At 70.4% G+C, this 57,671-nt stretch carries 40 protein-coding genes and 1 riboswitch (1 of these 41 only partly in view); of the genes, 22 read left to right on the top strand and 18 right to left on the bottom strand.

Annotation, left to right across the window (positions count from 1 at the left end; translation table 11 throughout):
• Window positions 1-436: the 3' end of a hypothetical protein gene (locus I2501_RS26300; protein WP_196196710.1), read on the top strand. 941 nt of this gene lie to the left of the window's left edge; the window shows 436 of its 1,377 coding nt (coding positions 942-1,377); the start codon falls outside the window, past its left edge; the stop codon is at window positions 434-436.
• Window positions 437-566: 130 nt separating this feature from the next.
• On the opposite strand, the gene I2501_RS26295 is transcribed toward I2501_RS26300, so the two are convergent.
• Window positions 567-2,510: a recombinase family protein gene (locus I2501_RS26295; protein WP_196196709.1), complete on the bottom strand. Its 1,944-nt coding sequence runs from the start codon at window positions 2,508-2,510 to the stop codon at window positions 567-569.
• Between the two features lie 972 nt (window positions 2,511-3,482).
• Between I2501_RS26295 and I2501_RS26290 the strand changes: the two genes are divergently transcribed.
• On the top strand, window positions 3,483-3,875 hold the full coding sequence (locus I2501_RS26290; protein ID WP_196196708.1) for a hypothetical protein: 393 nt from the start codon (window positions 3,483-3,485) through the stop codon (window positions 3,873-3,875).
• Window positions 3,876-3,879: 4 nt separating this feature from the next.
• On the opposite strand, the gene I2501_RS26285 is transcribed toward I2501_RS26290, so the two are convergent.
• From I2501_RS26285 to I2501_RS26275, 3 genes are all read right to left on the bottom strand, one after another.
• Window positions 3,880-4,161, bottom strand: a complete 282-nt coding sequence (locus tag I2501_RS26285; RefSeq protein WP_196196707.1) for a hypothetical protein — start codon at window positions 4,159-4,161, stop codon at window positions 3,880-3,882.
• Between the two features lie 140 nt (window positions 4,162-4,301).
• Window positions 4,302-5,942 carry a hypothetical protein gene (locus tag I2501_RS26280; protein WP_196196706.1) on the bottom strand — a complete coding sequence of 547 codons (1,641 nt, stop codon included), beginning with the start codon at window positions 5,940-5,942 and terminating at the stop codon, window positions 4,302-4,304.
• A gap of 113 nt (window positions 5,943-6,055) precedes the next feature.
• Window positions 6,056-9,016 (bottom strand): hypothetical protein, encoded by a 2,961-nt coding sequence (locus I2501_RS26275; protein WP_196196705.1) that lies wholly within the window; start codon window positions 9,014-9,016, stop codon window positions 6,056-6,058.
• Window positions 9,017-9,422: 406 nt separating this feature from the next.
• On the opposite strand from I2501_RS26275, the gene I2501_RS40740 reads away from it, so the two are divergent.
• The gene (locus I2501_RS40740) at window positions 9,423-16,355 is read left to right on the top strand and encodes an RHS repeat domain-containing protein (protein WP_196196704.1); all 6,933 of its coding nucleotides are present in this window, start codon (window positions 9,423-9,425) and stop codon (window positions 16,353-16,355) included.
• Between the two features lie 1,626 nt (window positions 16,356-17,981).
• Here the strand turns inward: I2501_RS40740 and I2501_RS26265 are convergent.
• Window positions 17,982-18,482 carry an SMI1/KNR4 family protein gene (locus I2501_RS26265; RefSeq protein ID WP_196196703.1) on the bottom strand — a complete coding sequence of 167 codons (501 nt, stop codon included), beginning with the start codon at window positions 18,480-18,482 and terminating at the stop codon, window positions 17,982-17,984.
• Window positions 18,483-18,530: 48 nt separating this feature from the next.
• On the opposite strand from I2501_RS26265, the gene I2501_RS39690 reads away from it, so the two are divergent.
• Window positions 18,531-18,851, top strand: coding sequence for a hypothetical protein (locus I2501_RS39690; RefSeq protein WP_236047235.1), 321 nt, complete (start codon window positions 18,531-18,533; stop codon window positions 18,849-18,851).
• A 294-nt stretch (window positions 18,852-19,145) separates the two neighbouring features.
• On the opposite strand, the gene I2501_RS26255 is transcribed toward I2501_RS39690, so the two are convergent.
• Window positions 19,146-19,424, bottom strand: coding sequence for an HPr family phosphocarrier protein (locus I2501_RS26255; protein WP_196196702.1), 279 nt, complete (start codon window positions 19,422-19,424; stop codon window positions 19,146-19,148).
• Window positions 19,425-19,824: 400 nt separating this feature from the next.
• Here I2501_RS26255 and I2501_RS26250 point away from each other — a divergent pair, with 400 nt between their 5' ends.
• The 4 genes from I2501_RS26250 to I2501_RS26235 all read left to right on the top strand — a co-directional run bounded on the left by I2501_RS26250 (window position 19,825) and on the right by I2501_RS26235 (window position 25,240).
• On the top strand, window positions 19,825-22,572 hold the full coding sequence (locus I2501_RS26250) for a bifunctional acetate--CoA ligase family protein/GNAT family N-acetyltransferase (RefSeq protein ID WP_328806660.1): 2,748 nt from the start codon (window positions 19,825-19,827) through the stop codon (window positions 22,570-22,572).
• 31 nt (window positions 22,573-22,603) lie between these two features.
• A complete protein-coding gene (locus tag I2501_RS26245; RefSeq protein ID WP_196196700.1) occupies window positions 22,604-23,194 on the top strand; it encodes a DUF5998 family protein in 591 nt (196 codons plus the stop codon).
• A 221-nt stretch (window positions 23,195-23,415) separates the two neighbouring features.
• Window positions 23,416-24,588, top strand: coding sequence for an alkaline phosphatase family protein (locus I2501_RS26240; RefSeq protein WP_196196699.1), 1,173 nt, complete (start codon window positions 23,416-23,418; stop codon window positions 24,586-24,588).
• Complete coding sequence (locus I2501_RS26235; protein ID WP_196196698.1) at window positions 24,581-25,240, top strand: thymidine kinase; 660 nt, start codon at window positions 24,581-24,583, stop codon at window positions 25,238-25,240. The genes I2501_RS26240 and I2501_RS26235 overlap by 8 nt, the downstream gene beginning before the upstream one ends.
• A gap of 43 nt (window positions 25,241-25,283) precedes the next feature.
• Here the strand turns inward: I2501_RS26235 and I2501_RS26230 are convergent, their stop codons facing one another.
• From I2501_RS26230 to I2501_RS26215, 4 genes are read right to left on the bottom strand one after another with little or no spacing between them, the layout of a single operon-like run.
• On the bottom strand, window positions 25,284-27,092 hold the full coding sequence (locus I2501_RS26230) for a glycoside hydrolase family 35 protein (RefSeq protein WP_328806643.1): 1,809 nt from the start codon (window positions 27,090-27,092) through the stop codon (window positions 25,284-25,286).
• Window positions 27,083-27,955 carry a sugar phosphate isomerase/epimerase family protein gene (locus I2501_RS26225; RefSeq protein WP_196196697.1) on the bottom strand — a complete coding sequence of 291 codons (873 nt, stop codon included), beginning with the start codon at window positions 27,953-27,955 and terminating at the stop codon, window positions 27,083-27,085. The genes I2501_RS26230 and I2501_RS26225 overlap by 10 nt, the downstream gene beginning before the upstream one ends.
• Window positions 27,952-29,190, bottom strand: coding sequence for a dihydrodipicolinate synthase family protein (locus I2501_RS26220; RefSeq protein WP_408022788.1), 1,239 nt, complete (start codon window positions 29,188-29,190; stop codon window positions 27,952-27,954). The genes I2501_RS26225 and I2501_RS26220 overlap by 4 nt, the downstream gene beginning before the upstream one ends.
• A 45-nt stretch (window positions 29,191-29,235) precedes the next feature.
• Window positions 29,236-30,387 carry a Gfo/Idh/MocA family protein gene (locus tag I2501_RS26215; protein ID WP_196196695.1) on the bottom strand — a complete coding sequence of 384 codons (1,152 nt, stop codon included), beginning with the start codon at window positions 30,385-30,387 and terminating at the stop codon, window positions 29,236-29,238.
• A gap of 228 nt (window positions 30,388-30,615) precedes the next feature.
• Between I2501_RS26215 and I2501_RS26210 the strand changes: the two genes are divergently transcribed.
• Complete coding sequence (locus I2501_RS26210; RefSeq protein WP_328806642.1) at window positions 30,616-31,647, top strand: LacI family DNA-binding transcriptional regulator; 1,032 nt, start codon at window positions 30,616-30,618, stop codon at window positions 31,645-31,647.
• 88 nt (window positions 31,648-31,735) lie between these two features.
• A riboswitch (ZMP/ZTP riboswitch) is annotated at window positions 31,736-31,821 on the top strand.
• A 21-nt stretch (window positions 31,822-31,842) separates the two neighbouring features.
• Entirely contained in the window at window positions 31,843-32,721 is an 879-nt protein-coding gene (locus I2501_RS26205; RefSeq protein ID WP_196196693.1) for a bifunctional 5,10-methylenetetrahydrofolate dehydrogenase/5,10-methenyltetrahydrofolate cyclohydrolase, read from the top strand.
• Window positions 32,722-32,760: 39 nt separating this feature from the next.
• Here the strand turns inward: I2501_RS26205 and I2501_RS26200 are convergent, their stop codons facing one another.
• A complete protein-coding gene (locus tag I2501_RS26200; protein WP_196196692.1) occupies window positions 32,761-35,685 on the bottom strand; it encodes a glycoside hydrolase family 2 TIM barrel-domain containing protein in 2,925 nt (974 codons plus the stop codon).
• A gap of 235 nt (window positions 35,686-35,920) precedes the next feature.
• On the opposite strand from I2501_RS26200, the gene I2501_RS26195 reads away from it, so the two are divergent.
• From I2501_RS26195 to I2501_RS26175, 5 genes are all read left to right on the top strand, one after another.
• Window positions 35,921-37,168, top strand: coding sequence for a substrate-binding domain-containing protein (locus I2501_RS26195; RefSeq protein ID WP_196196691.1), 1,248 nt, complete (start codon window positions 35,921-35,923; stop codon window positions 37,166-37,168).
• A 127-nt stretch (window positions 37,169-37,295) separates the two neighbouring features.
• A complete protein-coding gene (locus I2501_RS26190; RefSeq protein WP_196196690.1) occupies window positions 37,296-38,633 on the top strand; it encodes an ABC transporter substrate-binding protein in 1,338 nt (445 codons plus the stop codon).
• An 11-nt stretch (window positions 38,634-38,644) separates the two neighbouring features.
• Complete coding sequence (locus tag I2501_RS26185) at window positions 38,645-39,700, top strand: carbohydrate ABC transporter permease (RefSeq protein ID WP_236047234.1); 1,056 nt, start codon at window positions 38,645-38,647, stop codon at window positions 39,698-39,700.
• Window positions 39,697-40,635 (top strand): carbohydrate ABC transporter permease, encoded by a 939-nt coding sequence (locus tag I2501_RS26180; protein WP_196196689.1) that lies wholly within the window; start codon window positions 39,697-39,699, stop codon window positions 40,633-40,635. The genes I2501_RS26185 and I2501_RS26180 overlap by 4 nt, the downstream gene beginning before the upstream one ends.
• 56 nt (window positions 40,636-40,691) lie before the next feature.
• A complete protein-coding gene (locus tag I2501_RS26175) occupies window positions 40,692-41,717 on the top strand; it encodes a hydroxyacid dehydrogenase (RefSeq protein WP_196196688.1) in 1,026 nt (341 codons plus the stop codon).
• 10 nt (window positions 41,718-41,727) lie between these two features.
• Here I2501_RS26175 and I2501_RS26170 read toward each other — a convergent pair whose 3' ends face one another.
• Window positions 41,728-42,696: an alkaline phosphatase family protein gene (locus I2501_RS26170; RefSeq protein WP_196196687.1), complete on the bottom strand. Its 969-nt coding sequence runs from the start codon at window positions 42,694-42,696 to the stop codon at window positions 41,728-41,730.
• A gap of 209 nt (window positions 42,697-42,905) precedes the next feature.
• Between I2501_RS26170 and I2501_RS26165 the strand changes: the two genes are divergently transcribed.
• Entirely contained in the window at window positions 42,906-44,294 is a 1,389-nt protein-coding gene (locus tag I2501_RS26165) for a hypothetical protein (RefSeq protein WP_196196686.1), read from the top strand.
• A gap of 40 nt (window positions 44,295-44,334) precedes the next feature.
• Here I2501_RS26165 and I2501_RS26160 read toward each other — a convergent pair whose 3' ends face one another.
• On the bottom strand, window positions 44,335-45,426 hold the full coding sequence (locus I2501_RS26160; protein ID WP_196196685.1) for a LacI family DNA-binding transcriptional regulator: 1,092 nt from the start codon (window positions 45,424-45,426) through the stop codon (window positions 44,335-44,337).
• 220 nt (window positions 45,427-45,646) lie between these two features.
• Window positions 45,647-46,396 (bottom strand): VOC family protein, encoded by a 750-nt coding sequence (locus I2501_RS26155; RefSeq protein ID WP_196196684.1) that lies wholly within the window; start codon window positions 46,394-46,396, stop codon window positions 45,647-45,649.
• Window positions 46,397-46,506: 110 nt separating this feature from the next.
• On the opposite strand from I2501_RS26155, the gene I2501_RS26150 reads away from it, so the two are divergent.
• Window positions 46,507-47,391: a sulfurtransferase gene (locus tag I2501_RS26150; RefSeq protein ID WP_196196683.1), complete on the top strand. Its 885-nt coding sequence runs from the start codon at window positions 46,507-46,509 to the stop codon at window positions 47,389-47,391.
• A gap of 110 nt (window positions 47,392-47,501) precedes the next feature.
• Here the strand turns inward: I2501_RS26150 and sepH are convergent, their stop codons facing one another.
• Window positions 47,502-48,734, bottom strand: coding sequence for a septation protein SepH (sepH, locus tag I2501_RS26145; RefSeq protein WP_196196682.1), 1,233 nt, complete (start codon window positions 48,732-48,734; stop codon window positions 47,502-47,504).
• A 538-nt stretch (window positions 48,735-49,272) separates the two neighbouring features.
• Here sepH and I2501_RS26140 point away from each other — a divergent pair.
• Window positions 49,273-50,121 (top strand): hypothetical protein, encoded by an 849-nt coding sequence (locus I2501_RS26140; protein WP_196196681.1) that lies wholly within the window; start codon window positions 49,273-49,275, stop codon window positions 50,119-50,121.
• Window positions 50,122-50,138: 17 nt separating this feature from the next.
• Here the strand turns inward: I2501_RS26140 and I2501_RS26135 are convergent, their stop codons facing one another.
• Window positions 50,139-51,470 (bottom strand): D-arabinono-1,4-lactone oxidase, encoded by a 1,332-nt coding sequence (locus I2501_RS26135; RefSeq protein ID WP_328806640.1) that lies wholly within the window; start codon window positions 51,468-51,470, stop codon window positions 50,139-50,141.
• The gene (locus I2501_RS26130; protein ID WP_236047232.1) at window positions 51,406-52,692 is read right to left on the bottom strand and encodes an MFS transporter; all 1,287 of its coding nucleotides are present in this window, start codon (window positions 52,690-52,692) and stop codon (window positions 51,406-51,408) included. Before I2501_RS26130 ends, I2501_RS26135 begins: the two co-directional genes overlap by 65 nt.
• Before the next feature lie 202 nt (window positions 52,693-52,894).
• Here I2501_RS26130 and I2501_RS26125 point away from each other — a divergent pair, with 202 nt between their 5' ends.
• Both I2501_RS26125 and I2501_RS26120 read left to right on the top strand, forming a co-directional pair.
• Entirely contained in the window at window positions 52,895-54,052 is a 1,158-nt protein-coding gene (locus tag I2501_RS26125) for a ferrochelatase (RefSeq protein ID WP_196196679.1), read from the top strand.
• A gap of 18 nt (window positions 54,053-54,070) precedes the next feature.
• Entirely contained in the window at window positions 54,071-54,877 is an 807-nt protein-coding gene (locus I2501_RS26120; protein ID WP_196196678.1) for an inositol monophosphatase family protein, read from the top strand.
• 135 nt (window positions 54,878-55,012) lie between these two features.
• Here the strand turns inward: I2501_RS26120 and I2501_RS26115 are convergent, their stop codons facing one another.
• Entirely contained in the window at window positions 55,013-55,198 is a 186-nt protein-coding gene (locus I2501_RS26115; RefSeq protein WP_196196677.1) for a hypothetical protein, read from the bottom strand.
• Window positions 55,199-55,511: 313 nt separating this feature from the next.
• Here I2501_RS26115 and I2501_RS26110 point away from each other — a divergent pair, with 313 nt between their 5' ends.
• A complete protein-coding gene (locus I2501_RS26110) occupies window positions 55,512-56,165 on the top strand; it encodes a response regulator transcription factor (RefSeq protein WP_196196676.1) in 654 nt (217 codons plus the stop codon).
• Window positions 56,166-56,186: 21 nt separating this feature from the next.
• Complete coding sequence (locus I2501_RS26105) at window positions 56,187-57,497, top strand: sensor histidine kinase (RefSeq protein ID WP_328806638.1); 1,311 nt, start codon at window positions 56,187-56,189, stop codon at window positions 57,495-57,497.
• Window positions 57,498-57,671: the final 174 nt, after the last annotated feature.

Here is a 57,671-nt window from a genome sequence, read left to right as displayed (position 1 = left end):
AGCTTCCGACTTCGAGTGGTTCCAGCAAGTCCTGGCCCGTACCGCCGCCGCCAGCCTCGGGGCCTTCGCCGGCCACGACCGCACCACCGCTCGCTACCTCCTGCAACGGCAGGGCCGGAACCGCTACACCCGCCTCGTCCACGCCGCGACCGACAGTGTTCAGGACGCCGAGTACGACTTCTTCGGACGGCACTTCGTCGGCACCGACCACGTCTTCCGGATCAACCACACCCGCGTCGAAGCCTTCTCCGGGATCGACAGCGACCTCTTCACCTACCTAGCGAGCGGGCGCCTGGACCTGTACCGGGAGACGATCCACGACGAGTGGCAGGACCGCCGGCGCGCCGCATGGGACCGCGGCTGGAACGGTCCGGTGTCCGTCCTGGACGACGGCACCGTGCTGGCCCTCCGACTCCTCGATCAGAGCGACTCGTAGCGGCCTGATCCAGCGGAAGCCGTACCTCACTCCGCCACCGCCCACCCAACAGCCTGCGCCTTGCATCTCATGGGCACAGCGCTGCTGGGCACGTGGCCGCCCGCGGCGGCGGACACTGGCCGAGGAGCGGCTACGAGGGCAGCAGTAGCTGGAAGGGAGCCGCTCCCGGCGGTGAGGGTTCGGACTCCACCGCCACTTGACCGTCCGCGGGCGCCAGCCACGCGCCCACTGACCCCTCGATACGTACAGGAGGAACGGGCGCGCCAGTGGCGACGGGTGTGCCCGGAAGGTCGGCGACGGCACACATGAGCTGCTCCCACATGCCGCTGGTGGACCATTTCTGCCAGATCGACCGTGCGCCGGGGAACTCGCTCCAACTGCGGCCGGTGCGTGCCTTGGTGAGGATGGCTTCGACATAGGCGCGGGGCGTGTCCTTGGGCTTGCGTCCTCTGCGGTCGGTGAAGATCGGGGCGAGGCGGTCCCACGCCTCGTCGGTGAGGAGTGGCACGTCAAGGTTCCGGCTGCGGAACCAGGAACAGAGCGCGTCGTCGCTGCGCACCCGTCGCCCGGTCCTGGGGGCGAGCACGGTCACTCGCAGGTCCAAGCGGCCGTAGGTCTCTTTCAGCTGGCCGGGGGTCGGGGCGTGCAGGAGGCGGACCGCTGCGTGTGCGAGTCGGCGAAGTTCGCCCGCCTGGAGCCGTTGCTCGGCGGCGGTTCTTTGCCGCTCGAGGATTTTGTCCCGGGGGGCCTCCAGCAGAGCCAGGTCTTCTTCCAGGGGCCCGGTTGCGCGTTCGGCGACCAGTTGAGCAGCCTCGGGACCGAGTCCCCGGCGGACGGCCTGCAGGGCCGTCGTGGCCGTGGTCACGCCGATCGCGGTCTCCAGCTCCGCGATCCGCGGGGCAAGGATACGGACCTCGGCTTCGTCCTCGACACCCGTCTGCATCGTCTCGCCCGGCGGCTCGGCCAGTGTGGCAAGCCTGTCGGGGTCGGTGATCAGGGCGCTGACCGCGGACCAGATTCGACTCTCCAGTTCTTCGGCGTCCAAGCTGCGGCAGCCGCACTTCGCCTTGCCACTAACGGAAAGCCGGTTCCCGGAGCAGCGGTAGCTGCGGCGCCTGCTGCGCCCGTGGACGAGGCCGGTGTAGTGGGCACCGCACAGCCCGAAAACGTGCCCGGAGAGTGGGTGGACGGCGTCGGCGGAACGGGGCTTGCGCCCATCCGCGGTCCTGGCGAGGGCCTCGTTGAGTGTCCGCAGTTCCGTGGGGCTGAAGGCCGGGTCCAGGCGGATCTCTACCCGCTCGCCGAACAGCGGTGATCCGTCGGCGTCGACCTGGACCCAGGCGTTGGCGGGGTCGCGGAACACGCGCCGTGACTCCTGGATCGTCTGCCCGGTGAGGATCTTCCGCAGGGAGCCTCGGGGCCATGGGCCGCCGGTCGCGCCGGGGATCCCCTCCGCGTTGAAGAGCGTCTCGATCTCGCTGCACGTCAGTTGCTCCTCGACGAGGAGGCGCCGGGCGCGGTGCAGAATCGCGTGGGCGGACTCCTTGCCGCCGGTGTCGAGGACCAGGCGGCTCTCCCCGCGGCGGCCCCGGTTCTCGATCCGGTAGCCGTACGGTGGCCGCCCCCCGGGCCAGCCCCCGGCCTCGGCCTTCTCCTGCACGCCGCCCTGAGTCCGGTCGCGGATCACGATGCGCTCGTCCTCTGCGGCGTCCTGGGCCTTCCTCATCCGGGAACGGCCCTGCTCGGTGGTGTTGTCGTAGTCGCCCTTCACCACCGCGACGAAGATCCCCAGGTCCTCCAACTGCCACACCCAGGGCCAGAAAGCGCGCCCGCGCCGCCCGATCGCCCGCTCCTCTGCGACCACCACGACGTCGAACGGCCGCGGGGTGCGCCGGGCCTGGGCCATCAGCTCCCTCAACTCGGGACGCTCTGTGTGATCCAGGCTCCCGCTGAAGCCCTCATCCGCGAACGACGCGACCAACTCCCAGCCCTTGGCGTCCACATACTTTGCAACGCGCTTCGCGGTGTAGGAGATGCCGTAGCCGTGGGCCTGCTCCTCAGTCGAGACCCGCAAGTAGGCCACCGCACGCAGTACGCTCGTTGCGGTCGAGCTCCGCGCCAGCAGCTCGACCGCCGATGGTGCGAGCCTGCCCATTCTCCCCCGTCCTGCCGTGCTTCGCGGCCACGGTCGGCTGCAGTCGATCTGTGTAGCCCGAGCCACAGTTGAAGATGGCCCGTAGGTCTGTCGGATGCGATCAGACAGCGAGACTGTTACTTGATCACATCCTGCCCACGGCAGGGCCCCACCAACACCGCTCGAGTTGCAGGTCGCTGGGCCTGTCGCACGGGAATCGAGGTCTGGGTGCCGCATGGGTGGCAGACAGGACGTGGGATTGCACCTGGCGACCAGGCATGGCGTTCAATGGGTCGGTCGGCATCATGGCAAACCTCGCACGCCTGGCAGCCCAGCGCGGCAGTCCGGTGGCGGCTCGGCTGTTAGTGAACCACGTCATCGGGTTCTCCTCCGGTCCCTTGAACCGTGACCCCATGACGAGGAGCGCGGTGATCGGCGCGAAAGCGACAGCGCGCTCCCTTGGGGGACGTTCCGGGCGAGCACGGCAGCTCCTTCCGCAGGTCGACGGCTTGTCGCCGATACGGATGTGCTTGTCCGACATGTCCCTCGCAGTGGCCCTGGCCTGGAAGACCGTGCCCCTGCTACGGGCTACCTGTGACTCGGTGAGTACTCTCTCGCCGACGCGGTGAGTGCGAGGGTAGGTCGGAAGGACCAGACCATGAAGAATCCGTTCAGAGACGGTGGCCCACTCGATTTCGCACTCGGATTCTCAGGTCTGGTGGCGACGATCGGCCTCCTGGTGAAGAGCTGAGAGGGCATCCGCACGGCGCCTCATGGGGATGGGTCGCGTTCGCTGGCGTCATGCTCGTGCTGACGCTCGACGGCCTGTATCGACGATTTCGGGCTCGCCGACAGAAGAAGGGAGACTAGGGGTGTGACCTGCATACTTGGGGTCCGCCCTAGGAGGAGTTCATGGTCATCAAGGTCGTAGCCGTGTTCTTTTTCACGCTGGTGGCGCTGTTCGTCATGAGCGCCGTGTGGCTCCTGTGGTTGCGCCCGCGGCGTTTTGCGGACCGGCTCGCCAAGCATGCCCTCCTCCCGCCGAAGGAGCGCAGTCGGATGCGGGGCCTTCTGCCGCTGGCCGTTTTCGCGGTCTTCGTCGATGTGCTCGTGCTGGGCCGAGCCTTTGGGGTAGTCGCGCTTGAAGTCGTTGCCGTGGTCGGGATCGTGGTCTGCTTGTTCCTGCACCTCACGGTTTTCCTGTTCAACCAGCCGAGGTTGCTCGCCCCACCGGGCATGCGCGACGACTTGGGATACGCAGCCGAGTGGCGACAGCGCCGGGGCAGGGCCACTCCGCCGGCGTAACAGGTCACTGCTCGCCCTGGTGTTCGGCCTCCATGGCCTTGCGGGCCTCGATCACGACGACCTCCGGACTGCCGGACCCAGCGGAGAGCACTCGCTTGATCCCGGCGATAACGGCCTCAACGGGCAGCTGACGGTGCGGCAGCAGAACCTCGCTCAGGGCCCGGGTGCCCTCGCATTCCTTGTGAGCGTCAGGGGCCGCCGCCCAGAACGCGTCAAGAAAGCTGGTTTGCCGCCCTGGTATCGGGGAGGGTTTGGGCAGCAGTCCATGGCTGAACTCGCGCTGCATTCTGGAGCCGGCGGCACGGCTGGCTCCCGGAGCCCGACCTACTCGGACGAGTGCGTCGACCACGTTGGGCCGAAGTCCTCCGGGTGTGCAGCGTTGATGATGCCCGGGGCCACCGCCCAAGCGGCGGCCCCGAGTGGTGATCAGCTGACCTGGATGGTGGCGGTGGTGGACGCGTTGGTGTTCCAGACGCTGGTGGCCTGGTAGCTGAGGGTCCAGGTGCCGCTGGTGGTGGGGCGTGCCCACAGGGCGAGGTAGCCCTGGGTGTTGGTGTGTGCGGTGCCGTCGAGGTAGCTGCGGGTGGAGCCGGTGGGGCGGAACCACAGTTGGACGGTCTGGTTGGCGTCGGGGGTCCAGGGGCCGTAGCCCTGCTGGGCGAGGGTGCCGGTGAAGTGGACCCAGGTACCGGGGCGGACGCTGGTGGTGGTGGGGCCGCCGGTGATGCGGGTCTGGTAGCGGAAGGTGTGGACGGTGTCGCTGACGGCTTGTGCGTAGCCGGGTGCGGTCGGCGTGTAGAGGCGCCAGTGGCCGTGTGGATTGGACGCGTGCACGGTGTGGGTGGCGGTGGCTGCGGGCAGCGTCGTGATGGTGGTCCAGCCGGTGCGGCCGTCTGCGGATTGCTGGAGTTGCACGGTCCCGCCCGGAGTGCTGGTCGGGCTGGTGATGCTCTGGTGGAACGTGAGGTTGCTGTTGGCGTCGATCGACGCTCCGGACAGCTCCAGGGCGGGCTGATCGGGGACGGAGGTGATGGTGAAGTCGGCCTGGGTGGTGGCGAGGTAGGAGGTGGCCCGGGCCATGTTGACCGGCCAGGTGGCGGTCGCGTCGGGGGCGGTGGTGGTGAAGGCGAAGCGGCCGGTCGTGTCGGTCACGGCCTGGGGGCCGGAGGTGGTGCCGTCGCCGTTGAGGAACAGCCAGGTGCTGGGGAGCGGGTGCCAGCCGGCGCTGTTCTGGTACTGGAGGGTGCCGGTGACGGTGATGGGCGTGCCTGCGGTAGCGGTCGCGCTGTTGTGGTCGAGAAGGATCCGGGTGGGCAGGTCGTGGGTGACGGGGATGGTGGTGGCGGGGCCCGTGACGGTGTCGGCGGGGCAGCCTTCGGGAGTCGGGTCGGTGAGCGATGCGGTGACGGCGACGGGTTCGTCGCCGGTCCAGGCGGGTGCGGGTTGGAAGGCGATATGGAAGCTGCCGCCGGAGGCGAGGGTGTGGGTGGTGGCGGTGCTTCCGCTGCCTAGGCCGTCGTCGCCGGTGGCGGTGACGTTGATCGGCCGGGTCCACGGGGTGCTGGTGTCGCCGGTGTTGGGGTCGTAGGTGGTGAGGGTGCCGGTGACGGTCTCGACGGGGTTGTCGTAGGACAGCGGGCCTGGACTGAAGGCGGTGTCGTGGAAGACGGGCAGCGGCTTGATGGGGATGGCGCAGCCGCCGACGAAGGTCTCGTAGCTGGGGGTTCCGTCCGGGGCGTAGGCATGGGCGGACAGGTAGTAGTCGGCGGCGGGCAGGTCGAGCGGGGCGGTGGTCTGCCAGCTGCCGTCGGCCGCGGGCTGGCCGATGGTGATGTCGATGTCGGGGCCGGCGGTGTCGTTGGGGTAGCTCTCGCGCAGGGTGAACGTGACGTGACCGACGGCCCCGGTGGTGGTCGCCTGCAGGACGTAGCCGTGGCTGGTCTGCAGTGCGGCCAGGCCGGCTACCTGCGGCTGGGGGTCGGCGGCGAATGCAGCGGCTGGCCAGGCGATGGCACCGGCGATGAGCGCAGTGGTGGTGGCCGCGGACAGAAGAAGGTTGCGCCTCATGGGGCAGCTCCTGGATGCGGAGGTCGGGTTTGGATGGCTGCGTCTGTGAATGCCCAGAGCCGCCGCCCGTGCCCAGGCGGGCGGGCGGCGGCCGAAGTGCGGGTGGCACAGGTTCAGTTGAGGCTGGTGATGTTGCTGCCCCAGCCGGTCGAGGTCATGGTGACCGGCGCTTGGAAGGCGTTGACGTTGCCGGTTCCGTCGAGTGTGGTGGTGATCAGGTCGAGGGCTCCGCTCGGGGTGACGGCCCACAGGGCCGGTCCGTTGGTGGCGCCGCTTGTGACGGTTCCAAGTGGGCCGTCGGAGGTGATCATCGGGTAGGTGGCCGAGGTGTAGCCCGATCCGGCGAGGGTTTTGCTGGTGAGCGTGCCGGTGATGTTGTCGTACTCGGTAATGGCGCCGGTGGAGTTGTTGCGTACCCACAGGGTTGGGGCCCCGTTGATGAGTCCGGGTGAGATCAGGGTGACGCCGGACCAGGCGCTGCCGGTGGCGAGGAGGGTGGCGTTGGTGAACCGCGCGGCGTTGCTGTTGTCGGTGAACAGCCACACGGTCTGTACGTTGTTGTCGTTCTCCAGGGTGACCAGGGCCGGCTGGTTGTAGGTCGCGGCGCTCGGAGGCAGGGCGACGGCCTGCTGCACGTTGGCCCACCCAGTCGTGTTGTAGTTAGTGCTGTCGCCGGTGATCGCGGTGGGTCGGGCGATGGGTGTGATCGGGGTGAATACGCCGGACTTGTTGGTCTTCGAGCAGTAGTTGTTGGCCTCGATGGTCGCCGTCCCGGAGCCGTTGTCGGCCTTCGGCTGGACGACGACGAGGTCGTCGCAGGTCAGGCCGGTGAAGGAGCCGGCGTGGGCGATGATGTCGCCGGTGAAGCCGGCGCCGCCGGGTGCGCTGCTCGCAGGGATGAGGGGTTGTCCGCTGGTGTCGGGGTCGGCGCTGAGGGGGTCGTTGTAGAAGTTCAGGTCGCCGCTCTTGGTGACCGCGGCGATGTCGGGGGTACCGTCGCCGTTGAGGTCGCCCGCGACGCCGGGCGTGTAGGCGCTGTCGGGCACGTAGAAGTCGAAGTGCTGGGGCTGGGCCTGGTTGCCGGCCGCGTCCACGGCGCTGTACCAGAGCGTGTTGGTGCCCCAGTGTTCGGCGGTGACGGTGAACTGCGCTGTCCCGTTGCTGGTGGAGATGGTCTTCTCGCCGTCTCCGCCGCTGGTCAGGGAGGTGCCGTTCATATTGAACAGGAAGTTGGCCACTCCGGAGCCGGTGTCGGTCGCGCTGAAGGTGATGGTGGCGGTGTTGCTGCCGCTTGCCGTTGAAGTGGGCGGCGTTCCGCTCGGCGTCCCGAGAGTCGGGGGTGTGAAGTCGGTCTGGAACCAGCAGTCGGTGGTGGCTGCCGGTGCGGCATCGCTGCCGTAGCCGCCGGGGTTGGTGGCGTAGGCCTGCCACTGATAGATGGCGTTGTCGTCCAGCGGGGGGGTGGTCATGCTGGTCGCCTGCGGATTGGCCTGGAGGGTGACGGTGGTGCCTCCCAGATTGCTCCAGTGCGCGGGCGGGTTGGGCGAGGTCTCGTGGAGCCAGAACTGGCTCGTTTCGGTCGTGCCATAGGAGCCGGAGTCTGGGGAGCTGAGGGTGGCGTTGAGCTTGATGGTCTTGGAGTCGCTGGCGTTGACCCAGTAGCCGGGGGAGGCGGTGTCGACACCTCCCGAGGTTGTGCAGGGCATGGTCTTTCCGCTGTTGGTGATCGACAGGTTGCCCGGCGCCGGCGGCGTGGCCCAGTAGGTGACCTGGAGTTGTGCGCCACCGAGGAGTTCGCGGTAGGCGGTGTCGTCGGACTCGTTCTGGGCTTGGATGACCATCGTTTGGGAGTGGTAGCTGCTCGCGACGGCGTTCTGCACCAGTGAGGTGGCCGAGAAGTCGGCGCTGCCCTGGGAGTTGCTGTTGAGGCTGGCCAAGCTACTGCTGGAGGAGACCGCGGACCAGATGCTGGCGTTGTCCCAGGTCGTACTGGGGTCGATAGCACCGCCGCCGTGCAGGTCATACGGGTTCGATCCTGACCAGGACGACGTCGGCCCCTGCTCATAGATCGTCAGCGTGGCGCCGGTCACGTGCTTGCCAAGCAACCCGGTCATGTCGAAGTTGTACAGGGACCGGGTCACACCGAAGCCGGTGCAGCCGCTGGAGCCGTCGGAACACCAGTCGTCGTATCCCACGTGGTTGTTGCTGTCGTGGGTGTTGTTGCTGCCCTCCCAGAAGCTGCTGCCGGAGTCGACGGAGGAAACCCAGGTCCAGCCCAACTCCTTCGGCGCCAGCGATGGATCGATGACCAGCGGATAGGTGTTGTTGCTGGAAGTCAGCGCCCTGGTCGGGGGCACCAAATCCATGCCCGTGGTGCTGACGTCGACGCCCACAGGCGTCGCAGCGGTGTCCTCGCTCGACGGTGAGGAGCCCTGGCTCGCGCTCTGCCCTGATGCGGCGCCGCTGCTGGAAGTCGGTGTGGACCACATGGTGGCGGTCGGGGAGGAGAAGGCCACGTTCCCGCTGGCGTCGGTGGCCTGCAGGCCGCCGGAGGTGTTGGTAGAGAGGGTGAGGCCCGCGCTGGTGCTTGTGTTGAAGTGGATGTCCGCGAGGGCCGGATTGGCGGCGGCGGTGGCATTGGTGATGACCAGTTGCTCGGTGTAGCCGCCCTCGACGGTTGCGGTCATCTGCAGGTCGACGCCCGGGTACACGCCCGCGTACGTCGCGGTAGCTCCAGAGACCGTGGGAGCAGGGAGCGCGCTGGGCCAGGACACCGACACGCTCTGTCCGGAGCTGTTGGTCAGCGTCGCCAGCGGGCCTGTGCCGCCCGCGGAGAACACGACCCCGGACACCGCGGCCTTCGGCGAGTAGCCGCCGCTGACCGGGGTGAGGGTGGCGTCGACGGGCACCCAGGTGCCGTTCTGCTGGGCGCGGACCGGCAGGACGCCTGCGGTGTAGGTGAACGTCCCGTCGGGGTTGGCCACCGTGGTCGAGGTGCTGGTGGTATCCGCGTCCACCGGGACGCTCTGCCCCGTGGACTGTGCCTGCGCCAGGGCGGCGGCCTCCGGTGACACCGTGACTCCGGGGCCGTCGGCCTGAGCTATGCCTGGAACGGCGAACGCTTGCAGTGCTGTTGCGACGAGCGCGGCGGCGGTGGCCGCGGCAAGACGTGGCAGGCAGCGCCGTAGGCGTCCCCCTGATGTCCCGATCGTGTACCCCATGCGGGGCCTCCCGTGTCAGCGATGGGATATGCGGTGGTGCCGTGAACGCGGCCAACGTAGTCCCGCCCCTGACGGATCTTCAGATATGTGATGCACCTCACATTGACTCTCTGTGCCGATTTTGTGCACTTCTTGCAGACATGTGACGTGCGTTTGCAGGTAAGAGTTCGTCAAGCTACCTCCGTGGGCGATTCGTTGTGGTCGAAGATTCCTTGCGCAGCGCCTGACCAGACGTCACCACTACGCCACGGGGGCACTTGTGGGTAACAGGCAGCATCGTCGCACCCTCCACCGTCGCCGCTGGCCCCGCGTCGCGGCCTTCACGCTTCTGCTCGGCCTGATCGCCATGGCCGTCCCGGACGTCGCCTTCGCGGCGACTTACGCCAAGGGCCAGATCTGGTCCCCGCCGCAGACCTCGCTGCCGAAGGTGCCCACCGTGCCCGGCCACTTCGCCGCACCGCCGCCGAAGGGGACCCCTGCGACGACGACCCCCTACCGGCCCAAGCCGGTAGACCTGCCGGTCGCGGGCCAGACCACCACCGCGCTCCCGGCCGCGACCACGGCAGGTGGCCGCGTCACCGCGCTGGCGAGGAGCGGCGTCAGCACCGGCCCCGGCGTGCGGGTGGGAGCCTCGCCCCTGTGGGTCGCGCCCGCGACCACCGGCGCCGCCGCCCCCTCCGCGGTGAAGGTCCAGTTCGCCGCCCCCGCCGCGGCCCGGAGAGCCGGCTACCCCTCCGGCGTCCTGTTCGGCATCACCCGCAACGATGGCCGCGCCGCAAGCGGCCGCGTGGCCCTGCAACTGGACCGCAGCCTCCTAGCCGGACAGTACGGCGCCGACTTCGACCAGCGCCTCAGCTTGGTGGAACTGCCCGCCTGCGCGCTAACTACCCCTCAGCTCGCCGTATGCCAGAAGCAGACCCCCGTCCCGACGGCCGTCGACCCCGCCACCAAGCGCCTCGTCGCGGACGCCGCCCTGACCGGCGCGGCGAGCACCGCCACGACGGCGGTCGACCACACGGCCGGGACATCGGCCGCGGTTGCGACGGATGCCCAGATGCAGGTGTTCGCTGCGGTCTCCGGGGCCTCCGGCTCCACTGGGAACTTCACCGCCACCCCGCTCCAGCCATCCGACCAGTGGTCGGCCGGCGGTTCGACCGGCGACTTCACTTACAGCTACAGCGTCGACGTGCCCTCAGCCCTCGGCGGTGCCACGCCACAGGTCTCCTTGGACTACGCGTCGTCGTCCGTGGACGGGGAGACCGCGTCCAGCAACACCCAGCCCTCCTGGATCGGCGACGGCTGGTCCGGCATGACCGACTACATCGAGCGTTCCTACCAATCCTGCTCCCAGGACGGCATCGCCAACTCCGGTGACACCTGCTGGGGTTACGGCGGGCACGAGGTCACTGTCGCCGGCAGCAACGTCTCCGGGCAGCTGGTCTATGACGACACCTCCCACGCCTGGCACCTGACGGGCAGCGCGGCCACCGTGACCATGCAGACCGGCGCCCCCAACAGCGCCTACAACGGCGAGTACTGGGTCATCACTCTGCCGAACGGCACCCGCATGTACTACGGCGCCGGAAAGCTCCCCACGGCTGAGGGCGGCACCGGATCCGACCCCGCCAGCAACTCGGTGTCCACCGAACCGATCTACTGTCCCACCAGCGGTGACTGCGACGGCGCCACGTCCGGATCCAGTAGCGACTACGTCGCCAACATGCCCTACCGCTGGTACCTCGACTTCGTCATCGACCCGCATGGCAACGCCACCGCGTACAACTACGCCCAGGAGACCAACTACTACGCCCGCGGCAGCGCCCACTCCAACACGGTCTACGACCGCTCGGCGTACCTGAACACCATCTCCTACGGCTGGCGCGCCTCCGACATCGCCACTGAGGGAGCCAAACCGGCACCGGCCGCCCGCATCGTGTTCACCACCGGTCCGCGCTGCTTCACCTCTGGCTGCTCCCCGCTCGCCTCCGGGACCGCGAGCAGCTGGGACGATGTCCCCTACGACCAGGTCTGTGCTTCAACCGGGACCTGTAACGCGTGGGCGATGGCGTACTTCTCTGAAGTCCGGCTCACCGAGATCCAGACCCAGATCAACACCGGTAGCACCACCACGTTCACCCCGGCGGACGTCGACACCTACACCTTGTCCCAGTCGTTCGTGGACCCCGGTGACGGTACATCCCCGGCCATGCGCCTGGACACGATCACCCGCACCGGCAACGACGGCTCGACGTCGATACCTGTGCAGCCAGTGACGTTCATCTACACAGGAATGCCAAACCGAGTGGCCGGCCCGACAGCTTGGCCGCTGTTCTACCGCTTCCGCATCGTCGCCGTGGACACCGAAACCGGCGGCTACCTGAACGTCGACTACAGCAGCCCCGACTGTAACCAGTCTCCAACCAGCCCTGATCTGCCCACACCCTCGGACGACACCAGACTCTGCTATCAGGAGTACTGGACCCCACCGAAGGCAAACGCACCGATCGAGGACTGGTTCGAGAAATATGTCGTCAAGGACGTCCGTCAGATCGACGGCAGCCAGACCTCGCCCACTCAGGAGACCCAGTACAAGTACCCGGACCCGCCGATCTGGCACCGCAACGACTCCCCACTGACCTCGAACAGTCAGCGCACCTGGGACCAGTTCCGCGGATACGACAAGGTCGAGACCATCACCGGCACAGCTCCGGACCCGCAGACCGACACCATCACTACGTATCTGCGCGGCATGTCCGGCGACTCCACCTCCGCCTCCAGCATGACCCCGCGCTCCTGGCCGGCCGTCAGCTCCTCCTTCGGCGACGGACCCGTCACCGACTCCGACCAGTACGCGGGCATGGCGTTGGAGAAGCAGACCTACGACAAGCCCAGCGGCACCCTGATCAGCGACACGGTCACCATCCCGTGGTCCCAGAGCATCGCCAGCCACGCCGAGAGCAGCCCTGCGGGCCTGCCGGCCGAGCAAGCATGGCTCACCGGAGCCCAGACCGTCATCACCCGCAGCCGCCTCACGGACGGCAGCTACCGCACCACCAAGACCGTCACCCTCTACAACCCCACCACCGGCTTGCCCGTCCAAACCGACAACCAGGGCGACACCTCCAAGCTGGGCAGCTCGGCTTCGCAGGAGACCTGTACGACCACCAGCTACGCGAGCCCGCCGATGAGCGGATCGAATCGCGTGCTCAACAGCGGCATGGTCGACCTGGTCGCCCAGACCACCGAAGTCTCGGTGACCAGCGGCAGCGGTGTCGGCACCGGCGCGTGTCCGGCCAAGACCGCCGCGAACACCATCGCCGACACGCTCGTCCACTATGACGGATCGACCACCAGCACCGTCCCGACGACCGGCGTCGGCAACCCCACCGAGATCGACACGATGACCTGGTGGACCGGTAGCACCGAGAACCTCACCCCCAAGACCACCGCCCCGGCATCCGGCGGCTACGACGTCTACGGCCGCGCCCTCAGCTCCACCAACATGCGCGGTCTCGTCACGACCACCAGCTACACCCCGGCCACGGGAACACTGCCCACCAAGCAGCAGGTCTCCCGCGCCGCGGGGGGCACGGCCGGCACCCTCACCGACACCACCACCCTCGACCAGGCCCGCCAACTGCCCACCAGCGCTACCGATGCCAACAACAACGTCACCAAGGAGTCCTATGACGCCCTCGGGCGCCTGACTGACGTGTGGCTGCCCGGTGCCGCAACCAATTCCCCGTCGAAGAAGTTCACCTACTACATGCCGACGTACATCGTCGACACTGTCCACAACGCCACCATCGTCCCGCGGTCGTGGACCGAGACACAGACCGTGCGCGAAGACGGTAGTTACGCCACCAGTTACGACATCTTCGACGCATTCATGCAGGACCGCCAGCAGCAGGACGTGTCCCAGGACAGCAGCAACTCCAACAGCACCCTGGTCACCGACGACTTCTATGACTCCCACGGCTGGCAGATCAAGACCAGCAACCCATACGTCCCGCAGGGCTACAGCGGCCCCCCGACCTCGACCCTCTACGAGGGCACCGACGGCGGGACCCCCGGACAGACCGTCACCACCTACGACGGACTTGGCCGCACCATCGGATCCAGCTTCTACTCCTACGGGCAACTGCAGTGGACCACCACCACCGCATACCCCGGGGCCGACCGCACCGACGTCTCCCCGCCCACTGGCGGCAACGCCACCAGCACCTTCACCGATGCCCTTGGCCGCACCACCGCCTCCTGGCAGTACAACTCGAACACCGCCACCGGCAACTCCTCCGACGCCGTCACCACCAACTACAGCTTCGCCGTCACCGCCACCTCCACCGGTGGCTACGGGATGCTGACCACCATCGACGACGGCACCCACCAGCGCACCAGCATCACCGACGCCGCCGGCAACACGGTGCAGAGCACCGACCCCGACACGGGCACCACCACCTCCGGCTACGACTCCGAAGGCGACCTGCAGACCAGCACGGATGCCAACGGCACCACTCTCAACTACAACTACGACAACCTCGGCCGACAGCTCAGCATCTACGACGGCAGCACAGAGCTGGAAGCGTGGGCGTACGACACCGCTCCCGGCGGTAAGGGCCTCCTCGCCTCCCAGGCCTCCTACAGCAGCGGCAACCCCTACATCCAGTCCATCGACGGCTACACCAACCGCGGCGCGCAACTGGGCACCAAGACCACCCTGCCCGCAGCAGAAGGCAACCTCGCCAACAGCTACGACATCCAGTACGCGTATACCCCGGTCACCGGCTTGCTCGACCACACCACCTACAACGCCGACGGCGGCCTGCCCGCCGAGACCGTCTACAACGGCTACGACGAAGCCGGCTCCCTGGTCAACTCCGGCGGCAGCGCCACCTACCTCGCCGGCGCCGTCACCGACCCCTGGGGCCGCGTCACCCGCACCACCCTCGGTGCCACGCCAGACCAACTGGTCCAAACCTCGTACTACGACACCGCCACCGGCCGCCAAACCGAGCAGATCCTCGACAAGGAAAACGGCACCGGCCACGTCGACGACACCACCACCTACTGGAACCCCGCAGGCAAGATCACCGCCCAAATGGACGTCCAGGACTCCGGCACCGCCACCGACCTGCAGTGCTACACCTACGACACCCAGGGACGACTGCAGACCGCCTGGACCGACACCGGCAACGGCACCAGCTACGTCACCACCCAAGCCGCACCCAGCGTCCCCAACATCGGCGCCTGCACCGACACCGCCCCGACCGCGGCCACCAACGGCGGACCCGCCCCCTACTGGGAGAGCTACAGCTACAACACCTCCGGCAACCGCACCGGCTTGACCGACTACAACACCAGCGGACAGGTCACCAGCTCCCAGAACCTCGCCTACAACGGTGCCACCGGAACCACCGGCCAGCCCGACACGCTCCAAACCGCGACCGCCGCAGACAGCACGGGCACCACCCAGAGCACAGCCACCTACGGCTACAACCCGGACGGCACCACCAAAACGCGCACCGTGACCAACGCCGCTGGGAGCCAGACCAGCAACCAGACCTACAGCTACGACCCGCTCGGCCGCACCACCGGCGTCAGCGACAGCGCTACCAACACCAGTACGGGCTACATCTACGACGCCTCCGGCAACCTGCTCCTGCAGAAGGACACGACCGACGGCAACACCAGCACCACGCTCTACCTGCCCGGCGAACAGCTCTACCTCAACTCCTCGCGCGGAATCACCGCCCAACGCTTCTACTCCACCGGAACCGGCCCGACCGTCATCCGCGACAACACCGGCGCCCTCACCTACGAAGCCAGCACCGACCAAGGCACCGGCACACTCACCATCAGCTCGACGCTGACGAATGAGACCCGCCGCGCCTACACCCCGTACGGCACCCCACGCGGCACCACCCCCAGCACCTGGGTCGACGACCGCGGCTACCTCGGGCAGCCAACCGATCCCGTCACTAATCTCGATCTCCTCGGGGCACGCGAATACGACCCCGGAACCGGACACTTCCTCCAACGCGACCCCATCCTCGAAGCCACCGACCCCAACCAACTCGGCGGCTACACCTACTCCGGCGACGACCCCGTCAACGGCAGCGACCCCAGCGGGCTCATGTGCGTCCAGGGAGTCTCCAGCCCCAACTGCGGTGGGGCGAACGGTGGCTACAGTCCTCCGCAGACCGGTGGAGGAGGATCCGGTAGCGGTGGCGGCAACGGTGGAGGTGGCAGTGACGTTCCGTCAGGCAGCGGAGGCAGCGGAGGCAGCGGAGGCAGCGGAGGCAGCGGAGGCAGCGGAGGCAGCGGAGGCAGCGGACGCACCGGCACAGCAGGCGGCGACAGCACCCATTCAGTCTGGCGCTTCTCCGACTGCGGCGGCCAGCCTATGTGTGAAAAAGACTTCGAAGACACCATGGCCAGCATCCCGACGATCCAGTCGAACTGGACGTACGAGCAGTGCCTGGGCAGCAAGGACACACCCCAGTGCGTAGCCGCCCATCTGAAGTCTGACGCCATGCCCATCACTACCGACGGAACTAACATCACCGAGACGACTACCTATGTTCAAAGCCTTGTCACAACTACCACATACGGTCCTGCGCCCACTCCGAAGAAGAGCTGCGGTTGGTTCAGTCTTTGCACGCTCCACAACGTCCTGAATGCCGCGTCTGCGATTGCTCCGGCAGTCATGATTATTGCAATGGCAGTTCCTGGTGTGAACCTCATTGCCTATACAGCCCTGGCTATAGACGCCCTCTCGCTCGCCGACTCTGCATGGTCGATCGACAATGACTTCTCGGCGGGAGGCGGCGGAATTGAGTCGGTGGGTACCTGGCTGGATATGGGGAGCGCAGCGCTGACATTGGTTGGCATGGGTACCGCGCTACGCTCACTCAATGCAGGGGCCCGCGCCGCAGGGGCGGAGGAGGACTTGGCCTCGGCCCGAGCCGGCGCCCGCTCCGGCAACCCCTCGAGGTCAAGCGCGGCTCGCACTGTTTTGCCGGGGGCTAGAGCTGCAGATCGTGTCGCCCAGAAGACCAAGGAGGCAGCAGAGGGAGTAGACTTCCGGGTCAGTCTCGGAGGGTCTGCCCTCGGAGCCGGGGATAATGCCTACTCGAATTACAGCAGCGGTCGGGGTTGGTGGCCGTTCCCCGCTGTTTGTCCCGCTTGTTGATTTGGGGTGGACGTGGCAAGTGAGCTCATTGGACTTGGACCCGTACTTCGCTTGACCAGGCGACTCGGCGCTTTCTTCCGGCCTTCGGATGCGGAGGAGTTCCTGGTTGATTTGAGGCAGGGTTCTGTGCCGGCTACCAATAGGAACATTCGCGTGATTAGGTACTATGGTGGATTGGCCTGGATCTCCTTGGGAATCCGATCGGGGGCTGTGGCAATACTGCTACCGGTGCTCATCTACTCCGCACTAGGAGCACGCGGCGCGTGGATAGACATCGCAGCTGCCATTCCTGTCGGAGTTGTCGCTGGGTGTCTCGGGCTTGGTGTTCGCATGTATTCTCGTGCTGCTGGAATGACGCGGCGGGAGCGTATGCGGGTAATCGACTTTGACGCGCCGTTCCCTGGAGGGTTGATGGGGCTTCGGGATGCCTGGATAGAAGTCATTGGGATTTCTTCCTTGGTCATTCTGGCCGGAATTGCGTTGGCGTTCGCTTCAAGTCACCAGTAGGCTAGACCGAGGCCCCGCATTAGAGTGCGCCGGTCGGCCGGGGCTACACTGAGTCGCCCGGTGATGTGCCGGTCGACGCAACGGCTAAGCACCGTCGTGGTCGGCAACAGGGCGTGAGCAGTAGCTCGCTGTCGAGCAACAATGCTAGCGCCTCCGTGGCTTCTGCCTCCGAGGCCACGAAGCGGGCGGCCTGCTCAAGAGCTCCCGCGTCGACATCAGTAGGGGGGCAAAACGGCTCCCGCTCTGATTCCAGTCAGGCTGCAAGGTTTCAGCTCTCTGGCATGCGATATCTGGAGAAGACATCGCGGGAAGCGGCCTTCGCTTGCGAGGTTGGCGGCAGTTGAGCTGCTCCAAAGTTCCGCGACCGTCGAGGCGATGCTGGGTCCCATTGTGGCTATGGGATGACCTCTCAGTCTTTGGTGCAGTTGACTGGCCGGATGGTGAGGGGATTGCGGCAGCCCTTAAGCTGCGCTCGGACTTCATTGAGGTTGGATTGTTTGGCGAGCTGGAAATCCCGAAAGAACCCGGGTGCTTTTTCCTGTGGGTGGAACGTCCGGATCTCCCTCTGCGGTTTTTATTGCCGGACCGGAAAATGGGCTTCCCTCTGAGAGGATCGTCCTGTTTGGTGAGACTGACTGCTTCTACTTTCCGGGCATCTTGGATATGATCGAGTAGGATCTCGATCCTGGCGAATTCACAAGCTCGGGAAGCTTAATTCTTTGCCTCTGTCCTCTGTCCTGAGGGGGCATTTTCTCCCAGTGTTTTATTCCGGTACTCTGGTTGAACTTGTAGTCGTCTGCGACGGGCTGACGTTCCTTGATCCCTGCGGTATGTCGTGGTGGTGAGGTATGCGCAGGCGGGTGGGTATAGCCTCGAGGTGCAGGCGGCTTGTGAACGGTTGAGGCTGGAGGCCGCTGAGCGGGGTGGAGGAGCTGCGCTCGAAGGAGCTGGTGTCGGTCGAGCGGCTGTCACAGCACCAATGGGAGCGGCTGGAGGCCGAGTTGCGGTTGGGGCCGTTGGCGCACGATTTCGAGGACGACCAGCGGCGGACCTTGAAGCGGATCGAGCTGATCGGCCGGTTGTCCCATGTGGGGTACGCGGTGCAGGGGGTGCGGTGCTTCAGTCGAAGTCGCTGGCGGAAGAAAGGCCCTCGACGAAGGATCCGAAATCCGAGGCGAGAGGCAACTCAAAGCTGAAGTCAGCGTCGAACCACGTGACTGAAGGTTCCCCATGTCGGCCACACGCCCGGTAGTCCAGCGCGATCCAGCAGGGTCCGTCGCCCGCGAGGAGCACGACAGGCGAGGGTAGACCCCATTCCTTGACCAGGTAGGGGCTGTCGAGCAACGAGACTGTGCGTTCGCGCCGGCCGACGCCCGCTACCTGGTCGAACGGGACGTGGCCCGCGCTCCAGGAGGTGGGCTTGTCTGTCCGAAAGGCGTTCCGAGTACCTGCGACCTGGCCGCCGTTCCGAACGCGCAACAGATCAAGCAGCGAGGCCGGAAGCGTGACATCGAGCAGTCGCTCGGCCTCGCGCACAGCGTGGTCAGTGAGCGGCTGCTGCACCCCGTAGTTGCTGCCGGTGTCCCAGAACGCGGGCTGCACATCGTCAGAACGAGCCATGGCTCGAATCGTAGGAGCTAAGGCGGCCCACGCGTCCAGAATGATCACGTGGCTGAACATGTGCGCGTAGGGGAGATCGACGACGACCAAGGGCGGCGGTTGCTGTGCAGATCGTGCCTGGGACACCGGGTCCGTAGTGACCTGGCGGCGGGCGCAGATGGTGTGCCGTTCGCGCAGCGCATGCCGGTGGACAAGATCGCTGCGGTGACGTTCACCAGCGCGGACCGGGTCCGCGACGTGGTCCACAATTTCAACTCGGACGGCTTTGACCAACTCCTCATGTGCGCGGCTCGTCCGGAGACGTTCGATCTCCTGAGGACCACTCACGCCGCCAAGAGCTCAAATAGACTCCCGGGAAGGCTGGCCTGAACCAAGGGTGAATCCGGTGACGCCGACGGCGAAGGCGCGGGAGTGCGACCGCAGTTCGCCGGGGCTCCACGCCGTTCCACGTTCCACGGGTTGTGCCACGTCCGGACCACACCGTTCCAGCCGCCCCGGGGCCGGTCAAGGAGGCGGAGCGGCCGGGTGAGTGAGACGCGACGCGGCCCGGGGCGCGCCCTGGGAACGCACGAGGGCCGCGCCGCTCCGGAGGAAGGAAGCGGTGCGGCCCTCGTGCAGTACGGGGAGGCACAGGCGGCGCGGGGGAGGCGCCGGACGCGCTGGTCAGGCGGGGGGCAGCTCGTCCAGTCCCTCGGAGACCAGCTTGGCCAGCCGGTCCAGCGCGGCGTCGGCGTTGTCGGCGTCCGAGGCGAGCACGACCTCCTCGCCACCCTGGGCGCCCAGGCCGAGCAGCGCCAGCATGGAGGCGGCGTTGACGGGGGCGCCGCCGTTCTTGGCGATGGTGACCGGAACGCCGACCGCGCCCGCGGCGCGGACGAAGACGGAGGCGGGACGGGCGTGCAGGCCCTCGGGCCAGCCGATGGTGACACGGCGCTCAGCCATGGTGCGTGCCTTTCGCGAGGTGCGCGGATCAGCGCGAGGTGCGCGGATCAGAGGGGTGCGGATCATTCCGGACATTCAGGATATTCGGAGGGGTCCGCCCAATGTTGTCTAGACCATTCTCTCATGGCCTCCCGCGGATGTGCCGGTGGCCGGACCCTCGGCCCGGCGTGGCGGCCCGAAGCCGCTCGGAAATCCGTGCGACGCACGCCCGGCCGGGTGTCCGGCGGACGGCTAGTCTGGCCTGGTGAGCGAGAGCGCGCCCGCCGCAGCGGGACCGGGCCCGACCCCGACCGGAGCAGAGGCCGGAGCGCAGGCTGGAGCCCAGGTCGGAGCCCAGGCCGGGGCTGAGGCCGCGGCCGAGGAGCACCCCGGCTACCCGGCCCACTGGGAGGCCGACATCGTGCTGCGGGACGGCGGCACCGCGCGCATCCGGCCCATCGTCCCCGCCGACGCGGACCGGCTGGTCGACTTCTACCAGCACGTCTCGGACCGGTCGAAGTACTACCGCTTCTTCGCGCCGTATCCGCGCCTCTCCGCCCGCGACGTGCGGCACTTCACCCACCACGACTTCGTCGATCGGGTCGGTCTGGCCGCGCTGGTGCGCGACGAGTTCATCGCCACCGTCCGCTACGACCGGATCGACGCCCAGGGCCGGCCCTCCGGCTCCGGCACCGCGGCCGAGGTGGCCTTCCTGGTCCAGGACGCCCATCAGGGACGCGGCGTGGCGTCCGCGCTGCTGGAGCACATCGCCGCCTCCGCACGCGAACGCGGCATCCGGCGGTTCATCGCCGAGGTGCTGCCGGAGAACCGGAAGATGGCCAAGGTCTTCACCGAGGCCGGGTACACCCAGCACCGCAGCTTCACGGACGGGGTGCTCCACTACGAGCTGGACCTGGAGCCGACCGAGGACTCGCTCGCCGTCATGCGCGCCCGTGAGCACCGCGCCGAGGCGCGTTCGATGCAGCGGCTGCTCAGGCCGCGATCGGTCGCCGTGATCGGTGCCGGACGCAACCCGGTCGGCGTCGGACGCACGATTCTTCGCAACCTGATCGATGCCGGTTTCACCGGTCGGCTCGATGCGATCAATCGATCGTCCGGCGTGAGCGAACTCGACGGCGTGCCCGTGCACGCCTCGATCGCCGACGTGCCCGAGCCGGTCGACCTCGCCGTGATCGCGGTCCCGGCCGAGGAGGTCCCCGACGTCGTCGTGGACTGCGGCGCGGCCGGGGTGCGCGGGCTGGTGGTGATCACCGCCGGATACGCGGAGACGGGCATCGACGGCCGCGCCCGGCAGCGCGAACTGGTCCGTCAGGCACGGGCGGCGGGCATGCGGGTGCTCGGGCCCAACGCGTTCGGGCTGATCAACACGGATCCGTCGGTGCGGCTGGACGCCTCGCTGGCCCCCGCGCTGCCCGACCACGGCCCGCTGGGGATCTTCACCCAGTCCGGCGCGATCGGCGCGGCCCTGCTGGAGGCCGCCCACCGGCGCGGACTCGGCATCTCCTCCTTCGCCTCCGTCGGCAACCGCGCGGACGTCTCGGGCAACGACCTGCTCCAGTACTTCGAGGAGGACGACGCGACCGGCGTGGCCCTGCTCTACCTGGAGTCCTTCGGCAACCCGCGCAAGTTCAGCCGCCTGGCGCGGCGGTTCGCCGCCCGCAAGCCGCTGGTGGTCATCAAGGGCGGCCGGGACACCCGCAGCATCCCGGCCGGACACACGGGCACGGTCACGCGCATGGCCGACACCACCGTCGACACGCTCTTCCAACAGGCGGGCGTGATCCGGGTCGACACCATCACCGAGCTCTACGACACGGCCGACCTGCTGGCCCATCAGCCGATCCCGCCCGGCAACCGGATCGCCATCGTCGGCAACTCGGACTCGGTCGGCCTGCTCACCCACGACGCCGCGCTCAGCGCCGGGCTGCGACCGCTGCTGCCGCACGACCTCACCACCAGCGCCACACCGGACGACTTCCGCCGCGGCCTGCGCGCCGCGGTCGACCGACCGGACAGCGACGCGGTGGTCGCCGTGGTGATCCCGCCGATCGGCGTGGGCGGCTTCCCCCGCTTCCCCGGCTCGGGCCTGCTCGCCAACGGCCACCGCGACGGCTCCGCCACCGAGCTCGACACGGCCCCGTTCGCCGCCGCCCTCGCCGACGCCGCCGTACTGGCCCGCGCGGCGGGCAAGCCGATGGTGATCGTCCACCTCGCGATGTCGGAACTGATCAACGAGGTCAACGCGCTGACCGTGGCGCAGGCGCAGGCGCAGGCGCAGGCGCAGGCACGTGCGCAGGCGGACGCGGACGTTCAGGAGCAGGCGGACGCCCAGCCGCAGGCGGGTGCGGCCGGGGCCGAGGGAAGCGCGGCGGCGACCTCCGGCGCCGAGGCGAGCGCCTCGGCGTCCGGCTCGGGCTCGGGCTCGGCGTCCGGCTCCGGCGCGGCCCCCGGCGTGCCCGCGCACCTGCAGCGCGTGCCCGGGTACCCGCGCCCGGACCGTGCCGTGCGCGCCTTCGCGCACGCCACCCGCTACGCCGCCTGGCGCGTCGACGCCGCCGCGCCGCGCACCTTCCCCGACTTCGAGGACCTGGCCGAGCAGCGCGCCGAGGAGATCGTCGCCGCCGCGCTCGCGGACCGGCACGAGGCCCGACTCGACGCCGCGACCACCGCCGAGCTGCTCGCTTGCTACGGCGTGCGCATCGACGCACCCACCGCGCCCTACCCCGGCGAGCGGCCGGAGGACCCGGTCGCCGAGGACGGCGCGGTCGAGACGACGATCTCCGCCGTCGTCGACCCGGCCGTGGGCGCGATCCTCTCCTTCGGGCTGGCCGGGGTCGCCTCCGAACTGCTGGGCGACGTGGCCCACCGCCTGATTCCGGCCACCACCGCCGAGGTCGCCTCCCTGATCAGGGAGATCAAGGCGGCCCCGCTGCTCTTTGGCTGGCGCGGTTCGCAGCCCGTCGACACCGCCGCCCTGGAGGAGCTGCTGCTCAGGGTCTCGCAGCTGGTGGACGACCTGCCCGAGGTGGCCTCGCTCACCCTCGCCCCGGTGACCGTCGCCACGCGCGGGCTGCGGGTGCTGGGAGCGGAGGTCCGGCTGGCCCGGCTCCCCGCCCGGACCGATCTGGGACCGCGCGCGCTGGCATGAGACGGGCCCGGATCGTGCCAGGATGGTAGCTATGGCGAAGACGGGAACGACCACCACCCAGGGGCTGCGCTCCGCGATCGAGCGCAGCGGCTACTACCCGACCCTCGTGTCCGAGGCCGTCGAGGCGGCCGTGGGCAGCGACAGCGTCGACGCCTTCCTGGTCCACCAGGAGACCACCTTCGACGCCAACGAGGTGCGCCGCCACGTCACCGTGCTGGTGCTGACCGGGACCCGGTTCATCGTCAGCCACACCGACGAGCAGGGCGCCGACGACACCTCGCCCGTGCCGTACGCGACGACCTCGACCGAGAGCGTGAAGATCGGCCGGATCTCGTCGGTCGTGGTCAGCCGGGTTGTCGCCAACCCCGAGAAGTACACCCGTGGGCAGCTGCCGCGTGAGGTGGTGCTGACCATCGGCTGGGGCGCGGTCTCCCGGATCGACCTGGAGCCCGCCGCCTGCGGCGACCCGAACTGTGACGCCGACCACGGCTACACCGGGTCCACCACGGCGGACGACCTCTCGCTGCGGGTCAGCGAGGCGGGCGACGGCCCCGAGACGGTGGCCCAGGCGCTGGCCTTCGCCCAGGCCCTGTCCGAGGCGACGGCCCGGACACCGGAGTAGGGCCTCTCGCAAGGGCCTCTCGCCCGGCCGTCCGCGCCGGCGCGGACGGCCCCGGATCCCAGACCCTGAAGCGCTTCCGCAGTGCGTACGGCCGACGGTGCGTGAACCGCGCGTGACCGGTGCAGGCCTGCGCCTCCCTTCGGCCTGCCTCGGTTAGGGTCACCACCAGTGTCCCTACGCAACACTTGGCCCAACACTCGGTGCAGGCACAGAAAAGACTGATGACTCTCCCTCACACCGCCGCCCCCGTCCCCGCCTACGGCACGGCGTCGCTCTCCGACGTGCTGCCGGCCGTCGCGGCGGGCCTCGGCCTGACCCCCGCCGACGGCGTGCCCACGACCGGGCTGGTACTGCCGCCCGCCGACCGGGTCTGCGTGTTCCTGGTCGACGGACTCGGCTGGGAGCTGATCCGCAACCACCCCGACGAGGCCCCGTACCTGACGTCGCTGCTGTCGACCTCGCTGGCGGGCAGTGGACGCCCGCTCAGCGCCGGGTTCCCCTCCACGACCGCGACCAGCCTGGCGTCCTTCGGGACCAGCCGTCCCCCGGGCGAGCACGGGCTGGCCGGGTACCTGGTGCGGATCCCGGGCGAGCGGCGGCTGATGAACCAGCTTCGCTGGATGCCGCACCAGACGCCGCGCACCTGGCAGCCGCACACCACCGTCTTCCGGCGCACCCATGCCGCGGGCGTCTCGACCTGCCAGGTCTCCTCGCCGCTGTTCGAGTTCACCCCGCTGACCGAGGTGGCGCTCTCGGGCGGCGAGTTCCTCGGACGGCTGACCGGTGAGGAGCGGATGGACCTGGCCGCCGAGCGGCTCGCCGCGGCCGACCGGACGCTGGTCTACACGTACTACAGCGAGCTCGACGGCATGGGCCACCGGCACGGGGTCGACTCCGACGCCTGGCGCGGACAGCTGATGGCGGTCGACCGCCTCGCCCAGCGGCTCGCCGAGCAGTTGCCGCCGCGTTCCGCGCTCTACATCACCGCGGACCACGGCATGGTCGACATCGCCCAGGAGGCGCGCATCGACTTCGACGCGCCGGAGCAGGATGACCTGCGCGCGGGCGTGCTGCTGCTCGGCGGTGAGGGCCGGGCCCGTCACGTCTACGCCAAGCCGGGCGCGGAGGCCGACGTCCACGCCGCCTGGCGGGAGCGGCTCGGTGACCGCTTCTGGATCGCCACCCGCGAGGAGGCCGTCGCGGCGGGCTGGTTCGGCCCGGTGGTCGAGGAGCGGGTGTTGGGCCGGATCGGCGACGTGGTCGCGGTCGCCGCCGCCGACACGGCGGTGATCGCGACCCGCCGCGAGCCGGGGGAGTCGGCGATGGTCGGCCTGCACGGGTCGATGCACCCGGCGGAGCAGCTGGTGCCGCTGCTGGAGGTGCGTCGTGGCTGAGCTGGTCTTCTTCAGTGGGACCATGGACTGCGGCAAGTCGACGCTGGCGCTGCAGATGGACCACAACCACCAGGCGCGCGGGCGCCGCGGCATAATCTTCACCCGCAACGACCGGGCCGGCTCGGCGATCCTCTCCAGCCGACTGGGCCTCAGCACCGAGGCCGTCGAAGTCGACGACGCGCTCGACTTCCACGCCCACGTGGTGAAGCTGCTCTCCGCCGGTGCCCGGATCGACTACCTGATCTGCGACGAGGCCCAGTTCTTCCGGGCCGAGCAGGTGGACCAGCTGGCCCGGATCGTGGACGACCTCGCCATCGACGTCTTCACCTTCGGCATCACCACCGACTTCCGCACCCGGCTCTTCCCGGGCTCAGCCCGGCTGATCGAGCTGGCGGACCGGGTCGAGGTGCTCCAGGTCGAGGCGCTGTGCTGGTGCGGCGCGCGGGCCACGCACAACGCCCGGACCGTCGGCGGCGTGATGGTCGTCGAGGGCGCCCAGGTGGTCGTCGGCGACGTCGCTGTCAGCGAGGACCAGGTCGGCTACGAGGTCCTCTGCCGCCGCCACCACCGCAAGCGGATGACGGCCGCGACGGCTCGGGCGGGCGTGCTCTCCCCGGACGTGCTCCCGTTCGAGGGCACGCCGGGGCGCTGAGCACGGTGTCTTGGCGGTGCTTGGACAGTGTCTTGATGGTGCGTCAGAAATCGCAGCGGGCTGTCTCGGTCGGGCCGAGGTCAGGAGCGTCGCGCAGCTCCACCTCGGCACCGGGCTGGTGCAGTTCCAGCACCACGACCTCGTTGCGGCCCGAGCGCCACAGCGGGGCCGGGGCGTAGAGGGTGCGTTGCGGGCCGATCTCCCAGTAGCGGCCGAGGCAGAAGCCGTTGAGCCAGACGACGCCCTTGGTCCAGCCGGGCAGGGCGAGGAACCCGTCCGCGGGCTCGGTGACGTCCAACGCGAAGCGGTGGAACGCCGGTTGGCCGGCTCCCATGCTGGTCGCCGTGGCTGCGAAGGGCAGCTCCGGCAGCGGATCGAGCGGCAGCGGTCGGATCTCCCAGCCGAACTGGTACTGACCGTCCAGCCGGACGCCTCCGGTGATGCCCTTGCGGTCTTCCAGGCGCGGGCCGTAGTTGATCCGGCCCTGGTTCTCCACCAGCAGCTCCAGCTCCGCGCCGCCGTCCGGAACGCTCAGCGTGATCGAACGATCGGGATGGTTGCGTTCGAGCACGCCGATCGCTTCGCCGTTCAGGAAAACCTGCGCACGATCGGCCAGTCCGTCGATCCGCAGCTCGGTCCGGGCCAGTGGGCCGCGTAGCCGGGTGCGGTACTGGATCAGGCCGAGTGACTGGCCGACCGTCTCCATCGGCTCCGGCTCCAGCCACTGGCTGGGTTTGCAGGGATCGAGCGTGCTGAGCAGGTCCAGGCAGTCGCGCAGGGCGACGCGCCCCGACGGGCGCGCCGACTGCGGGGCGAGGCGCGGCGGCAGCTCCGGCAGCGGATGCGGTACGGGCCCGATCCGGCGCTCGATCACCGCGCGGAAGGCGTGGAACTTGGCCGTCAGCTCGCCCGCCTCGCCGACCGGCGCGTCGTAGTCGTAGCTGGTGGCGGTGGGCAGGTAGTTCGTGCCGTCGTGGTTGGCGCCGTTCCACCAGCCGAAGTTGGTGCCGCCATGGCCCATGTAGATGTTGACGGACGCGCCCGCGGCCAGCAGTGCGTCCAGCGCCTGCGCCGCGTCGTCGGCCTCGCGGACCCGGTGCGGCCGGCCCCAGTGGTCGAACCAGCCGTTCCAGAACTCCATGCAGACCAGCGGCCCGTGGGGCTGGTGCCGACGCAGGCAGGCCAGCGCCTCCTCGGGCCGGGAACCGAAGGTGCCGGTGGTCAGCACGCCGGGCAGCCTGCCGCCGAGCTGGAAGCCGTCCTCCGCGCCGTCGGCGGTGAAGAGCAGGCAGGTCACGCCGCGTGCGCGCAGGCCCTCGTGCAGATAGGCCAGGTAGGCGGTGTCGTTGCCGTAGCTGCCGTACTCGTTCTCGACCCCGACGGCCACGATGGGCCCGCCGCAGTGGTCCTGAAGCGGCGTCAGCCGGGGGAGCAGCTCGTCGAACCACGCGTCGACGGCGGCCAGGTACGCGGCGTCGGTGCGCCGCAGCCGCAGCGAGCGGTCGGCCAGCAGCCAGGCGGGCAGCCCGCCGAACTCCCACTCCGCGCAGATGTAGGGGCCGGGCCGGGCGATCACGTCCAGCCCGAGCTCCCCGGCGAGGCGGACGAAGCCGACCACGTCCTGCGCGCCGTCGAAGTCGAAGGAGCCGCGCTCGCGTTCGTGGACGTTCCAGGCGACGTACGTCTCGACGGTGTTGACGCCCATCGCGCGCAGCCGCAGCAGCCGGTCGCGCCACTGCTCAGGGCGGATCCGGAAGTAGTGCACCGCCGCCGCGACGATCTGGTGCGGAACGCCGTCGCGCAGGAAGCCGGTGCGCGAGTCGGCAAGGGTCTCGGCAAGGGTCAGCGCCACGGTGAAGGGTCCTTTTCCGCGGCGGCGAGGTAGGCGCGGTGACGCTCCGTCAGGGTGCGGAGTGTCTTCTCGCCGGGCGTGTCCCAGACCTCCTGGTTGAAGATCTCGACCTCGGTCCACCCCTGGTAGCCCGCCTCGGCCACCAGCCGGGCCAGGCGCGGGATGTCGATCGCGCCGTCCCCGACGTGCCCGCGTCCGAGCAGCACGTCGGCGGGCAGCGGCAGCAGCCAGTCGCAGACCTGGAACGCGTGGATCATCCCGGCCGCCCCGGCACGGGCGATCTGCCGCTCGACCTCCGGGTCCCACCACACGTGGTAGGTGTCGACGACCACGCCCGTGCCGTGACCGGCCTCATCGGCCAGGTCGATCGCCTGGCCGAGCGTCGAGACGACCGCGCGGTCCGCGCAGAACATCGGGTGCAGCGGCTCGATCGCCAGCCGGACCCCGTGCGCCTCGGCGTAGGGGGCCAGCGCCGCGATCCCGTCGGCGACCGAACGCCGGGCGGCGGGCAGGTCCTTGCTGCCGGTCGGGAGCCCGCCGCAGACCAGGATCAGGGTGTCGGTGCCGAGCGCGGCAGCCTCGTCGACCGCGCGCCGGTTGTCCTCGGCGGCGTCGGCAGCATCCGGCCCGGTGAAGAAGCCGCCTCGGCAGAGGCTGGTGACGGTCAGTCCGGCCTCGCGGACCAGCCGGGCGGCCCCGTCCAGACCCGCCTCGGCGACGCGGTCCCGCCACAGTCCGATACCGGCGATGCCCGCAGCCGTGCAGCCCGCGACGGCCTCGGCAAGCGTCCAGCGCTTGGTGGTCGCGGTGTTGAGCGAAAGCCGCTCCAGGCCGGGGGCCGGTGCGCTTGCTGCCTGGCTCATTGTTCGAATCCCTTCGTGGCGAGGATGGCCCGCATCCGGGCGGCGGCCAGCTCCGGGTCGGGCAGGGCGCCCGCCTCGGCGGCCAGGACGAAGAGCCGGGCCAGATGCGCCACCTCTCGGTCCTCCTGCGCGCCGCCGACCATGGTGAAGTGGTCCTGGTGACCGGCGAGATGGGCCAGGAAGACGACGCCGGTCTTGTAGTGGCGGGTCGGTGCGGCGAAGACGTGCCGGGCCAGCGGCACGGTCGGCTCCAGGACCGCGCGGTAGCGGTCGGTGTCACCCCGGTCCAGCGCCTCTAGCGCGGCTGCGGCGTGCCGGGCGAGCGGGTCGAAGACGCCGAGCAGCGCGTGGCTGAAGCCGTGCTCGTCGCCTCGGATCAGCTCCGGGTAGTGGAAGTCGTCGCCGGTGTAGAGCCGGACCCCGTCCGGCAGCGCGCGCCGCAGCGCGATCTCCCGGTCCGCGTCGAGCAGCGAGACCTTGATGCCGTCGACCTTGTCGGCATGGTCACGGATCAGCGCCAGTACGTGCTCGGCGGCCGCGTCGAGGTCGTCGGAACCCCAGTACCCGGCCAGTGCCGGGTCGAAGGGGGTGCCGAGCCAGTGCAGGATCACCGGCTCGGCGGACTGGGCCAGCAGCCTGCCGTAGACCTCCGCGTAGTCGTCCGGCCCGGACGCGGCGCGGGCCAGTGCGCGGCTGGCCATCAGCACCACCTGCGCCCCGGCCTCCTCGACCACCTGCCACTGTTCTTCGTAAGCAGCGGTGATCGTTTTGAGCGAATGAGCGTCTCCGGTGGACGGAGTGCCCAATTGAGCGCCCAACTGATCGGTGCCGACGCCGCAGGCGAGCCGTCCGCCGACGGCGCGCGCCTCCGCGCCGCTGCGGCGGATCAGCTCGCGCGTCGCGGGCCAGTCCAGGCCCATGCCGCGTTGAGCCGTGTCCATCGCGTCGGCGATGCCGAGGCCGAGGGACCAGAGGTGGTGCCGGAAGGCCAGCGTGGCGTCCCAGTCCACGGCGGCGGGCAGCCCGGGGCCGTTGGGCTGCCGGGGGTCGGCGACGACGTGCGCGGCGGCGAAGGCCGTCCGGCTGCGGGCGGGCCCGCTCCGCGAGGGGAGCCCGGCGAGCAACTCGGCGGTGTCGGGCAGTTGGTAGCGGGTGGCGACCCCGTCGAGCGGAAGCAGGATCGAGGCAGAGGCAGAAGCGGAGGGAGAGGAGGGAACGGAAGCGGGCGAGGGCACGGCAGGACTCCTGAGGCTGATGGGGGCGCTGGTTGTGGCCATCCGTCAGAGGGACAGTTCCGGGATGTCCAGCCGCCGGCCCTCGCGCGAGGAGCGCAGCCCGAGCTCCGCCAACTGCACGCCCTTGGCGCCGGAGAGCAGGTCGTAGGGGAAGGGCTCGTCCGCGACGACGTGCGCCAGGAACTGCTCCCACTGCACCTTGAAGCCGTTGTCGAACTCCTGGTTGTCCGGCACCGGCTGCCACTGCGCGCGGAAAGGCTCGGTGGCCGGCAGGTCCGGGTTCCAGACCGGCTTGGGCGTCGCTCCCCGGTGCTGGATCCGGCAGTTGCGCAGTCCGGCGACCGCGCTGCCCTCGGTCCCGTCGACCTGGAACTCGACCAGCTCGTCCCGGTCCACCCGGGTGGCCCAGGAGGAGTTGATCTGCGCGATCACGCCGCCGTCCAGCTCGAAGACGCCGTAGGCCGCGTCGTCGGCCGTCGCCCGGTAGGCGCGACCGTGCTCGTCGCGGCGCTCCGGGATGTGCGTCCAGGCCTGCGCGTAGACCGAGCGCACCGGCGCGAAGATCCGCTCCAGCACGTAGTGCCAGTGCGGGAACATGTCCAGCACCACGCCGCCGCCGTCCTCGGCCCGGTAGTTCCACGACGGCCGCTGCGCCGACTGCCAGTCGCCCTCGAAGACCCAGTAGCCGAACTCGCCCCGGACGGACAGGATCTGGCCGAAGAAGCCGCCGTCGACCAGGCGCTTCAGCTTGAGCAGACCCGGCAGGAACAGCTTGTCCTGCACCACGCCGTTCTTGACCCCGGCGTCGCGCGCCGCTCGGGCCAGCGAGAGCGCGGCGTCGACCGAGTCGGCGCTCGGCTTCTCGGTGTAGACGTGCTTGCCCGCGGCGATCGCGGCGCGCAGTGCCTTCTCGCGGACCTGGGTGAGCTGGGAGTCGAAGTAGATCTCGTTGGCCGGGTCGGCGAGCGCGGCGTCGAGGTCGGTGGTCCAGCGGGTGAGGCCGTGGCGGTCGGCGATGGCCCGCAGCTTCTCCTCGTTGCGGCCGACCAGCACGGGCTCGGGCATCACCCGGGTGCCGTCGGCCAGTTCGAGCCCGCCCTGCTCGCGCAGCGCGAGGACGGAGCGGACGAGGTGCTGGCGGTATCCCATGCGGCCGGTGACGCCGTTCATGACGATGCCGATGGTCCTCTGAGGCATGGACGTCTCGCTTCTCTTGGCAGGGAGGGACGGGAAGAGGTGAAGAGGGGAAGGGCGGGCAGAGCTGGGGGCGGCGGAGCTGCGGCCGTGCGCGCTCGACGCCGAGCCGTCGCCCTGCGGTGCCGTCGCCCCGCGGTGCCGCGTCTCGGGAAAGCGCTTTCCAAGAGGTACGTTACGAGCATGGCGAATCCACGGTCAAGGACCCGACCCGCACGGACCGGCAGCGGTGTGACCCTGCAGCAGGTGGCCGAGCATGCCGGAGTGTCCCTGGCCACGGCCTCCCGCGTGCTGCACGGCAGCGGCACCCGGACCGTCGGTGAGGAGCTGCGCCGCCGCGTCGAGTCCGCGGCCGAGGAGCTCCGCTACATCTCCAACGCCCCGGCCCAGGCGCTGGCCCGGTCGACCAGCGCGGTCGTCGGCCTGATCGTCCACGACGTCGCCGACCCGTACTTCGGCGCGATCGCGGCCGGCGCGATGCGGGCGGCCCGCGAGCACCGCCTGATGGTGATGATCGCCGCGACCTTCCGCGAACCCGGCCTGGAGCTGGAGTACCTGCGCGGTCTGCGCGCCCAGCGCGCCCGCGCCGTGATCCTCGCGGGCAGCGGCACGACCGACGCGGCGGCGACCGCGCGCCTGGCCGAGGAGATCGCCGGGTTCGAGGCCGACGGCGGCCGGGTCGTCTGCATCGGCGAGCGCGACCCCGAGCTCGACACCGTCGCCATGGCCAACCACGCGGGCGGCGGCCTGGCCGTGCGCGGCCTGTGGGAGCTGGGCCACCGCCGCATCGGCGTCGTCTCCGGGCCGGAGGAGCTGCTGACGGTCAGTCAGCGTCTGGATGGCGCACGGGATGCGCTGCGGTCACTCGGAGCCCGGCTCGATCCGGCGGACGTGCGCACCGGCGACTTCACCCGCGCGGGCGGTCGGGCGGCAGCGGTCCGCCTGCTCACCGAACGGCCGGACCTCACCGGCGTGTTGGTGCTCAACGACGTGATGGCGGCGGGCGCGCTGGCCGGCCTCCGCGACGACCTCGGCCTCTCCGTCCCCGACCGGGTCTCCGTCGTCGGCTTCGACGACGTCCCGTTCGCAGCGGACCTCCGCCCGTCCCTCAGCACGGTCCGGCTTCCTTTGGAGGCAGCGGGCGAGGCCGCCCTCCGCCTGCTCCTCGACCCTGCGCCGGACACCCCGGCCTCCCCGCGCCGGATCCCCCTGGACGCGGACCTGGTCCTGCGCGGCAGCACGGCGGCACCGCCGGAGCGGTGAGGGCCGGCGTGGCGCGGAGCGAGCAGGCCGACGGCGCAGCGCCGGAGCGTCCGGGCGTCGCGCCCACGCGGCTCCCGTGACTATGGTGGAGGCGGGCCGTGACTGGCGCTGAGGTGGAGAACCACCGGGGAGCGGCCTGACACCATGTCGATGCCGTGCGCCTGGGCGAACCTTCGTGGAGCTCAGGAGTGGCACATGGTGGAGACACAGGATCGTTCGCAGACGCAGCCCGCCCGGCTGATGGACGGCACCGCCCTCGCCGGGCGCATCACCCGCGAGACCTCCGCCGCGGCGGCGGACGTCCTGCGGCGCACGGGCGTCGCACCCTGCCTGGCGACGGTGCTGGTCGGCGAGGACCCGGCGTCGGTGACCTACTTGCGGATGAAGCAGGCCAGGTGCGCGAAGGCCGGGATCGAGTCGCGGCACGTGTCCCTGCCCGCGTCCACCAGCACGGCCGAGCTGGTGGCGACGATCACCGGACTGTCCCAGGACCCGGCCGTGCACGGAATCCTGCTGCAGCACCCCGTGGGGCCGCACATCGACGAACGTGCCGCCTTCGAGGCGATCGCCCCGGAGAAGGATGTCGACGGGGTGACCATGCACTCCTTCGCCGCCATGGGCTTTGGCCTGCCGGGATTCGCGTCCTGCACCCCGGGCGGGATCATGCGGCTGCTGGACGCGTACGAGGTCGACCTCACCGGCAAACACGCCGTGGTGGTCGGGCGCAGCGCGATCCTCGGCAGGCCCGTCGGCATGCTGCTGCTCGGGCGCGACGCCACCGTGACGTACTGCCACTCGCGGACGGTCGACCTGCCCTCTGTCGTCCGGCAGGCGGATGTGCTGGTGGCCGCTGTCGGGCGGCCCCGGTTCATCCGTGGCGAGGACGTCAAGCCCGGCGCCGTGGTGATCGACGCCGGGTACAACCCCGGCAACGTCGGCGATGTGGACTTCGAGTCCGCCCGGCACCGGGCGAGTCTGATCACGCCGGTGCCGGGCGGTGTCGGTCCGATGACCATCGCGGTGCTGCTGGAGCAGACGGTTCAGGCGGCGGCCCGGCAACTCGGCCTCACCTGAACGCCGTTCGCGCTGTTCCTCAGCCCTCCTGCGAATCCGTCACGAAGGCGACGCCACCACGACGGGCCGGAAGAGCAGGCTGAACTCCGCCTTGCCCGGCCGCAGCCGGTGTTCCGGCAGCGCGCCGGGGCCGCAGGAGGCGGTGCCGAGGCCGTCGTGGGCGAGGTCGAGGTGCAGGTGGAGGACGCCGTCCGGGGTGAGCTCGTGCGGGTGGGGTGCCGCGGCCAGCGCCGCGTCGCTCCAGGGGCGGGCCGCGAAGTCGAAGGTGGGCAGGCCCTCGACGCGCAGGCCCCGGCCCTGGGCGTCGGTGAACTCCGCCCAGCGGGCGGCGGAGCGGTTGCCGTTCTCCTGCGGGCGGACGTAGGGGGTCTGCAACTCCGTTACTGACAGCGACCAGCGGCCGATCCGCGCTGCCGCCCGACTGTCGCGGTAGGACTCGCCCGGGCCGAGGCCGAACCAGGCGACCTGCGTCAGCGAGGTGGGCAGCGCGAGGTGGAGGCCGAGCCGAGGCAGCGTCAGATCGCCCCAGCGGGCCGGGTCGCCGTCGGGTTCGACGGCGAGGTCCAGGCGCAGAACGCCGTCCGTCTCGCGCCAGCGGTAGGTGGCCAGCAGGCCCAGGTCGGACGCGGCCGGGGCGACCCGGGTGCGGACGGTGCGGACGCCGGACTCGGTGGAGTCGTCGATCGTCCGGTGCCCCATCCGGTGCAGGCCCGCCTGCTCCCACCGGAGGGCGAGTGAACGCGTGCCGCAGCCACGGTCGTTGTCGGTCGGCGCGCGCCAGACGTCCAGACGGGCGGCGGTGACGGCGTCGCGCAGCCCGGCGGGCCAGGTCGGCGCGGGCGTGGACATCGGGGTGATCGACGTGGACACCGGCGCGGACATCGACCTGGACACCGGCGCGGACACTGACGTGGAGGCCTGCGAGGTGACCGGGGCCGGGAACCTGCCCGCGTTCAAGGGGAACTGGGCCCAGGCCATCTCGTGCCCGGCGTCCGCCCACGGCTGGTCCTGCGCCAGGCGGGCCGTGACCGTCAGCCAGAGCTCGCCGTCATCGGCCGGGTCCCCGCCGACCGTTGCGAGCAACTCCTCGATCGGAAGCGTCGAGGTGTCACCGGCCACGGTCTCGGGGAAGTCGAGCGTCCCGCTCGCGACCGGCTGACCGTCGCGTTCGAGTGACCACCCGAAGGCGAGGTGATCGAGTGATCGGAAGTCGTAGCGATTGGTCACCGAGATCGCGCTGAGCGTCAGGTCCAGATCGAACCGGATCGGCGTGATCACCTTGGCGAACTCGATCAGCCCGGGGGAGGGGGTACGGTCGGGGAAGACCAGCCCGTCGGCGATGAAGTTGCCGTCGTGCAGCGGCTCGCCGAAGTCGCCGCCGTAGGCGTACCAGCGACGGCCGTCCGGGGTCGTCCGCGCGATCCCGTGATCGATCCACTCCCAGACGAAACCGCCCGCAACCCGGGGGTACATGTCGATCAGCCGCTGGTACTCGCTCAGACCGCCGGGGCCGTTGCCCATCGCATGCGCGTACTCGCACAGCACGAACGGCACGGACCGGCGGTGCGCGTCGAGGGCGGGGTCGTCGGTCGGCGGCTCCTCGCGGCGGCCGATCGCGTCGACCTCGGCGTGGTTGGCGTACATCCGCGAGTAGACGTCGACGTAGCCGCTGTCCCGGTCACCCTCGTAGTGGATCGGACGCTCGGGATCCCGGGAGCGGCACCACTGGGCCATCGCCGCCAGGTTGCGGCCGGTCCCGGCCTCGTTGCCCAACGACCAGAACAGCACCGAAGGGTGGTTCTTGTCCCGCTCGACGGTGCGCCGCATCCGGTCGAGCATCGCCTCCTGCCAGCGCGGGTCGTCGCTGGGGTTGCGCCGCCAGCCGACCTGCTCGAAGCCGTGCGTCTCCAGGTCGCACTCGTCGACGACCCAGAGGCCGTACTCGTCGCACAGCTCCAGGAACGCGGGATGCGGCGGGTAGTGGCTGGTGCGGACGGCGTTGACGTGGTGACGCTTCATCAGCAGCACGTCGCGCAGCATGGTGGCGTGGTCCAGCGCGCGGCCGTGCTCGGGATGCCACTCGTGCCGGTTGACGCCGCGCAGGGTGATCGGCGCTCCGTTCACCGTGAGCACTCCGTCCACCACGGCGATCGAACGAAAGCCGATCCGCAGTCGGACCGTCTCGCGGTCGGTGCGCAGCACGGCGTCGTAGCGGCGCGGCGACTCGGCCGACCACGGCTCGACCTGCCCGATCAGGTGCGGTCCGGCCGGATCGACGTCGTGCAGGCCGAGTTCGGGCACGCTGAGCCGGACGTCCGGCGGAACACCCGGCCCGGCCGTCTCGATCGCGAGGGTGCCGGAGCCGGTGGTGTGGTCCCAGCCGGCGTGGACGAAGAAGTCGTCCAGCGCGGGCTCGGGACGGGCGAGCAGGGTGACGTCCCGGAAGATCCCGGAGAGCCACCACATGTCCTGGTCCTCGAGGTAACTGCCGCTGGACCACTGGTGGACCACGACCTCGACCGTGTTCGCGCCGGGACGCAGCAGCGCGCCGACCTCGAACTCGTGGGCCAGCCGGCTGCCCTTGGCGTGGCCCAGCGGCGTGCCGTTGAGGCGGACGGCGAAGCAGGAGTCCACGCCGTCGAAGCGGAGCACGCTGACGGCCCCGTCGCCGACCGGCCAGTCGGCGGGCAGCTGGAAGGTACGGCGGTACTCGCCCGTCGGGTTCTCGTCCGGGACGAACGGCGGATCGATCGGGAACGGGTAACTGACGTTGGTGTAGGCCGGGGAGCCGTGTCCGTGCAGCTGCCAGTGCGCGGGGACGGGGAGTTCGGTCCACGGGCCCTGGTCCAGTCGGAACTCCCAAAGGCCGTTGAGGGAGAGCGAGGGGGCGTCGGAGTCTGCGGTGGTGCGGGGCGGACGGGCGCCGACTCCGGGTCCGGGGTCGACGACGTAAGCGAAGGACACGGCGCTCCTGAGGTCGCGAGGCTGCGGTTCATGAAGGCAGGGGTCGCACGGTGGTTTGTCCCGAATCTAGGAAGAGCAACCCCTTGCGTCAAGAGTGAATGATCGTATGATCGCGAAACGAAAGATTGGTGCGGATTCGCTCTGCTCGCTCAGAGCGTGCGGAACGCCTGTTCCGTCGTCCGCGCCGATCACCGTCATCGTTCCGTCAGTTGCCATGCGACGCGAGGGGAAGCACATGCGCGCCACCGCCGAAACCCGGCACCGGCAGATACTCGACCTGCTCAGCGGGCGGACCAGCCTGCGCGTGGGCGAACTCGCCGTCGCGCTCGGCGTCTCCGTCGCCACCGCCCGCCGCGACGTGGAGGCCATGTCCGTCGCCGGTCTGGTCCAGCGGGCCCACGGCCAGGTCAGCCGTCACTGGCCCGTCTCGGCGGCGGTCGTCGCCGCTGCCGGCGTGCCCCCGTCCGTCGGCTCCGTCCCCGGCTTCTCCCCCGGCTCGGCCCCCGGACCCGCCGCTGCGGCCCTCCCCGGAGCGACGGCGAATCCGCTGGTCATCGGCATGTTGGTGCCCGTCGCCGACTACTACTACGCCGAAGTGGTCCGGGGCGCGCGCGAGGCCGCCGCACGGGCGGGGGCGCGGCTGGTGCTCGGGATCTCGCACTACTCGCCAGAGGCCGACCGGGTCCAACTCGCCGCGCTGGTCGAGGGCGGAGCGGCCGGACTGCTGCTCACGCCCAGCTGGGCCTCGGGCCGTCCGGGAGTGGCGGAGGAGCGTCGCATCCTCGAACTCGGCGTCCCCACCGTGCTGTTGGAACGGCGTGTCGATCCCGGGACGGGCCTGGCCGAGCTCGACCGGGTGTGCACCGCGCACGCGGAGGGAGCGGGCCTGGCCGTCCGACACCTCGCCGAACTGGGCCGACGCCGGATCGGCCTGCTGGTCCGCACCGACACGCCCACCGCCCACCACCTGCGCGCGGGCTACCTGTCCGCCACCGCCGCGCTCGGCCTGGAGGCGCTGCCGCTCGACCTGCCCGGCCCCAAGCAGGGGGGCGGTCTGCCCCTCCACGACCTGGTCGAATCGATCTGCCACGCCCGACTCGACGCCGCCCTCGTGCACACCGACGAGGATGCGCTCCGGCTGCTCCAGGCGCTGCACCAGCGCGGCCTGCGGGTGCCGGACGACCTGGCCCTGGTCGCCTACGACGACGAGGTGGCGGCCCTCGCGGACGTGCCGCTGACCGCCGTCGCCCCGCCCAAGCGCCGCCTCGGCGCGACGGCCGTGGCGTTGCTGCTGGACCGTCTCCGCACCGGCCCCGCCGCGACCGGCACGACCACGGGCACGACCCTGACGGCGGGCGCGCCGGGCGCCAGGCCGAACAGCCACCTCGACCTGCTGCCTTCGCTGCGCGTCCGCGCGTCCTGCGGCGAGCCCGTGGGCGGGGCGGTCGTGGCCGCCCCGGCATCCGCTCACATGCTCAGGTAGCCGTCAGATAACGATCGAGTGATCGAATGAAAGTTTTTCGATTATTCGCTCTTGACGACGAGCGACTCGAAGCCAAGGATGACGCTTCATCGCCACCGCCGGGTCCTCTCCTGACAGGAGCTCAGCAATGACGCACAGCCCGAACCGCCGTCGCCGCATCTCCCTGGCCGCCTGTGCCGCGCTCACCCTGGTCACCGTCGCCGCCTGCGGCAGCAGCGGAGGCAGCGGGGCCGGCAGCACCGGCGGCTCCGCGAACGCATCCTCCGGACAGCCCGTCGACATCACCTTCTGGACCTGGACCAAGAACGCCGACAAGGTCACCCAGGAGTTCAACGCGACTCACAAGGACGTCCACGTCACCTTCGTCCAGACCAGCAACGGCCCGCAGGGCTACGCCAAGGACGTCGCCGCGATCAAGGCGGGCAACGGCCCGGACCTGTTCAACGTCGAGTACGCGCAGCTCCCCAACTTCGTCAGCCAGGGCCTGGTCCAGGACGTCAGTTCGCTGGTCGGCGGCTCGACCCGCTCGGCCCTCGGCAACGCGATGAACCTGACCACCCTGGGCGGCAAGACCTGGGCGGTCCCCTTCGACATCGAGCCGCAGGTCTTCTACTACCGCAAGGACGTGTTCCAGAAGTACCACCTGACGGTGCCGACCACCTGGGACCAGTTCAAGACCGACGCCGCCGCGCTCAAGCAGGCCGACCCCGGAGTCAGCCTGGTCAACTTCCCGATCGACGACCCGAGCGTCTTCGCCGCCTTCGCCTGGCAGGCCGGCGCCCAGTGGTTCGGCACGACGGGCGACTCCTGGAAGGTGAACTTCCAGGACCCGGCCACCCTGAAGGTCGCCTCCTACTGGCAGGGCCTGCTCGACAGCGGCGAGGTCAGCCACGTGCCCAGCAACAGCCCGGCGCTCACCGCCGCGATCGGCAACGGCAGCGTCGTCGGCATGATCAACGGCCCCTACGAGGCCGCCTACCTCCAGCCCATGGCGACCGGTCAGGCCAGCAAGTGGGCCGAGGTCCCGCTGCCGACCTGGGACGGGACCCCCGGCGTCGGCACCGTCGGCGGCTCCAGCTACGCGGTCAGCAAGAACAGCGCGCACGCCGCCGCTGCGATCGAGTTCGCCACCTGGATGTCCACCAACGCCGACGCCGTCGCCACCCGTGACGCCGGCGGCGCGTCGAGCTCCCTGCCCGCCGACCCGCCCATGGCCGACATCGCCCAGAAGGCCTTCAGCAGCACCCTCTTCGGCGGTCAGGACATCTTCGCCGTCGACAAGCAGGCCGCCACCACGGTCAAGAGCGGCTGGACCTGGGGTCCGCTGATGCTCTCCACCTGGTCCGACTTCGCGGACGAGTGGGCCAAGCTCGGCGCGGGCGGCTCGATCACCAGCGCGCTCCAGTCCGCCCAGTCCCAGACCGTGTCGCAGATCAAGGCCGCCGGCCTGAACGCCCAGGGCTGAGGGGCCGCACCATGGCTGCCCTCTCCGACCAGGCCCCCGGGCCGGGCCGCGTGCCGGGCCGCGGGCCCGAATCCGATCCCGGCACCGGTTCAGGCGCCGACTCTGGTTCCGGCACCGACTCCGGTTCCGAGACCGACACCGGTTCCGGCCTTCTCCCGGCCGTCCGGACCCGGGCCACCCGCACCCGGACCCGCGGCGCGGCCGCCGTGCTGCTCGCCCCCTTCTTCGTGCTCTTCGCCGCCGCGACACTCGCGCCGATCGTCTACGCGCTCTGGTTGAGCTTCTTCAAGCAGCACGTCTCCGGGCTCGGCTTCGGCGGCCCGCCGACGAGCGTCTTCGCCGGGCTCGGCAACTACCTGGACGTGCTGAAGGATCCGGCCTACCGGGACGGCTTCCTCAACGTCGCGCTCTTCGCCGTGATCTACGTGCCGCTGATGCTGGTCGGCTCGCTGGGTGTGGCACTGCTGCTCGACTCGACCCTGGCCAAGGCGAAGCGCTTCTTCCAGCTGAGCCTCTTCCTGCCGCACGTGGTCCCCGGCATCATCGCCGCCATCGTCTGGCTCTACCTCTACACGCCCGGCGTCAGCCCGGTGGTGAGCGCACTCCAGAGCGGCGGGATCAGCTTCGACGTCGGCTCGCCCTGGGTCGCCGTCCCCTCCCTGGTCAACGTGGCGCTCTGGGAGGTGCTCGGCTACAACGTGGTGATCTTCTACGCCGCGCTGCAGGCGATCCCGAGGGAGGTGCTGGAGGCCTCACTGATCGACGGTGCGTCAGAGCTGCGCACGGCATGGTCGATCAAGCTCCCCAGCATCCGCGCCAGCGTCGGACTGGTCGGCCTGTTCACCGCGATCGGCGTGCTCCAGCTCTTCCAGGAGCCGCTGCAGCTCAACCAGGTGTTCCCGGCCGTCATAGGCACCCAGTGGACGCCCAACCTGTACGGCTACGTGGCGGCCTTCAAGAACTCCAACTACGGCTACGCCTCGGCGGGTTCGATCATGCTGGCCGTGGTCTGCGGCCTGCTCTCCTTCGGGGTCACCCGCCTGTCCAACCCGTGGAGGCAGTCATGACCACCGCGCTCGACCCCGGCTCTCCGGCCGGCTCTCCGGCCGGCTCCCGCACCCGTGGAGTGGCGACGGGCCCGACCGCGTCCACGCGACCCGGCAGGCCCCGCTGGATGTCCAAGGCCGCGGTCAACACGGCCCTGGTGCTGGCCGGCGTCTACACGTTCTTCCCCGCTGTGTGGATGCTGATGGCCGCGGCCAAGAACGCCACCGGGATCATGAGCGGGCACGTGCTCGGCTGGTCCGACTTCGACGTGCTCGGCAACCTGTCGGGGCTGGTCCACCTTCAGGGCGGCATCTACTTCCGCTGGCTGCTCAACTCCTTCTTCTACGCGGGGGTCGGCTCCGCCGTCTGCGCGCTGGTCTGCTGCGCCGCCGGGTACGCGTTCGACAAGTACGAGTTCCGGGGCAAGGAGAAGCTGTTCGGGCTGGTGCTGCTGGGCGTGCTGGTGCCGAGCGCGGCGACCGTGCTGCCGCTCTACCTGCTGGCCAGCAAGGTCCACCTGGTCAACACCGTCTGGGCGGTGCTGATCCCCTCCGTGGTCAACCCCTTCGGCGTCTACCTGGCCCGCGTCTTCGCCCAGGGATACGTGCCCGACGAGGTGGTGGAGGCGGCCCGGGTGGACGGCGCGCACGAGCTGCGCATCTTCGGCTCGATCGGCCTGCCGATGATGAAGTCCGGCTTCGCCACCATCATGCTCTTCCAGTTCTCCGCGATCTGGAACGGCTTCTTTTTGGCCCTGGTGATGCTGGCCGACCAGAACCTCTACCCGGTCAGCCTCGGCCTGTACATCTGGAACAACGCCGTGGCGAGCGACGCGCCCTCGCTCGTCTCGCTGGTGATCAGCGGATCCGTCATCGCGGTGATCCCCGTCATCGTCCTGTTCGTCTGCCTGCAGCGCTTCTGGCGCTCCGGGCTCACCGCCGGCGCCGTCAAGTAACCGGGTGCCGTGGAGCATCCGGTACTGACGAACGCCGACGAAAGGAGCCTGATCGAATGACCGTCTCCCGACTCCACCGGCCGCGCACCGCGCTGGCGATGGACCCGGGCCTGCTGCCGCGCATCCTCGGGCCGGACCAGCTCGGGCGGCTGCACGAGGTCGCCGAGGTGGTCCCGGTGGACGGGGTGCTGCACGACTTCGCCACCGAGGAGGCGCGGGCCGTGCTGGCCGACACCGAGGTGCTCTTCACCTTCTGGGGCTGCCCGCCGGTCGACGCCGCGGTGCTGGCCGCGGCACCCCGGCTGCGAGCCGTCGTGCACGCCGCCGGATCGGTCAAGAACCTGGTCTCCGACGCCTGTTGGCAGCACGGCGTAGTGGTCTCCTCGGCGGCCTGGGCCAACGCCCTGCCGGTCGCCGAGTACACGGTTGCCGCCGTGCTGATGTCCAACAAGGCGCTGCTCCGCGCCCGGGACGACTTCCGCCGGCTGCGCGCCTGGGACGACTGGCACCAGCGCTACGCCGACGTCGGCAACTACCGTCGCACGGTGGGCGTGGTCGGTGCCTCCCGGATCGGTCGGCGGGTGATCGAGTTGTTGCGACCGTTCGATCTGGACGTGATCGTGAGCGATCCCTACCTGAGCGAGGAGGAGGCGCGGACCCTGGGCGTGCGGGTGGTGACGCTGGACGAGCTGTGCGCGCGGTCGGACGTGGTGAGCATTCACGCACCGTCCCTGCCGGAGACCTTTCATCTGATCGATCGCTCACGCCTGGCCCTGATGCGCGACGGCGCCACGCTGATCAACACCGCCCGCGGCGCACTGCTGGACACCGACGCCCTGGTCGACGAACTGGCCTCGGGCCGGCTCAACGCGGTGATCGACGTGACCGACCCCGAACCACTCCCCGCCGACTCGCCGCTCTACGACCTGCCGAACGTCCTGCTCACCCCGCACATCGCGGGCTCGGTCGGCGGCGAGCTCCGCCGGATGGCGGACTCGGCCATCGCCGAACTCGCCCGCTTCGCCCGCGGGTTGCCCTTCGCCCACCCGGTCCTGCGGGAGGAACTCGACCGCACCGCGTAGAAACTGCGCGCTACACGGGCTGCGCGGCGCGGACGTGGGAGGCGCGCGGGCGTCCGACCTCCGCGGCAGACGCCTCCCGCGCCGCAGCCTGCGCGAACGCGGACTCCGCGAACGCCCGCCCGTCGAGAGTCCAGTGACGGTCAGGCAGCAGCCCCAGCGAGGCGAAGACCTGCGGTGCCACGTCCAGGTGGCGCAGCGGTCCCAGCTCCTCGCCCGGCGCGAAGTCCGGCCCGCAGCAGGCGATCCACGCCGTGCGCTCCAGGTCGCTGTCGCCGCCGTGCCCGCCCTCGTCGATGTGGCCGTGGTCGGTGACCACGATCACCGTCCACGCCTCCTCGGCGTGGCCGGGCCGGGACCGGACCGCGTCGAGGAGCAGGCCGAGCCGCTCGTCGGCCTGCCGGATCGAGGCGCGGTAGTCGGCCCCGCAGCCGCGCAGGTGCGCGGTCTCGTCGACCGCGCCGAGGTAGACGAACGAGGCCTCCGGGTCCTCCTCGTGCAGCACCCGGACGGCGTCGGCCACGACCGTCCCGTCGCAGGCCTCCCAGTCCTCGCAGGTCTCGGCGGCCGGTGCGGCGAAGCTCAGCCGCGACGGCCCGTTGAACAGCGGCCCGCCGTTGCGTGCCAGCACCAGCGGTTCCCAGCCTGCGGCCACGTAGGTGCGGCGGCCGAAGCCCTGGCTGAGCCGGGTGAGGAAGTCCGGGTACACCGCCAGCCGGTGGCCGCTGAAGTCGTTGTTCCACACGGCGTGCTTGACCACGTGCACGCCGGTCGCCACGGTCGCCCAGCACGGCCCCGACATCGTCGGCGTCCCGTCGTCTATCCGCACGGGGGAGAGAAAGCCCGCGCGCACGACGGAGTCCAGGTGCGGGGTGGGAACCTCCGCAAGCAGGTCGAGCCGCACGCCGTCGATGCCGACGACGAGCACGCGACGACGCGGCGCGGAGCCGCGCTCCGGGGAGGGCTGGGACTGGAGTTGCATCGCGGTGGGCTCCCCGTGGTGGTGAAGAGAGAGACGGCTGAGGGTGCTGGTTTGCCCGGTCACTTTAGCGGTACGGCAAGTGGCCTGGAAAGCGCTTTCCGATCGCCCGAATATTCGACCCCGCTGTCGGCGCCGAGGCATATCATTCCTGCGCCCGCAGGGTGACGTGCGTTCAGGGCGCCACCACGGGCATCATGGGAGGGATCTACGTGAAGAAGACTTCTGGCAGACGCATCCGCGCTGCCTTCGCGTCCGGTGCCGCTGTGGCCCTGGCGCTCCTCGGTGCCGCGCCGGCGCACGCGGCGGGCGGGTCGCCCACCACGCCGACCGAGTTGTTCAACGCCTACGAGGCCTGCTCCACCGATGCGAGCGCCCCCGTTTACGTCGCCGGCCGCGACGGTCTCATCGTCGAGGGCATCTCGGCCGACAGCGACACCACCGTCACGCAGCTCACCGAGCAGTTCCAGCTCTGGCCGGTCTCGGACCCGACCCAGATCGTCACCGGCTCAGACTCCTACGCGTCGGCCGGCTACGAGGCGTCCGTCAACCTCTCGCCGCTGACCGACGGTCAGACCTACGCCTGGCAGGCGCGGTCGGTGGACGCGAGCGGCGTCGCCTCGGCCTGGTCGGCGCCCTGCTACGTCGCGGACGACGACACCGCGCCCAGCAGCGCGCCGACCGTCACCTCCGCCAACTACCCGCAGGGGCAGCCGGACCAGGGCGGCGCGCCGGTGCAGTTCACCTTTGGCCCCAACGGCGTGAGCGACGTCGCGGGGTACGCGTACACCTGGAACGAGACCTTCCCCGTGCCCGCCTACGCGACCATCGGCGACCACGGGATCCCGAACTTCCACAGCCCGTACAGCGACAGCTCGTTCGCCGTCCAGGCCGCCGGCCTGGGCGGTTCGGCGACGGTCGACCTGCTCCCGCCGCAGGGCGGCGGCTACCACACGCTCTGGGTGATCAGCCTTGACCGCGCCTTCAACGAGTCGGCGGTGACGAGCTACAGCTACTGGACGAAGCCGGACGCGCCCACGGTCACCAAGCTGTCCGACCCAGCGCAGTACGACACGCCCGCCGTCTTCAGGCTCAACGCCGACCCGAAGATCCAGGCTGCCAGCCCGGCCGTCAGCTTCACCGTCAGCTACTTCACCTCGCAAGGCCAGACGACCACCACGGTCAAGGCCTCCGCCGACGGCAGCGCGGAGGTCAAGGTGCCCCTCGACGGCTCCGACGGGTCCGACTTCCTGGTGAGCTCCACCAGCGCCGACGGCTGGGTGAGCGCGCAACAGTGGTGGACCACCGGCTACGTCGACACCTCGCCGACCGTCTCCTCGGACGTGTACGCCGAGAACGGCACGAGCGGCAGCATGGCCACGCCCGGCACGTTCACCTTCGCGCCCAAGGTGAAGGGCGTCGTCAGCTACACCTACGCGTTCAACTGGGGCACCGGCACCACGGTCAAGGCCGACGGCCAGGGTGACGCCCAGATCTCCTGGACCCCGCCGCAGAGCGGCTGGTACGACCTGGAGGTGTACGGGACCACCAAGGACGGCACCCAACTCGCGCCGTACGACTACTACTTCACGGTCAATTAGGCCATCGGCCGCCAGCTGACCGCCTGCTGCCCGCCCTCGGTCACCCCAGCGTCGTGGACGCCCGGACGTGGAGGGCGGGCAGCAGGTCGAGGTGGCGGTGGGGGAGTTGCTCGTCCGGGCCCTCGGTGAGGCGCTGGAGGAGCAGGTCGACCGCCGTGGCGCCCAAGGCGTGCTTCGGCGGCGCGATCGCGCTGAGCGGGACGTCGGCCAGGGCCGCGGTCTCGTCGTCGTAGGCGACGATGGCCAGGTCGTCCGGGACGCGCAGCCCGTGCGACTGCAACTGCTGGAGCAGCACCAGCGCGTCCGAGTCGGTGTGGACGAGCGCGGCGTCGATCTCGCCCTCCACGATCGCGGTCGGCAGTGCCTCCAGGCGCTCGGTGAAGTCCTCCGCGACCGGGGTCCGCGGCGGGCGCAGGCCGAGCGCGTCCATGCCGACCTGGTAGCCGGTGGCGATGAAGTCGGCGGTGGGCGTGCCGGGTCGGGCCAGCAGCGCGATCCTGCGGCGGCCGAGCGAGGCCAGGTGGCGGACGGCCACGCACGCGCCGTGGACATGGTCGGTGCAGACCCGGTCCAGCTCGGCCAGCGGCGAACCCGGTGTGACCCGACGCTCCAACAGGACCGTCGGGACGCCTAGTTCGAGCACGGCGTCCTCCTCCTCGGCGCTGGGCGCACCGCTCGGCCAGGTCGGCGTGAGGAGCAGGCCGCTGACGCCCGTGTTCAGCATGGAGGCGATCTGCGCCCGGTCCTGCTCCGGCCGGTAGTCCGAGATCCCGAGGATCAGCCGGACCCCGGCGGCAGCGGCGGCGTTCTTCGCACCACGGATGACCTCGGCGTAGTAGTACGAGGCGGCCGGCACCAGCAGGCCGAGCACCGTGTCCGGCGGCAGCACGCGTCGTGCGGGGGCGGCGGCACCCAGCAGTTGGCCGGAGCGCAGCTCGGCCGCCGGATCCGGCCAGGTGACGAAGCCGTGCGCGCGTTGCAGCCGACCGGCCTCGGCGAGCATCTCGACGTCCCGCCGCGCCGTGACCGCGGACACCCCGAGGGCCTCGGCCAGGTCGGTGACCCGCAGCGAGCCGTGTTCCCGGACCAGGAGCAGGATCTGCTCGTGCCGTTCGTCGACGGAAGGGCGCACGATTTCCCCCAGAGTGAGCGGCTGCGGTGGCGGTGCGGCCGAATCCCTGGGACGGGGACTGGCAGCGCGTCAGGGGAAGCCTAGCGAATCGGGGCACCGGTGCTTTCGCAAAACAATCATCCGGTCACTCGATCAGGTTCGCCGCCGCACAGCTGGACGGAACCCTCGATCCCGAGGGCCACCACCGCCGACCCGCCGCACAGCAGCACACGTACCGCCGTCAGGCCGAGTTGCTCGGCCAGGCCGCCGCGTCCGCGAGCCGGACCAGGGCGAACGGACCGCCCTGCGGGTCCTGGAGGTAGGCGACCTCGCCGTAGCGGCGGGCGCGCGGCGTGGTGACCAGCCGACCGCCCAGCGACTCGGCGGACTTCACCGCGAGGTCGACGTCGTCCACGGCGAAGTAGACCCGCCAGCGCGGATGCGACTCCTGCGGACCGGCCTCGCGGATGCCCGCCACCCGGTGGCCGTCGAGCTTGAGCAGGATCGCGTCGTCGTCCCGCTCCACCTCCGCCGGGCCGTCGGCGACCGTGGCCAGACCGAAGGACTTGGCGTAGAAGTCGGCCGCGTCCAGCACCGAGGGGGCGAGCAACTCGCTCCAGACCACCGAGCCGTGGGCGCGCCGCAGCTGCCACCCGGCGTGGGCGTGCGCCTCCCAGATACCGAAGGTCGCGCCCCACGGGTCCGACGCCAGGGCCAGGCGACCGGCGTCCCCGGAGTCCAGCGGTCCCAGCGCGACCGTGCCGCCGCAGTCGCGGATCCGCTGGGCGACCTCGTCCGCGTCGTCGACGGCGAAGTAGGTGATCCAGTCGACCGGATACCCGGCCTCCTCCGGGATCTCGCCGATCCCGGCGACCAGCCGCCCGCCCACGGAGGCGCGGACGTACGGCCCGAGCCGGGCCGGGCCGGGCCCGAAGTCCCAACCGAACAGCGCGCTGTAGTAGTCGCACGCCCCCTGGAGATCGTGTGCCATCAGACTTACCCAGCAGGGTGTGCCCTGCGGATGTCGCACGGAGTCACTCACTCTCCCGATACTCCCACCTCACGGCTCCGGAAACCGTCCAAGGCACGAGAATGTCCGCTATGAATGCTCAGTCGTCATCTCATGTCCAGCCGACGGCGCTGATCGCTCCGGCAGAGCTCGCCGAACTGCTCCAGCACACCTCAGCGGGCGACCGCCCGCCCGTGCTGTTGGACGTCCGTTGGGCCCTGGGCGGCCCGCCCGGGGCCGAGGAGTACGCCAAGGGCCACCTGCCCGGCGCCCGCTTCGTGGACCTGGACCGTGACCTGGCCGCCGCGCCCGGACCGGCCGGGCGGCACCCCCTCCCCGACCCGGCCGTGCTCCAGGCGGCGTTGCGCCGCGCCGGGGTGGCCGACGACCGCGAGGTGGTCGTCTACGACGCCGCCACGTCGATGTCCGCCGCCCGCGCCTGGTGGCTGCTGCGCTGGGCGGGACACGACGCGGTCCGCGTGCTCGACGGCGGCTTCAAGGCCTGGGCGGATGCCGGGCTTCCGGTGTCGCTGACCGAACCCCCGGCCGTGGAGGGCGACTTCAGGGTCCGTCCGGGCAACCTGCCGACGGTGGACGCGGACGGGGCGGCGACCTGGGCCGACCGTCCGGCGGGCGTGCTGCTCGACGCACGCGCGGGGGAGCGCTACCGGGGCGAGACGGAACCGGTCGACCCGCGCGCCGGGCACATCCCCGGCGCCAGCTCCGCACCCACCGGCGACAACGTCGACGCGGACGGCCGCTTCCTCCCGGTTGACGCGCTGGCCGCGCGGTTCGCGGCTCTCGGCGCGACGCCTGACGCCGAGGTCGCCGTCTACTGCGGCTCCGGCGTCACCGCGGCGCACGAGATCCTGGCTCTGCACCTGGCCGGTGTCCCGGCGACGCTGTATCCGGGCTCGTGGAGCGAGTGGTCCGGCGACCCGTCCCGCCCCGCGGCGACCGGCCCTGACCCGCGCTGAGCTGCGCCGACCCGCTTGAGCTGCGCGCCGGCAAGGACGAAGGGCCTCGGGCAGATCATCTGCCCGAGGCCCTTCTACGTCCTGTCTACGTCCCGATCCCTGATCCTGCGTCAGTCCTGTTTCTTGCGGCGGGTACCGAAGACGATCTCGTCCCAGCTCGGCACCGCGGCCCGGCGGCCGGGGCGGACGCCGTCGGCCTCGGCCTGACGGTCTGTCGACCCGACCAGGCGGTCGCGGTGCGGGCTGGCGGTGCGCGGCATCAGGATGTCCGCGTAGGCCGAGCCCGCGCCGACCGCCGCCGCGGCCGGAGCCTCCGGCTCGACCGGGATCGCCTCCGACGACTCGTCGGACACGGCCCCGGGCGTCGTCACGTCGAGAATGCTGCTCAGCGAGTCCCCCGGGGGGACCGGCCCGACCTGCGACGCAACGGAGGACGGCGAGGACGCCGACGCGGCGGCAGAGGCGGCCGGCGGCTCCGCCGTCCGGTCGCCTGTCGTGCGCTCGCCCGTCGGGCGTTCGATCGGCTTCCGTTCGATCGGCATTCGCTCGATCGGAACCCGTTCGACGGGAACCCTTTCGGTCGAAGACCGCTCAACCGGAACGCGCTCAACCGGTACTCGCTCAACCGGAACGCGTTCGATCGGCGTGCGCTCGGGCGCGTGCGGACGCATGCCCATGCCGCGGTCGGCTCCGGGCAGGCGGGCGATGCGCGGGACGAACGGGAAGGTCGGCTCCTCCACCCGCTCCGGCGTCTCGCCGATCAGCGCACGGGCCTCGTCGTCGAGCGGCTGCACCAGACGGCGCGGCGGGTCGTACGTCCACCGTGCCTGCCGTGCGGCGCCGTCGGCGTGGTAGGCGAGGACGATCTCCCAGGTGCTGTCGTCACGCCGCCACGAATCCCAGACCGTGCTGTCCTTGTCGGCGCCGCGCAGCAGCAGGCGCTCGGCCACCGCGTCGCCCAGCTGCGGACCGGTGCTCTCGCCCGCGCGGCGGACCGAGGTCTTGCGGGCCCGCTCGGCCATGAAGGCGCGCTCGGCCAGGACCGGCCCCTCGAAGCGGCGGACCCGCTCGACGGAGATGCCCGCCTGCTGCGCCACCTCTTCGGCGGTCGCGCCGGCGCGGATCCGTGCCTGGATGTCACGCGGACGCAGGTGGCTCTCGACGTCGATCTGGCCCAGCCGCGGGCGGTCGCCACGCACGGCGGCGCGCAGCCGCTCGTCAATCGGAAGGAAGTATTCCGTCGAATCGGCAGCCTTGAGCACCAGTCGTGAGCCGTCATTGCTGACGGCTACGACACGCAGTTCGGGCACGGTTACCTCCCGGGTGGTGCCTGCCGACGTCACCTGCGTCGCTGCTCCCGTAACGAGTGTGGCGTGCCGACGGCCGGCCGACCACAACATTGCAGAGTTACCCGGTGTGTCGGCCTCTATCCGCGACTCACCGTTATGGCACAGTTACTTCTTTTGCGTCATGTGACGAGTTGTCACTGCTGCTGCCGATGGTGTCGTTCCTGTGTGCTGTTCTCTTTTCGTGCTGTCGCCACACCTTGCGCGGCGATCACCCCGGGACGAGCGTTCCCGACCGCGCGCAGCCAGGCGTCATGAACGGTACTCCATTCGTGGCACCCAGGTGGTGCGGCTCGCGGCTCAAGTCTCCCCTGAATCATCGGATTCTCAAGGGTCGCCACTCCGATGGGCGTCGACCGACCGACGGACGGTGATCATCTTCACACATTTCGGCCATCCGGAACCATCACATCCATCGAACGGTCGTACCTGGTGCAGTATGGAGAAAGGCGGATATCGAGGGGCATTGGTGGAGGATCTGGAAAAGTCGCGCCGAACGTCCGAGCGAAAGCGTCTCGATCTGAGCTTCACTCAGGTGGCCGCGAGTGCGTTGGCGGCGGTGGTCGGCGCGCTGCTCGCGTCCCAGCTCGGGGTCTACGGGACGATTCTCGGCGCGGCGGTGGTCAGCGCGGGCGCGACCACCGGAGGTGCGTTGTTCCAGCATCTCTTCCGGCGCACCGGCGAACAGCTGCGCGAGATATCCGGCGGTTCCGTGCCCCTGGAGCAGACCCGTCGGGTCGAGTCCGTCGGCGGCACGGAGGAGTCGGACGAGGCAGCGGCATCGGCCGAGCCGGAGGAGAAGACGCAGCTCTTCGACCCGTTCGACCCGGGCGGCGACCATACCCGGATGATGGCGCAAATCAACCCACCGGATCCGGCCGAGACGGTGGCGGTTTATCGCGGGCGCACCACCTGGAAGCCCAGGAGCTGGCGGGTCTACGCGATCACGGCGACGCTCGTCTTCGTGATCGCGCTGGGGGCGGTCGGCGCGATGGAGCTGGCCGTGGGCAAGCCCGCCGACCAGTTCTTCGGCGGCGGAGGCAGCGGGCCGAAGCCGGGCTCCGGTGTGTCGGCCCCGGCTGACCCGTCCGGTTCCTCCAGCTCTGCCGCGACTTCGACCGGCGGAAGCGGTTCCGGTTCCGGTTCCGGCTCCGGCGCGGGCGGTCAGGGCCAGAGCCAGGGCAACGGCTCGGGGCACGGAGCGGCCTCTCCCGGCGCGAGCCCGTCCTCCTCGCCGAAGCCGGACCCGAGTCCGAGCTCCAGCGCGGGCGGTGCTTCCTCACCCTCGCCCGGTGCGTCGTCCTCGGCCGGCGCGGGCTCCGGCACGGGCGGGTCCGCCGTTTCCGGCGACGGTGTCGCGCCGAGCGCCACGCCCAGCCCCTGACCAGCGCGCGACTGGGCTCAGTCGCCCAGCACCCGGCGCAGGTAGTCGTTGCCGAACCGGCGGTCCGGGTCCACCCGGTCCCGCAGCGCGGTGAAGTCCGCGAAGTGCGGATAGACGGCGGCCAGGTACTCCGCGTCGCGGGTGTGCAGCTTGCCCCAGTGCGGACGGCCCTGATGGGCCGTCATCAGCTTCTCGACCTCGGTGAAGTACCCCTGGTCGGCGGTGCCCCGGTAGAGGTGGACGGCGATGTAGGCGGTGTCACGCCCGCTCGCGGTGGAGAGCCACAGGTCGTCGGCGGGCGCGACGCGCACCTCCACCGGGAACGTGATCCGCCAGTCGGACCGCTCCACCAGCCGCTTCAGCTCGCGCAGCACGGTGGTGGCCGCCTCGCGCGGGACGGCGTACTCCATCTCGACGAAGCGCACCCGGCGCGGGCTGGTGAAGACCTTGTACGAGGTGTCCGTGTAGGTCCGCTCCGACCAGGCCTTGCTGGCGATCTTCGCGATGGTGGGAATCGTCCCCGGCAGTGCCCGGCCCACGCGGCACGCGCCCTCCCAGACGGTGTTGGAGACGAAGTCGTCGTCGAGCCAGCGCCTGAAGTTCGGCAGCGGCGCGGCGGGCCCTTCGCTGCGGTTGTTGCGCTTGGTGGTGCAGCCCTCGGTGTGCGGGAACCAGTAGAACTCGAAGTGCTCGTTGCCGTCGGCCAGTTCGTCGAAGCGTCCGCTGACCTCGTCGAAGCTCATCGGGGCCTCGTGCGCGGCGAGCAGGAAGGCGGGCTCGACGCCGAAGGTGATCGCGCTGACCACGCCGAGCGCGCCGAGACCGAGCCGGGCGCCCTGGAAGAGCTCGGCGTTCTCGGTCGGCGAGCACTGGGCGATCGTTCCGTCCGCGAGCACGATCTCCAGCGCCTTGATCTGCGCGGCGAGCGATCCCGAGGCGCGGCCGGTGCCGTGAGTTCCGGTGCTGGTCGCGCCGGCGACCGTCTGCACCATGATGTCGCCCATGTTGGTCAGGGCGAGTCCGGCCTGCTCCAGCAGCCGGTTCAGCTGTTCCAGCGGGAGGCCGGACTCGACGGTGACGGTTCCGCCCTCGTGATCGATCTCCCGGATACCGGTCATTCGATCGGGGCGGACGAGCACTCCGTCGGTCGCGGCGATCGAGGTGAACGAGTGACCGGTGCCGACCGCCTTGACCGTGAGGTCGTCCGCGGCGGCAGCGGATATCGCCTCGGCCAGTTCCGCCGCCGATCCGGGCGTGACCACCCGGCGTGGACGCGCGGTCTGGTTACCGGCCCAGTTGCTCCACAGGCCGTGCTGGGTCTGCGGGATCTTCGGAGGCTCCGTCGACACGTGCTCGCTCCTGCTGTTCCGGCGCCGACCGGAGCCGGCGAGAGCCGAGGAAGGCCGTGGCGACCGCGAGCGACGCCGCGGCCACGGTCACCCAGTAGCCCGCGGAGGCGCCCGAGGCGTCGACCACCCAGCCCGCCGCGGAGGAGCCGAAGGCCACGCCGACGGCCAGACCGGTGGTGGTCCAGGTCATCCCCTCGGTCAGTTTGGCCGCAGGAACGATCCGCTCCACCAGCCCCATGGTGGTGACCATGGTGGGCGAGATGGACAACCCGGCGACGAAGAGCGCCGCCGCCAGGGCCACGAGGTTCTTCACGAATAGGAGCGGCAGCATACTCACTGCCAGCGTGACGATCCCCACCAGGAACCGCCGGGACAGCGGTCCGTTCAACTTCAGTGCCCCGAAGACGATCCCGGCGATGCAGGAGCCGAGCGCGTAGACGGCCAGCACGACCGAGGAGAGCGCCTTGTGGTGGAGGTGGTCGGCGAAGGCGACGGTCACCACCTCGACGCTGCCGAAGACGGCTCCGACGCCCACGAAGGTCAGCACCAGCACCAGCAGCCCGCGGGTCCGCAGCGCCGACGTCCCCTGGGCCTCGTGGCCGTGCGGGTGCAGCGGCGGCTCGGTGCGCGACTGCGCGCAGAAGAGCACCGACCCGATGGTGAGGAAGACCGTCGCCAGCAGCGGTCCGGCCTCCGGGAACCAGGACGTCGACAGCCCGACCGCCAGGATCGGCCCGACGATGAAGACGATCTCGTCGACCACCGACTCGAACGAGTAGGCGGTGTGCAGCAGCGGTGAGCCCTTGTACAGGTGCGCCCAGCGGGCGCGGACCAGCGACCCCATGCTCGGGATGCAGCCGGTCGGCACGGCGCAGACGAAGAGCGTCCAGTCCGGCGCGTCGAGGGCGGCGCAGAGCAGCAGCGCGCCCATCGCGGCGACGGCGACGCCGGTGGCGCGCAAGGCGACCCGGTTCTGCCCGTACCGGTCGACCAGTCGTCCGACCTGCGGTCCGAGTGCCGCCGCTGAGAGCGCGACCGTCGCGGAGACCGCGCCGCCGAGGCCGTAGTCGCCGCGCAGCGCGGAGAGCATGGTGACCATGCCGATGCCGACCATCGAGAGCGGCATCCGCGCGACGAACCCCGCGACCGAGAAGGCCAGGCTGCCGGGGGCTTCGGTGAAGATCCGCCGGTAGGCGGAGAGACCTGACAGCGCGGCGGACAAGAACGGCTCCGTAGGTCCGTAGGGGCAGGCATCGGCGGAACAGACGGCTCGGTCCAACGGGGCATGCCGTAAGGGATGTGGTCTGCCATGACAGCTTACGTGGACATACATGGGATGTCCTACCAATTCTCACCGTTCCTCCGCCCCGTCCGGCAGGCGGAGTCGTGCGGGGCCGCGGCGCGGGGGATGGCAGGATCGGAGCATGTCCGACGCGCATGCCCATGCTCCCTACGACGCCCTGCTGCTGCTCTCCTTCGGCGGTCCCGAGGGGGAGGACGACGTCGTCCCCTTCCTGGAGAACGTCACCCGCGGGCGCGGGATCCCCAAGGAACGTCTGGTCGAGGTCGGCCGGCACTACTTCCTCTTCGGCGGGGTCAGCCCGATCAACGCCCAGAACCGCGAGCTGCTCCAGGCGCTGCGCAAGGACTTCGGCGACCACGGCCTGGACCTGCCGGTCTACTGGGGCAACCGCAACTGGGCCCCCTACCTGCCGGACGCGCTGCGCGAGCTGCTCGCCGACGGCCACCGCCGGGTGCTGGTCCTGGCCACCAGCGCGTACGCCAACTACTCGGGCTGCCGCCAGTACCGGGAGAACCTCGCCGCCGCGCTGACGGCGCTGCGCGAGGAGGGCGTCCCCGGCGCGGCCGAGCTCCGGGTCGACAAGCTCCGGCTCTTCTACAACCACCCCGGTTTCGTCGAGCCGATGATCGAAAGCACGCTTGCGGCGATCGACTCGCTTCCGGAGAGCATTCGATCGAACGCTCGCCTCGCGTTCACCACCCACTCGATCCCGGACACGCTCGCCGACTCCTCCGGCGCGCCCGGAGACCCCGCCCGCGGGCGGCCCGGCGGCGCCTACGTCGCCCAGCACCTGGAGGTCGCCCGGCTGATCGCCGAGGCGGTCGCCGAGGCCACGGGCGTGACGGACCGCCCCTGGGAGCTCGTCTACCAGAGCCGCAGCGGCGCACCGCACATCCCGTGGCTGGAGCCGGACATCTGCGACCACCTGGAGGCGCAGCACGCGGCGGGCGCGGCCGCGGTGGTCATGGTGCCGATCGGCTTCGTCTCCGACCACATGGAGGTCAAGTACGACCTCGACACCCAGGCCAGGGAGAAGGCCGAGGAGCTCGGCCTCCCGGTCGCCCGCGCCGCCACCGTCGGCGCGGACCCGCGCTTCGCCGCTGCGGTACGCGAGTTGGTCCTGGAGCGCTCCGCCACCGAACGCGGCGAGTCGCCCGCCCGCTGCGCACTGGGCGCGCTCGGCGCCTCCTACGACGTCTGCCCGGTCGGCTGCTGTCCGGCCGCCCGCGGCGCGGCCCCGGCCGCGGCAGGCGCGGACTGGACCGACAACGGCAACTGAACAGGAAGCAAAGGGATCATGACTGATCGTCAGAGTCTGTACGCGGAACTGCTGGACATCGCCGTTGACGCCGCGTCACGTGCCGGAGCGCTGCTGCGCGACGGCCGCCCCGCGAACCTGGGCGTGGCCGCGACCAAGACCAGCGCGGTCGACGTGGTCACCGAGATGGACATCGCCGCCGAGAAGCTGATCACCGAGCTGATCGCGGAACGCCGCCCGGACGACGGCCTGCTGGGCGAGGAGGGCGCCTCCCGCGAGGGCACGACGGGCGTCCGCTGGGTGATCGACCCGCTCGACGGAACGGTCAACTACCTCTACGGACTGCCTGCTTGGTGCGTCAGCATCGCGGCCGAGCTGGACGGCGAGGTGGTTGTCGGCGTCGTCGACATCGCCCCGCGCGGTGAGCGGGTGCACGCGGTGCGCGGTGAGGGCGCGTACCTCAACGGCCACGCCCTCTCGGTGCGTCCCGCGCCGCCGATGGACCAGGCGCTGGTCGCCACGGGCTTCGGCTACCTCCGGGACCGGCGGGCCCGCCAGGCGGAGGTGGTGGCCGCGCTGCTGCCGTCGCTCCGCGACATCCGCCGCGGCGGCTCGGCGGCGGTCGACCTCTGCGACGTCGCCGCGGGGCGGCTCGACGGCTACTACGAGCGCGGCCTCAACCCGTGGGACTACAGCGCGGGCGCGCTGATCGCGGCAGAGGCCGGTGCCCTGGTGGCCGGCCGCCCGGGCACCCCGCCCAGCCCGGAACTCACCGTCGCCGCGCCCCCCGGCCTCTTCGAGCCGCTCCAGGAGGCACTGGAACGCCTGGGCGCCTGGCACGACTGAGCCCAACCCCGTGCGGCGCGTCGCGGCGCGGCACGCGGGCCAGAGCATGGCAACGCCCCGGACGCTGGTGCTGTCCGGGGCGGGCGGGGTACCGGTCGAGGGTGGTCGGGGGAACGGCGGGAGCGCGAGGAGCGCTTACGCCGCCGTGGGCGGAGCCGAAGGCATCAGTTCGATGCCGTGCTCCGCTGCGAGTCGTCGAAGGTCGTCGAGCTCTGACTGCTCGACCTCGGCCAAGAAGTCGTCACCCGACTCCAAGGCACGATGCAGGTCCTGTTCTGCGTTCCTTATGCGCTGAAGGATGCCGGCGGTGAAGGCGTCCATGAGGCATGACCCCCTTGCTGAGTGTCGGGCGACCCCGGTCTCCGAACGTTCGGAGGAACCGGCGCGGATGGCCGCACGGCGGGCGGGTGCGACGCACACGAGTGCCGGAGCGCCAGGAGCGCTCGTGCATCGCGGGTGTACGGAGCTTCCTGCCCACGGCCTCTTCGGGGGAAACCTCGCCGGAGGCGAGAAATCCGTCACGTCCCCGAGGGGCGGGCCCGGGGCTGCTTACCAGTGCTTTACAGGCGGGGGAGGCAGGATGGAAGCCTGTGAGCGCGCCCGGACCGGGTGTGCCGTGCCGAAAGGACCTGTGGTGCGAGTTCTCGTGGTCGAGGACGAGCAGTTGCTCGCCGATGCTGTCGCCACCGGTCTGCGTCGTGAGGCGATGGCGGTGGACGTGGTCTACGACGGGCAGGCGGCCCTGGACCGGATCGCGCTGAACGAGTACGACGTGGTCGTGCTCGACCGTGACCTGCCGCTGGTCCACGGCGACGACGTCTGCCGCAAGCTGGTCGAGGAGGCGCTGCCCACCCGCGTGCTGATGCTGACCGCCGCCGGTGACATCAGCGACCGCGTCGAGGGGCTGGAGCTCGGCGCGGACGACTACCTGCCGAAGCCGTTCGCTTTCAGCGAACTCGTCGCGCGGGTGCGGGCGCTGGGCCGCCGGGCGACGACACCGCTCCCCCCGGTGCTGGAGCGGGCCGGGATCAGCCTGGACCCGGGGCGTCGCGAGGTGCTGCGCGACGGACAGCCGATCTCGCTGGCGCCCAAGGAGTTCGCGGTGCTGGAGGTGCTGATGCGGGCCGGCGGCGCGGTCGTCTCCGCGGAGCAGCTGCTGGAGAAGGCCTGGGACGAGCACACCGACCCGTTCACCAACGTCGTCCGGGTCACCGTGATGACCCTGCGGCGCAAGCTCGGCGAGCCGCCGGTGATCATCACCGTGCCCGGCTCGGGATACCGGATCTGACCTGTGGCAGAGCAACGCAGCGTGACCGTGACGCCCCCGCCCGCCTCCGGCTCGGCGCAGGCGCCGAAGCAGAGCCACTGGAGCGGCGCCGAGGTCCGGGAGTCGGTGCTGCCGTTCCGGCCGACCCTGCGGATCCGGCTGACCATGTTCTACGGCGGGATGTTCCTGCTCGCGGGCCTGGTCATGGTGCTGGTGATGTACCTGTTCGTGGACCAGGCGTTCGGCTCGGCGACGCAGATGCCGCACTTCCGGGTGGGGCAGGGCGTCTACATCACCACCCCGGACGGCCAGCAGCTGACCGGTGACCAGCTCAACCAGTACCTCTACGGCTACCAGCACGCGCACACCGGCGAGGCGCTGCACCTGCTGGTGCTGAAGTCGCTGGCGGCGCTGATAGCCCTGCTGATCATGGCGGTCTTCTTCGGCTACGCGATGGCGGGCCGGGTGCTCAGCCCGCTCGGGAGGATCACCCGCACCGCACGGCAGGTGGCCGGATCCGACCTGCACCGGCGGATCGAGCTCGACGGTCCGGACGACGAACTCAAGGAGCTGGCGGACACGTTCGACGAAATGCTCGATCGTCTTGATCGATCTTTCGAGTCGCAACGAAAGTTCGTCGCCAACGCCTCGCACGAACTGCGCACGCCCCTGGCGATCAACCGCACCCTGCTGGAGGTGCAGCTCTCGGACCCGGACGCCACGGCGGAGCTGCAGCAGCTGGGGAAGACCCTGCTGGCCACCAACGAGCGCAGCGAGCAGCTCGTCGAGGGCCTGCTGCTGCTCGCGCGCAGCGAGAACGAGCTCACCGAGCGGAAGCCGATCGACCTGACCGAGGTCGCCCGGCAGGCCGTGGAGCAGACGCGCGGGGAGGCCGCCTCCCGGCACGTGCGGCTCACCGCGACGCTGCCGCCGGTCCCCGGCGAGGTGGTGGTCTCCGGCAACGGCGTCCTGCTGGAGCGGATGGCGCTCAACCTGATCCAGAACGGGGTCAAGTACAACCTGGCCGTGGACGGCTGGGTCGACGTCCAGGTCCACGGCGCACCGGACGGTGCGGGGGAGCTGGTGGTGGCCAACAGCGGCCCGCTGGTGCCCGGCTACGAGGTCGAGCACATCTTCGAGCCGTTCCGGCGCGGCAAGGGCCGGGAGCGTACGCACAGCGACAAGGGCGTCGGGCTCGGTCTCTCGATCGTTCGATCGGTCGTGCGCGCCCATGGCGGTTCGATCGAGGCGGTGCCGCGGACCGAGGGCGGCCTGCTGATCCGGGTCCGCATCCCGGCCGCCAAAGCGCCGACTTTGCCGCCGCCGATGCAGCCGCGCGGTCTCGCCTCCTGACCGACGTTCGGCCCCGCGTTCCGAAGGCGCAGAACGCGCCGATCGCCGATTTCGAACGAAAAATGCTCATCCGACATATCGATCCATATCGATCACGCCGTCGAGGCCGCCAGCAGCGGCCGCGACCGCGGGTAAGTTGACCGTCCAGTAAACCCGAAAAGGGGGGTGGAGTGG

Source organism: Streptacidiphilus fuscans, assembly GCF_015690355.1.
GTDB classification, from domain to species: Bacteria; Actinomycetota; Actinomycetes; order Streptomycetales; family Streptomycetaceae; genus Streptacidiphilus; species Streptacidiphilus fuscans.
This window is presented reverse-complemented; position numbering and strand designations above follow the sequence as displayed.

Coding starts and splice junctions, on each gene's coding strand:
- I2501_RS26225 (WP_196196697.1), bottom strand. CDS start 27,955: ATGAGCCAGGCAGCAAGCGCACCGGCCCCCGGCCTGGAGCGGCTTTCG.
- I2501_RS26290 (WP_196196708.1), top strand. CDS start 3,483: ATGGTCATCAAGGTCGTAGCCGTGTTCTTTTTCACGCTGGTGGCGCTG.
- I2501_RS26155 (WP_196196684.1), bottom strand. CDS start 46,396: ATGGCACACGATCTCCAGGGGGCGTGCGACTACTACAGCGCGCTGTTC.
- I2501_RS26195 (WP_196196691.1), top strand. CDS start 35,921: ATGCGCGCCACCGCCGAAACCCGGCACCGGCAGATACTCGACCTGCTC.
- I2501_RS26205 (WP_196196693.1), top strand. CDS start 31,843: ATGGTGGAGACACAGGATCGTTCGCAGACGCAGCCCGCCCGGCTGATG.
- I2501_RS26240 (WP_196196699.1), top strand. CDS start 23,416: ATGACTCTCCCTCACACCGCCGCCCCCGTCCCCGCCTACGGCACGGCG.
- I2501_RS26125 (WP_196196679.1), top strand. CDS start 52,895: ATGTCCGACGCGCATGCCCATGCTCCCTACGACGCCCTGCTGCTGCTC.
- I2501_RS26215 (WP_196196695.1), bottom strand. CDS start 30,387: ATGCCTCAGAGGACCATCGGCATCGTCATGAACGGCGTCACCGGCCGC.
- I2501_RS26180 (WP_196196689.1), top strand. CDS start 39,697: ATGACCACCGCGCTCGACCCCGGCTCTCCGGCCGGCTCTCCGGCCGGC.
- I2501_RS26120 (WP_196196678.1), top strand. CDS start 54,071: ATGACTGATCGTCAGAGTCTGTACGCGGAACTGCTGGACATCGCCGTT.
- I2501_RS26190 (WP_196196690.1), top strand. CDS start 37,296: ATGACGCACAGCCCGAACCGCCGTCGCCGCATCTCCCTGGCCGCCTGT.
- I2501_RS26245 (WP_196196700.1), top strand. CDS start 22,604: ATGGCGAAGACGGGAACGACCACCACCCAGGGGCTGCGCTCCGCGATC.
- I2501_RS26185 (WP_236047234.1), top strand. CDS start 38,645: ATGGCTGCCCTCTCCGACCAGGCCCCCGGGCCGGGCCGCGTGCCGGGC.
- I2501_RS26170 (WP_196196687.1), bottom strand. CDS start 42,696: ATGCAACTCCAGTCCCAGCCCTCCCCGGAGCGCGGCTCCGCGCCGCGT.
- I2501_RS26150 (WP_196196683.1), top strand. CDS start 46,507: ATGAATGCTCAGTCGTCATCTCATGTCCAGCCGACGGCGCTGATCGCT.
- I2501_RS26175 (WP_196196688.1), top strand. CDS start 40,692: ATGACCGTCTCCCGACTCCACCGGCCGCGCACCGCGCTGGCGATGGAC.
- I2501_RS26265 (WP_196196703.1), bottom strand. CDS start 18,482: ATGGCTCGTTCTGACGATGTGCAGCCCGCGTTCTGGGACACCGGCAGC.
- I2501_RS26255 (WP_196196702.1), bottom strand. CDS start 19,424: ATGGCTGAGCGCCGTGTCACCATCGGCTGGCCCGAGGGCCTGCACGCC.
- I2501_RS26285 (WP_196196707.1), bottom strand. CDS start 4,161: ATGCAGCGCGAGTTCAGCCATGGACTGCTGCCCAAACCCTCCCCGATA.
- I2501_RS26280 (WP_196196706.1), bottom strand. CDS start 5,942: ATGAGGCGCAACCTTCTTCTGTCCGCGGCCACCACCACTGCGCTCATC.
- I2501_RS26115 (WP_196196677.1), bottom strand. CDS start 55,198: ATGGACGCCTTCACCGCCGGCATCCTTCAGCGCATAAGGAACGCAGAA.